Annotated in this window: 51 protein-coding genes and 1 pseudogene (1 of these 52 running past the window's edge); 34 read left to right on the top strand and 18 right to left on the bottom strand. The window is 72.9% G+C overall.

The genetic code is table 11. The annotated features are described in order from the left end of the window. Window positions 1-351, top strand: a pseudogene (locus C2L58_RS23965) (cytochrome b); the annotation flags it as partial. A gap of 56 nt (window positions 352-407) precedes the next feature. Here the strand turns inward: C2L58_RS23965 and C2L58_RS23960 are convergent. The 3 genes from C2L58_RS23960 to C2L58_RS23950 are packed head-to-tail and all read right to left on the bottom strand — an operon-like array spanning window position 408 to window position 1657. Further along, window positions 408-596 carry a YdeI/OmpD-associated family protein gene (locus tag C2L58_RS23960; protein WP_103339851.1) on the bottom strand — a complete coding sequence of 63 codons (189 nt, stop codon included), beginning with the start codon at window positions 594-596 and terminating at the stop codon, window positions 408-410. After that, on the bottom strand, window positions 593-874 hold the full coding sequence (locus tag C2L58_RS23955) for an Lrp/AsnC family transcriptional regulator (protein ID WP_103339850.1): 282 nt from the start codon (window positions 872-874) through the stop codon (window positions 593-595). The genes C2L58_RS23960 and C2L58_RS23955 overlap by 4 nt, the downstream gene beginning before the upstream one ends. A gap of 45 nt (window positions 875-919) precedes the next feature. Then, a complete protein-coding gene (locus C2L58_RS23950; protein WP_103339849.1) occupies window positions 920-1657 on the bottom strand; it encodes a maleylpyruvate isomerase family mycothiol-dependent enzyme in 738 nt (245 codons plus the stop codon). 44 nt (window positions 1658-1701) lie between these two features. Between C2L58_RS23950 and C2L58_RS23945 the strand changes: the two genes are divergently transcribed. Continuing rightward, window positions 1702-2607 carry a MerR family transcriptional regulator gene (locus tag C2L58_RS23945; RefSeq protein ID WP_103339848.1) on the top strand — a complete coding sequence of 302 codons (906 nt, stop codon included), beginning with the start codon at window positions 1702-1704 and terminating at the stop codon, window positions 2605-2607. 400 nt (window positions 2608-3007) lie between these two features. Here the strand turns inward: C2L58_RS23945 and C2L58_RS23940 are convergent, their stop codons facing one another. Then, window positions 3008-4711, bottom strand: coding sequence for a DEDD exonuclease domain-containing protein (locus C2L58_RS23940; protein WP_103339847.1), 1704 nt, complete (start codon window positions 4709-4711; stop codon window positions 3008-3010). A gap of 153 nt (window positions 4712-4864) precedes the next feature. Between C2L58_RS23940 and C2L58_RS23935 the strand changes: the two genes are divergently transcribed. The 4 genes from C2L58_RS23935 (at window position 4865) to C2L58_RS23920 (ending at window position 9322) form a co-directional block, all read left to right on the top strand. Continuing rightward, a complete protein-coding gene (locus C2L58_RS23935) occupies window positions 4865-6262 on the top strand; it encodes an NYN domain-containing protein (RefSeq protein ID WP_103339846.1) in 1398 nt (465 codons plus the stop codon). Between the two features lie 65 nt (window positions 6263-6327). Further along, window positions 6328-6585 (top strand): hypothetical protein, encoded by a 258-nt coding sequence (locus tag C2L58_RS23930; RefSeq protein WP_103339845.1) that lies wholly within the window; start codon window positions 6328-6330, stop codon window positions 6583-6585. 444 nt (window positions 6586-7029) lie between these two features. Further along, window positions 7030-8085 (top strand): C40 family peptidase, encoded by a 1056-nt coding sequence (locus tag C2L58_RS23925; RefSeq protein ID WP_233225888.1) that lies wholly within the window; start codon window positions 7030-7032, stop codon window positions 8083-8085. Window positions 8086-8164: 79 nt separating this feature from the next. After that, window positions 8165-9322: a glycosyltransferase family 4 protein gene (locus C2L58_RS23920; RefSeq protein ID WP_103339843.1), complete on the top strand. Its 1158-nt coding sequence runs from the start codon at window positions 8165-8167 to the stop codon at window positions 9320-9322. Window positions 9323-9333: 11 nt separating this feature from the next. Here the strand turns inward: C2L58_RS23920 and C2L58_RS23915 are convergent, their stop codons facing one another. Then, window positions 9334-9948, bottom strand: a complete 615-nt coding sequence (locus C2L58_RS23915; protein ID WP_103339842.1) for a uridine kinase — start codon at window positions 9946-9948, stop codon at window positions 9334-9336. 64 nt (window positions 9949-10012) lie between these two features. Between C2L58_RS23915 and C2L58_RS23910 the strand changes: the two genes are divergently transcribed. The 10 genes from C2L58_RS23910 to C2L58_RS23865 all read left to right on the top strand — a co-directional run bounded on the left by C2L58_RS23910 (window position 10013) and on the right by C2L58_RS23865 (window position 22262). Further along, window positions 10013-10426, top strand: coding sequence for an SRPBCC family protein (locus C2L58_RS23910; RefSeq protein ID WP_199191407.1), 414 nt, complete (start codon window positions 10013-10015; stop codon window positions 10424-10426). Window positions 10427-10449: 23 nt separating this feature from the next. After that, on the top strand, window positions 10450-11661 hold the full coding sequence (locus C2L58_RS23905; protein ID WP_103339840.1) for a cytochrome P450 family protein: 1212 nt from the start codon (window positions 10450-10452) through the stop codon (window positions 11659-11661). Between the two features lie 116 nt (window positions 11662-11777). Then, window positions 11778-13058: an adenosylmethionine--8-amino-7-oxononanoate transaminase gene (locus C2L58_RS23900; protein ID WP_103339839.1), complete on the top strand. Its 1281-nt coding sequence runs from the start codon at window positions 11778-11780 to the stop codon at window positions 13056-13058. Between the two features lie 207 nt (window positions 13059-13265). Next, the gene (locus tag C2L58_RS23895; RefSeq protein WP_103339838.1) at window positions 13266-15512 is read left to right on the top strand and encodes a bifunctional SulP family inorganic anion transporter/carbonic anhydrase; all 2247 of its coding nucleotides are present in this window, start codon (window positions 13266-13268) and stop codon (window positions 15510-15512) included. 212 nt (window positions 15513-15724) lie between these two features. Beyond that, on the top strand, window positions 15725-17923 hold the full coding sequence (locus C2L58_RS23890; RefSeq protein ID WP_103339837.1) for a SulP family inorganic anion transporter: 2199 nt from the start codon (window positions 15725-15727) through the stop codon (window positions 17921-17923). A gap of 133 nt (window positions 17924-18056) precedes the next feature. After that, complete coding sequence (bioD, locus tag C2L58_RS23885; protein ID WP_199191409.1) at window positions 18057-18776, top strand: dethiobiotin synthase; 720 nt, start codon at window positions 18057-18059, stop codon at window positions 18774-18776. 166 nt (window positions 18777-18942) lie between these two features. Then, the gene (bioB, locus tag C2L58_RS23880) at window positions 18943-19932 is read left to right on the top strand and encodes a biotin synthase BioB (protein ID WP_199191408.1); all 990 of its coding nucleotides are present in this window, start codon (window positions 18943-18945) and stop codon (window positions 19930-19932) included. Then, the gene (gene bsaP / locus C2L58_RS50575; RefSeq protein WP_103339835.1) at window positions 19919-20137 is read left to right on the top strand and encodes a biotin synthase auxiliary protein BsaP; all 219 of its coding nucleotides are present in this window, start codon (window positions 19919-19921) and stop codon (window positions 20135-20137) included. The genes bioB and bsaP overlap by 14 nt, the downstream gene beginning before the upstream one ends. Window positions 20138-20576: 439 nt before the next feature. Further along, window positions 20577-21173 (top strand): DUF2567 domain-containing protein, encoded by a 597-nt coding sequence (locus C2L58_RS23870; protein ID WP_103339834.1) that lies wholly within the window; start codon window positions 20577-20579, stop codon window positions 21171-21173. A 48-nt stretch (window positions 21174-21221) separates the two neighbouring features. Further along, window positions 21222-22262: a M48 family metallopeptidase gene (locus C2L58_RS23865; RefSeq protein ID WP_103339833.1), complete on the top strand. Its 1041-nt coding sequence runs from the start codon at window positions 21222-21224 to the stop codon at window positions 22260-22262. Window position 22263: 1 nt separating this feature from the next. On the opposite strand, the gene C2L58_RS23860 is transcribed toward C2L58_RS23865, so the two are convergent. Next, window positions 22264-22980, bottom strand: a complete 717-nt coding sequence (locus C2L58_RS23860; RefSeq protein ID WP_103339832.1) for an LON peptidase substrate-binding domain-containing protein — start codon at window positions 22978-22980, stop codon at window positions 22264-22266. Between the two features lie 40 nt (window positions 22981-23020). Next, complete coding sequence (locus C2L58_RS23855) at window positions 23021-23653, bottom strand: NUDIX hydrolase (protein WP_103339831.1); 633 nt, start codon at window positions 23651-23653, stop codon at window positions 23021-23023. Between the two features lie 112 nt (window positions 23654-23765). On the opposite strand from C2L58_RS23855, the gene nadA reads away from it, so the two are divergent. The 4 genes from nadA to C2L58_RS23835 all read left to right on the top strand — a co-directional run bounded on the left by nadA (window position 23766) and on the right by C2L58_RS23835 (window position 28531). Beyond that, window positions 23766-24776: a quinolinate synthase NadA gene (nadA, locus tag C2L58_RS23850; RefSeq protein ID WP_013224102.1), complete on the top strand. Its 1011-nt coding sequence runs from the start codon at window positions 23766-23768 to the stop codon at window positions 24774-24776. Continuing rightward, window positions 24773-26416, top strand: a complete 1644-nt coding sequence (locus C2L58_RS23845; protein WP_103339830.1) for an L-aspartate oxidase — start codon at window positions 24773-24775, stop codon at window positions 26414-26416. The genes nadA and C2L58_RS23845 overlap by 4 nt, the downstream gene beginning before the upstream one ends. Further along, complete coding sequence (gene nadC / locus C2L58_RS23840) at window positions 26413-27306, top strand: carboxylating nicotinate-nucleotide diphosphorylase (RefSeq protein WP_103339829.1); 894 nt, start codon at window positions 26413-26415, stop codon at window positions 27304-27306. Before C2L58_RS23845 ends, nadC begins: the two co-directional genes overlap by 4 nt. Window positions 27307-27394: 88 nt before the next feature. Continuing rightward, window positions 27395-28531 (top strand): S8 family serine peptidase, encoded by a 1137-nt coding sequence (locus C2L58_RS23835; protein WP_103339860.1) that lies wholly within the window; start codon window positions 27395-27397, stop codon window positions 28529-28531. Between the two features lie 157 nt (window positions 28532-28688). On the opposite strand, the gene C2L58_RS23830 is transcribed toward C2L58_RS23835, so the two are convergent. From C2L58_RS23830 to C2L58_RS23805, 6 genes are all read right to left on the bottom strand, one after another. Continuing rightward, a complete protein-coding gene (locus C2L58_RS23830) occupies window positions 28689-29042 on the bottom strand; it encodes a hypothetical protein (protein ID WP_103339828.1) in 354 nt (117 codons plus the stop codon). Further along, window positions 29039-30307, bottom strand: a complete 1269-nt coding sequence (locus C2L58_RS23825; RefSeq protein ID WP_103339827.1) for an alpha/beta hydrolase — start codon at window positions 30305-30307, stop codon at window positions 29039-29041. Before C2L58_RS23825 ends, C2L58_RS23830 begins: the two co-directional genes overlap by 4 nt. A 75-nt stretch (window positions 30308-30382) precedes the next feature. Continuing rightward, entirely contained in the window at window positions 30383-31693 is a 1311-nt protein-coding gene (locus C2L58_RS23820; protein WP_103339826.1) for a WXG100 family type VII secretion target, read from the bottom strand. Beyond that, window positions 31690-32076, bottom strand: coding sequence for a hypothetical protein (locus C2L58_RS23815; RefSeq protein ID WP_103339825.1), 387 nt, complete (start codon window positions 32074-32076; stop codon window positions 31690-31692). The genes C2L58_RS23820 and C2L58_RS23815 overlap by 4 nt, the downstream gene beginning before the upstream one ends. A 103-nt stretch (window positions 32077-32179) precedes the next feature. Then, the gene (locus tag C2L58_RS23810) at window positions 32180-32482 is read right to left on the bottom strand and encodes a hypothetical protein (protein WP_003057455.1); all 303 of its coding nucleotides are present in this window, start codon (window positions 32480-32482) and stop codon (window positions 32180-32182) included. A gap of 18 nt (window positions 32483-32500) precedes the next feature. Continuing rightward, window positions 32501-32845, bottom strand: coding sequence for a WXG100 family type VII secretion target (locus C2L58_RS23805; protein WP_071831485.1), 345 nt, complete (start codon window positions 32843-32845; stop codon window positions 32501-32503). 216 nt (window positions 32846-33061) lie between these two features. Between C2L58_RS23805 and C2L58_RS23800 the strand changes: the two genes are divergently transcribed. Then, window positions 33062-34054, top strand: a complete 993-nt coding sequence (locus C2L58_RS23800) for a hypothetical protein (protein ID WP_103339824.1) — start codon at window positions 33062-33064, stop codon at window positions 34052-34054. A 30-nt stretch (window positions 34055-34084) separates the two neighbouring features. Further along, on the top strand, window positions 34085-35494 hold the full coding sequence (locus C2L58_RS23795; protein WP_103339823.1) for a class I adenylate-forming enzyme family protein: 1410 nt from the start codon (window positions 34085-34087) through the stop codon (window positions 35492-35494). On the opposite strand, the gene C2L58_RS23790 is transcribed toward C2L58_RS23795, so the two are convergent. Next, complete coding sequence (locus tag C2L58_RS23790) at window positions 35495-35938, bottom strand: YdeI/OmpD-associated family protein (protein ID WP_103339822.1); 444 nt, start codon at window positions 35936-35938, stop codon at window positions 35495-35497. It abuts the gene before it with no gap. Between the two features lie 57 nt (window positions 35939-35995). Beyond that, window positions 35996-36700, bottom strand: a complete 705-nt coding sequence (locus C2L58_RS23785; RefSeq protein ID WP_369904233.1) for a S1 family peptidase — start codon at window positions 36698-36700, stop codon at window positions 35996-35998. A gap of 234 nt (window positions 36701-36934) precedes the next feature. On the opposite strand from C2L58_RS23785, the gene C2L58_RS23780 reads away from it, so the two are divergent. Further along, window positions 36935-37558 (top strand): septum formation family protein, encoded by a 624-nt coding sequence (locus C2L58_RS23780; RefSeq protein WP_233225886.1) that lies wholly within the window; start codon window positions 36935-36937, stop codon window positions 37556-37558. Between the two features lie 130 nt (window positions 37559-37688). On the opposite strand, the gene eccCa is transcribed toward C2L58_RS23780, so the two are convergent. Further along, window positions 37689-41627 carry a type VII secretion protein EccCa gene (gene eccCa / locus C2L58_RS23775; RefSeq protein WP_103339820.1) on the bottom strand — a complete coding sequence of 1313 codons (3939 nt, stop codon included), beginning with the start codon at window positions 41625-41627 and terminating at the stop codon, window positions 37689-37691. Between the two features lie 142 nt (window positions 41628-41769). Between eccCa and C2L58_RS23770 the strand changes: the two genes are divergently transcribed. From C2L58_RS23770 to C2L58_RS23740, 7 genes are all read left to right on the top strand, one after another. Beyond that, window positions 41770-42540 (top strand): WXG100 family type VII secretion target, encoded by a 771-nt coding sequence (locus C2L58_RS23770; protein WP_103339819.1) that lies wholly within the window; start codon window positions 41770-41772, stop codon window positions 42538-42540. Window positions 42541-42565: 25 nt separating this feature from the next. Beyond that, a complete protein-coding gene (locus tag C2L58_RS23765; RefSeq protein WP_103339818.1) occupies window positions 42566-43624 on the top strand; it encodes a WXG100 family type VII secretion target in 1059 nt (352 codons plus the stop codon). A 3-nt stretch (window positions 43625-43627) separates the two neighbouring features. Beyond that, a complete protein-coding gene (locus tag C2L58_RS23760; RefSeq protein ID WP_103339817.1) occupies window positions 43628-44989 on the top strand; it encodes a WXG100 family type VII secretion target in 1362 nt (453 codons plus the stop codon). Next, entirely contained in the window at window positions 44989-45459 is a 471-nt protein-coding gene (locus C2L58_RS23755) for a hypothetical protein (protein WP_199191406.1), read from the top strand. Before C2L58_RS23760 ends, C2L58_RS23755 begins: the two co-directional genes overlap by 1 nt. Further along, window positions 45456-45776 carry a YbaB/EbfC family nucleoid-associated protein gene (locus C2L58_RS23750; protein ID WP_013224119.1) on the top strand — a complete coding sequence of 107 codons (321 nt, stop codon included), beginning with the start codon at window positions 45456-45458 and terminating at the stop codon, window positions 45774-45776. The genes C2L58_RS23755 and C2L58_RS23750 overlap by 4 nt, the downstream gene beginning before the upstream one ends. Then, window positions 45776-47146: a type VII secretion integral membrane protein EccD gene (eccD, locus tag C2L58_RS23745; RefSeq protein ID WP_103339816.1), complete on the top strand. Its 1371-nt coding sequence runs from the start codon at window positions 45776-45778 to the stop codon at window positions 47144-47146. Before C2L58_RS23750 ends, eccD begins: the two co-directional genes overlap by 1 nt. Window positions 47147-47267: 121 nt before the next feature. Beyond that, window positions 47268-48533 (top strand): glycoside hydrolase family 30 beta sandwich domain-containing protein, encoded by a 1266-nt coding sequence (locus C2L58_RS23740; protein WP_103339815.1) that lies wholly within the window; start codon window positions 47268-47270, stop codon window positions 48531-48533. Between the two features lies 1 nt (window position 48534). On the opposite strand, the gene C2L58_RS23735 is transcribed toward C2L58_RS23740, so the two are convergent. Further along, the gene (locus C2L58_RS23735) at window positions 48535-49578 is read right to left on the bottom strand and encodes a type VII secretion protein EccE (RefSeq protein ID WP_103339814.1); all 1044 of its coding nucleotides are present in this window, start codon (window positions 49576-49578) and stop codon (window positions 48535-48537) included. Window positions 49579-49719: 141 nt separating this feature from the next. On the opposite strand from C2L58_RS23735, the gene eccB reads away from it, so the two are divergent. From eccB to C2L58_RS23720, 3 genes are read left to right on the top strand one after another with little or no spacing between them, the layout of a single operon-like run. Continuing rightward, window positions 49720-51141, top strand: coding sequence for a type VII secretion protein EccB (gene eccB, locus C2L58_RS23730; protein ID WP_103339813.1), 1422 nt, complete (start codon window positions 49720-49722; stop codon window positions 51139-51141). An 11-nt stretch (window positions 51142-51152) separates the two neighbouring features. Beyond that, window positions 51153-51848 (top strand): response regulator transcription factor, encoded by a 696-nt coding sequence (locus C2L58_RS23725; protein WP_233225884.1) that lies wholly within the window; start codon window positions 51153-51155, stop codon window positions 51846-51848. After that, window positions 51845-52483, top strand: a complete 639-nt coding sequence (locus tag C2L58_RS23720; protein WP_103339811.1) for a response regulator — start codon at window positions 51845-51847, stop codon at window positions 52481-52483. Before C2L58_RS23725 ends, C2L58_RS23720 begins: the two co-directional genes overlap by 4 nt. Window positions 52484-52493: 10 nt before the next feature. Here the strand turns inward: C2L58_RS23720 and C2L58_RS23715 are convergent, their stop codons facing one another. Next, window positions 52494-53288 carry a carbon-nitrogen hydrolase family protein gene (locus tag C2L58_RS23715; protein ID WP_103339810.1) on the bottom strand — a complete coding sequence of 265 codons (795 nt, stop codon included), beginning with the start codon at window positions 53286-53288 and terminating at the stop codon, window positions 52494-52496. Window positions 53289-53382: 94 nt separating this feature from the next. Between C2L58_RS23715 and hisD the strand changes: the two genes are divergently transcribed. After that, on the top strand, window positions 53383-54086 hold the 5' portion of the coding sequence (gene hisD, locus C2L58_RS23710; protein WP_103339858.1) for a histidinol dehydrogenase. It continues 622 nt past the right edge of the window; the window shows 704 of its 1326 coding nt (coding positions 1-704); the start codon lies at window positions 53383-53385; its stop codon lies off the right edge, out of view.

Raw genomic sequence — 54086 nt, 5'->3', positions numbered from 1 at the left:
CGGGCCGACCGCGAGGTGCTGGAGCACGGCGTCGAGACGGGCATCATCAAGCGGCTGCCGCACGGTGAGTTCATCGAGATCCACCAGCCGCTGGCCGGCGTGGACAGCCACGGGCACGCCATCCCGCTCGAGTACCAGGGCGCGTCGGTGCCGAAGAAGATGAACAAGCTGGGTTCGGCCGGCCACGCGGTGCCGGGCACGTTCTGGTCCCCGGACCCGGCCGAGGAGACCGCGGCGCTGCAGCGGGCCAACGGCAACGGGCACGGGAACGGGCACTCGATCACCCAGGGTGAACCGGGTGAGTTCGAGAGCATCGAGACGGCCGAAGCCGCCAAGCGCTCCGAGCACTAGTCGTCACCGACGTCGAAGGCCACCTCCGCCCGGAGGTGGCCTTCGACGTTTCCGCTCTACTCCTGGCCGGCGCGGAGCCGGGAGACGGCCTTCTCCGCCCTCGAGACGCGCGTCTCGAGCTTCTTGGCCTCGGCAACCCAGCGGACGTACTCACGCCGGTGGGAGGGCGGCAGCGCCTCGAACAGCGCCGCGGCGTCCGGGGCGGCCGCGAGGGCAGCGGCCAGCTCCGCGGGGAGCTCGCTCAATCCTCCACGCCGATCGAGAAGGCCGATTCGGTGTCGGAGCGGCTGTAGGACCGGAACGCGATGTGCGTGACGGTGTTGAGCACGCCCGGCACCTTCCCGATCCGGCCGGGGATCAGGTCGGCCAGCTCCTCGTGCGTGGACACCTTCACGGTGGCGATGAGGTCGACGTCCCCGGCGCACGAGTAGACCTCGCCGACACCGTCGATGTCGGCGATCGCCTGCGCCGCGTCCGGGATCGCGTCCGCCTCTACCTGGATCAACACGATCGCGGTGATCACCTGGGTCCTCCAAGACTCGTGTGCGGGTGTCGTCCGCGATCCTAGCTACGCCGCGGTGTGGGCCAGCCAGTGCGCGGCGAGTGCTTCGTCGCCGGTGACGGTGACGCCCTCCGCGGGCCGGCGCCGGGTCAGCACGAGCAGGAGGTCCCGCACCGGGCCGGTCAGCGTCACGTCCGCGGTGCCGGATTCCCGCGTCCACCGGACGCCGCCGGGGTGGCGGGTGATCAGCCAGCCCGGGCCCGCGTCCGGGGTCAGCCGCAGGGTCTGGCCGGTGCCGCGCAGCTCGGCGAAGTCCGGTTTGAGGCTCGCCGTGACGGGGTCGCAGAGCAGCTCCAGCCACTCGCTGATCGCGTCGGCGGCGTGGTCCGGCGCCACGGTGAAGCCCCGGCCGGCGGCCAGGGCGGCGTCGGCGTGGTGGACGGTGGTGTCGTGCAGCATCCGGCGCAGCCAGAACCGGGCCGGCCGGGGGCCGAGGAACGTCCAAACCGGAGTGCCGCCGGCGGCCGTCACGGCGTCTTCGAGGTCCTGGGCGCCCTCGCACAGCCAGCCGGACCACTTCTCGGGGGAGCCGGGGTCGGCGTCGAACGGGTCCGGGACCGGCGACGGCCCGTCCCGGACGATGCTCGCGGCCCAGCGGTGGGCCTGGCCGAGGTGCCCGGTGAGCACCCGCAGCGGCCACTCCGGGCAGGTGGGCACTTTCATGTCCGGATCGGCGTTTTCGACGGCTGCGGCGAAGCCGGCGGTGTGCTCGTGGAGTCCTTCGGCGAGTCTCGTGGTGTCCATGGCCGTACCGTAGGAATTCCACCCGGCTGGAGGTTCGACGGAAGGTGACCGGAGTCACACTCGGGATCGGCGAGCTGGCGCGCCGCACCGGCGTCTCCGTCCGCACGATCCGGTTCTACTGCGACGAGGGCCTCCTGGAACCGGTGCGCAGCGCGGGCGGCCACCGCCGCTTCGACGGCGCGGCGATCGACCGGCTCACCCTGGTGCGCCGGCTGCGCGGGCTCGGGCTGGGCCTGCGCCCGATCACCGACGTCCTCGCCGGCCGCTGGTCCCTCGACGAGGCCGTGGCGGCCGAGCGGACGGCGCTGGATCGCGAGCTGGCGACGTTGCACTGGCGGCGTTCGGTGCTCCGCGCGGTCTCGGAGGCGGCGCCCGCCGACCGCGCGGCGCGCCTGGAGCTGCTGTCGGCGGTGCAGGACGGGTATTCGGCCCACGAGACGCTGGTCCGCTTGTGGCGTCCGATGACCACGGGCCCGATCCCACCCGACGCGGCCCGCATGTTCCTGGACATCAGCGCCCCGGAGCCCCCGTCCCAGCCGTCGACGGCCCAGGTGGTGGCGTACGCGGAGCTGGTGCTGCTGGCGGCCGACGCCCGGCTGGCGTTGGATCTGAAGGCGAGCACGCTGGCCGGCCAGGACCGCGTCGCGGACCTGGGCGCGCTCCACGCGGAGGTGGGCGAGGCGTGCATCCTGGCCGGAGCCCTCCTGTCAGCCGGAGCCCGGCCGGCCCCGGGGCCGGAGCTGGACCGTTTCGTGGCGGCCCACGCATCGGCCCTGGACGCGGCGGACAGCCCGTCCTTCCGCCGGGCGTTGAACCACCGGACGGCGCCGGACCGCAATCCGCGGCTTCGCCGCTACTGGCACCTGACGGGGGAGATCACCGGCGAAGCGGCCCCGATGGGCCTCGCCCACACCTGGCTCCTGGACGCCCTGAACACCTCGGTCGCCTAACCGCCCCGCTTCCGGCCTGCGTACCCACACGGTCGGCCTGCGTACCCAGAGGGTCGGCTGGCGTACCCACACGGTCGGTTCGCGTACCGGGAGGGTCGCCTCGCGAACCCGGGCGGTCGCCTTGCGTACCCACACGGTCGGCTTGCGTGCCTGAAGGGTCGGCTCGCGTGCCTGAAGGGTCGGCTCGCGTGCCTGAAGGGTCGGCTCGCGGGCCTGGAGGGTCGCTTTGCGTGCGCGGATGGTCCGCCACGGACCGACCTTCCCGGTGCGGCGGCCGACCCTCCGGGTACGCAAGCCGACTCCCTGGGTACGCCAGCCGACGGTGCGGGTACACGAGCCGACTCCCTGGGTACGCGGGCCGACCGGGTACGGCAGGCGGGCGGGCGGGGAGTTGGGTGCGTTAGTCGGTGTGTTCGAGGGTGTGGGCGTTTGCGACCAGGTCCAGCCAGTTGCGCCAGCCGGCCACCGCGGCCGGCTCGGACCAGGGGCGGGTGGTGCGGACCAGCCGGACCCCTGGGCGGGCCAGCCAGCGCAGCAGCACCCCCACCTCCTCCGGGGGCGCGCCGTGGAGGGGGCCCGGGTCCGGGAGGACCGTCTCCGCCGAGGCCACCAGTGCCTCCACCACCGGCATCGGCGGCACCCCGCGCCGGGCCACGCCGGCGGAGGCCAGGCGGCCGTAGCGGATCACCGACAGCTCCCAGCCGCCCTCGCCGTCCGGGGCCGCCGCGATCAGCTCGCCGATCGAGGCCAGGGCGCCCTGGCGGTGGGCTCGGCCCAGTGCGCGGATCAGGCCCGCCAGCTCGTCGCGGTGGCGGGCCGCCTGCTCGTAGTGCCGGCCCGCCGCCAGGTGCTCCACGTGCGCGGCCGCCGTGTGCAGGGGACGGCCGTCCAGGCCCGCGATGAGCCCGGACACCGACTCGACCGCCGGGCTGTACGCCTCCACGCTCTGGCGTCCCGCGCACGGCGCTCCGCAGCGTCCCAGCTCCGCCAGCACGCACGGCGTCCCGTTCGCCGACCGCGGCGAGATCCGCTGCGTGCACGTCCGCAGGCCCGACGCCCCGGCCAGGGTGTCCGCCGTCGTGCGGGCGTCCGCCTGGTTGCGGAACGGGCCCAGCACCCCCGGCCGCGGCAGCCGCACCACCGACAGCCGGGGGAACGCCTCGTCGGTCAAGCCGATCCACCAGCCCTGGTGCCGGTTCTTCGACCGCCGGTTGTACGCGGGCCGGTGCGCCGAAATCAGCCGCAGCTCCCGCACCTCCGCCTCCAGCGCGTGCGCGCACACGACGTGGTCGACGCGCTCGGCCAGCGCGACCATCTCCCGGATCCGGCTGCGGTTCTCCGAGCCCGTGAAGTAACTCCGCACCCGCCGCCGCAGGTCCTTCGCCGTGCCGACGTACAGGACCTCCTCCTTCGGCCCCTTGAACAGGTAGACGCCCGGGGCCGACGGCAGGTCCGCCGCCAGGTGCCGTTTCGCCCGCTGGGCGACGGTCACCTCCGGCAGGTACCCCATCAGCTCCTCGAGCGAGTGCACGCCCACGTTCCCGACCCGCTCCAGCAGGCCGTGCAGGACGTCGACGGTCGCCCGCGCGTCGTCCAGCGCCCGGTGCGTGGGCCGCGTCCGCGCGCCGAACAGCATCGCCAGCGCCGTCAGGTTGTAGCGCCCGACCTCGTCCCGCGGCACCACGCGCCGCGCCAGGCGGACCGTGCAGACCACCGTCGGCTTCGGCCACCCGTACCCGTGCCCCTCGCACGCCGCCCGCATGTGGGAGGTGTCGAAGCCGGAGTTGTGCGCCACCAGCACCGCACCCCCGATGAACTCGAGGAACGCCGGCAGCACCTCCTCGATCGGCGGCGCGTCGTAGACCATGGCCTGCGTGATCCCGGTCAATGAGACGATCTGCGGCGGGATCGGCGAGCCCGGGTTCACCAGCGTCGCGAACTCGCCCAGCACCTCGCCGGCGCGCACCTTCACCGCCCCGATCTCGGTGATCACCGACGGACCCGGCGGAGCCCCGGTGGTCTCGAGGTCGAAGACGACGAAAGTGGTGTCCCGCAAGGGAGTTCCGAGCTCGTCGAACGCGAGCTGAGCCTGGACCGAACGCATGGGCGAGACTTTAGGGGCGGCCCCCGACAGTTTTGCCGGTGCAGTGCTCGGCGCGGTGGTCGCGCAGTGCTCGGCGCGGTGCCCGCGCGGGCCACCGGCGCGGTCCGTGTGGCGCGCGGGGCGGGATGCGGGGGCGGGGCCTACCCTGGACCAATGCACCCGCAGCCGCTCGTGCCGGAGCCACCCGGGGACCCCGTCGGTCCCTCGGGTGTCGCGTCGCGCACCGAGCCGGCCGAGGAGCCCGCTGACCAGGCCGGACATCCCGAGCCCGCCACCTGGCCCGCGCTGCCCGAACCGGTGCGCGACCGCATCGCCGAGCTCGCCGCGGCCGCCGTCGCCAAGCTGCCCGCCACCGACGTGCCCCGCCAGCTGCGGCCGGTCGCCAAGTTCGCCCCGGCCAAGCGCGCGAAGCTCGGCGGCGCCGCCCTGCTCGCGGCCCTCGGCGACTCCTCGCAGTTCCGGACCGCCGTCATCGAGTGGCTGCGCGAGCACCGCACCGACGCCCTCGACCCCAACGCCACCGAATCCGTCGCCGCGGCGGCCGCCGCCGTCCTGCTCGGCGAGTCCGGGGCCGCCGGGCGCGTCCGGCTGGTCGCCCGGAACGCCGAGGAAAACGCCCTGCGCGCCGAACGCGACGCCGCGCTCGCCCGCACCCAGCGGCTCGAGACCGAGCTCGCCCAGGTCCGCGCCGAGCTCGCCGAGGCGAAACAGGCCGCCGAGAACGCCCGGGGCGAGCGCGAGGGCGAAGTCGAGAAGCTCCTGAAGCGCCTTCGCGAACAAGGCGTCCAGTTGCGCCAGGCCCGGGACGCGACCGAAGCGGCCGCCGCCGACGCCGAACGCGGGTCCGCCGCGCGCAACGCCGAGATCGCCGCCCTCACCGCCCAGCTCGAGCGCGAACGCCAGCGCGTCGCCGGCGAGCGCGCCCGCGCCGAGCGCGCGGTCACCGACGCCGAGATCGCCCGCCAGTCCGCGCGCGAGGCCCGGCAGGCCGACGAGGTGCGGCTCGCCCTGCTCATCGACACCATCGACGGCGCCGTCACCGGCCTGCGCCGCGAGCTCGCCCTCGGCGCGCGCGGCGCCCGCCCGGCGGACATGGTCCGCGGCGCCAGCGCCGGCACCGGCCAGGGCGGCAAGATCGCCGACGTGACCACGTTGGACCGCTATCTCGCGCTGCCCAACGTGCACCTGATCGTCGACGGCTACAACGTCACCAAGACCGGCTACCCGGAACTCGCCCTCGCCGACCAGCGCGACCGGCTGATCCACCAGCTGTCCGCGCTGGCCGCGCGCACCGCCGCCGAGGTCACCGTCGTGTTCGACGGCGCCGGCGTGCTGTCCGTCCCCGCCTCGGTGCCCCGCGGCGTGCGGGTGCTGTTCTCCGACCGCGGGGTGCTGGCCGACGACGTCATCCGCAACATCGTGGCGGCCGAGCCCGCGGGGCGGCCGATGGTCGTCGCGACGTCCGACCGCGCGGTGGCGGACTCCGTGCGCGGCCGCGGCGCCCATCCCGCGCCGTCATCGGTGCTGGTCAGCCGCCTCTCCCGGGTCTGACCGCCCGAAACTGTCGGTGGTGGCCCCTACCGTGTGGAGCAGCAGTTCCCACGTGAGGAGGACACATGACCGGGATCCCCGAGTTGTCCGAAGTGGACGTCTCGCACATCGCCGTTTCGGACATCGAGAACCTGGTGGTCGACTGCGACCGCTGCGCCGTGCGCGGCATCTCGTGCCACGACTGCGTCGTGAGCGTGCTGCTCGGCGCGCCACCCGCCGTGGTGTGGGACGCCGACGAGCGGCGCGCGGTCGACGCCCTGGCCGAGGCCGGGATGGTGCCACACCTCCGGTTGATCGAAGAACCGATCCGGCACACCGCCTGATTTCCACCGTTTCGTGGCGGCGCGCCGAATGGTCGATTGAATCGGTGAACGGTCGGTAGTCGAAAAGCGCCGCGGAGAAACCCCAGCGTGTAACGCCCATCACATGTTTGTCCTTGCCCTGGTCCGATGGTGGTCCGCGGCGTCACTCAGCGTTTTTGGCGATGAGGTGGTGGACGTGGTGGCGCTCTTTTCGTAACCTGTCCGAGATCTCGTGGCCCCCGGCCGTCTGTGGAGGCGGCGACACGGGATCGCCGCCGGACGCAGCTTTGTCGGGAAGCTGGGAACCGGAACCACCACCGCGTGCTTCACCTGTTGCGGCTCGTGCATGGCAAAAGTGCACGGCCCGGGCGCGTGGTGGCGGGACAGCGGCGAAGAGGAACTCCCCGACCTCTTCGTGCCCCGGTCCCCTTCGGCGGCCGAGACGCAAAGGAGACCCGCGCGACCGTGCAGTCGCATTCCCTCAGGCGCGTGGTTTCAGGTGCCCTCGCCGCGGCCTCGGTGATCACCCTCGTCACCGTGGCCCAGCCGATGGCCACCGCCGCCCCCGTCCCCGTTCTCCAGACCCCGCCCACCGGCTCCGACGCCCTCAACAAGTACCGCGACCTCGCGGCGCAGGCCGAGAAGCTCAACGAAGACCTGCTTTCGGCTCAGGACGACCTGAAGAAGAAGCAGGGCGAGCTCGACAAGGCCACCGGCGACGTCAACGCGGCGAAGCAGCAGGCTGCCCAGGCGTCCGAAAGCCAGAAGAAGTACCAGACCGAGGTCGACAAGTTCGCCGGCGCGTCGTTCACCAGCGGTGTCCAGCTGAACAAGCTGTCCGCGCTGCTGGCCGGCACGTCCACGCAGGACTTCCTCGACCGCTCTTCGGCCCTCGAGGTCATCGCGACCGGCAAGAACGCCGCGATGGGCAACCTCACCGGTGCCGTCCAGCAGGCCACCGACGCCGCCGCCAAGGCCAGCGACGCGGCGAAGCGCGCGCAGGACGCGCGGGACACGGCAGCCAAGCTGACCCAGGACATCCAGGCCAAGCAGAAGACCCTCAAGGACCAGATCGACCAGCTCGAGACGGCCAACAAGAGCCTCAGCACGCAGGACAAGGCGGCCCAGAAGGACCGCGGCGGGACACCGCCCGTCAACGTCAAGGCCCCCACCGCAGCCGCGCAGGCGGCCGTGGACGCCGCGCTGAGCAAGCTCGGCAGCGCGTACGTCTACGGTGCCACCGGCCCGACCAACTTCGACTGCTCGGGCCTGACGCGGTGGGCCTACGGGCAGGCCGGGATCACCCTGCCGCGGACCAGCCGCGAGCAGTCGACCTTCGGCACCGCGGTGCCGCGGGACCAGCTCCAGCCGGGCGACCTCGTGTTCTTCTACTCGCCGGTTTCGCACGTCGGCATGTACATCGGCGACGGCAAGATGGTGCACGCGCCCGACACGGGTGACGTCGTGAAGATCTCGCCGCTGCAGAGCCAGTACTCGGGAGCGCGCCGCCCGACGGCGTGACCCCGGACCACCACGGCAGCATCCCGGAGGGGCGGTACCGCACACGCGGTGCCGCCCCTCCGCCGTTAGCCTCTGGGACGTGCTCAAGACCCTGCTCGTGACCAACGACTTCCCGCCCCGGCCCGGGGGGATCCAGAACTACCTGAACTCCCTCGCCACCCGGCTGCCGGCGGACGACCTGGTCGTCTACGCGCCGTCGTGGGAGTCGCGGACGGGGTCGCACGAGGAGTTCGACGCCGAGGCGCCGTTCGAGGTCGTCCGGCACCCGACGTCGCTGATGCTGCCGACGCCGGACGTGCTCCGCCGGGCGAAGCAGATCATGCGGGCGCGCGACTGCGAAGCCGTCTGGTTCGGTGCCGCGGCGCCGCTCGCGCTGCTGGGGCACCCGCTGCGCCGGGCCGGGGCGCGCCGCGTCGTGGCCTCGACGCACGGCCACGAGGTCGGCTGGTCGATGCTCCCGGCTTCGCGGCAGGCGCTGCGGCGGATCGGCGACACCGCCGACGTCGTCACCTACGTCAGCCGGTACACCCGCGCCCGCTTCGCCGCGGCGTTCGGCGCGATGGCCGGGCTGGAGCTGCTGCCCTCCGGCGTCGACACCGAGGTGTTCCGGCCGGATCCGGCCGCCCGCGCGGAGATCCGCGCCCGCCACGGCCTCGGCGACCGGCCGACCGTCGTCTGCGTGTCGCGGCTGGTCCCGCGCAAGGGCCAGGACCAGCTGATCCGCGCGCTGCCGGCGATCCGCGAACGCGTCCCGGACGCGGCCCTGCTGCTCGTCGGCGGCGGCCCGTACCGCAAGAAGCTCACCGAACTGGTCACCGAGCTGGGCCTGGAGCGCGACGTCGTGCTCACCGGCTCGGTGCCGTGGGCGGAGCTGCCGGCGCACTACACCGCCGGCGACGTCTTCGCGATGCCCGCGCGCACCCGGGGCAAGGGCCTCGACGTCGAAGGCCTCGGGATCGTCTACCTGGAGGCCTCGGCGACCGGGCTGCCCGTGGTCGCCGGCAACTCGGGCGGGGCGCCCGAAGCGGTGCTCGACGAGGTCACCGGGCACGTCGTCGAAGGCCGGGACGTCGTCCAGCTGAGCGAGACCCTGACCAGCCTGCTGGCCGACCCGGTGCGCGCGCGCCGGATGGGCCAGGCCGGGCGGGAGTGGGTGACGGCGAACTGGCGCTGGGACGTCATGGCGCGGCGGCTGTCCGGGCTGCTGGACGGCGATCCGGTGGCCGCGGTCCGCTGAGGCGTGGTCCGTCAAGGCGTGTAGAGCGCCGGGTGCCGGGGATCGTCGACGCGCACCACGACGTCGGCGAGCGAGCTCGGATCCACCTCCTCCTCGTAGCGCTCGTAGGCCGGGACCGCCCAGGCGTCCGGCACGCGGCGGCGCAGGGCGGCGGGGGAGAGCCACAGGTGCACGGCCAGGTCGACGGCCAGCCCGGCGCCGAGCAGCAGTTCGCCGTCGAGGAGCACGACCCCGCCTTCGGGCAGCGGCACCCGTTCGGCGCGGGTCGCGCGGTCGCGCTCGGCGTCCCACAGCGACGGCAGGACCTCGCCGGAACCCTTCAGCGGCTCCAGGACTTCGCGGCGGAGGGCGCCGAGGTCGAGCCAGTCGGTGTAGCGGGCGTCGGGGTTCGTCCGGCCGTGTTCGAAGCGCAGGGACGCGGGACGCAGGAAGTCGCGGGCCGACACGCGCAGCGTCGCGCGGCCGCGCAGGCGCAGCGGATCGACCAGGGCGTCGGCGAGTTCCGCGGTGCCGGTGGCGCCCGCCGCGCCGTCGACGGCCACCGCGATCCGCGGCGCGGTCAGTGCGTCGATCCGGTCGGTGAGCTCTTCGGCGAGGACGGCGGGGGAGATCGGGCGGTAGCGCACGGGTTCCCATCCTCCACCCGGGCCGCCCGGCGGTTTTGTCGTACCCCGGTGGGAGGATGAGGACATGACTTCTTCAGTGGGGAAGACGGCCGATGTCGGGTGGAACATCGGCGTTTCGCGCACCTTGCCGTACCCGGCCGAGGTGGTGTGGGACTTCCTGGTCAGCCGCGAGGGCGTCACGATCTGGCTCGGCCCCGGTGTCGAACTGCCCCGGGAACCGGGCGAGGAGTACGAAACGGCGAACGGCACGGTCGGCGAAATCCGCAGCTTCGCCGAAGGCGACCGCGTGCGGCTCACGTGGCGGCCGAGCGACTGGGACCACGACTCGACCGTGCAGGTGCGGCTGAGCGGCGCGGGAGCCAAGACCACGCTGCGGTTCCACCAGGAATGGCTTGCGGACGCGGAAGAGCGCGAGCAACAGCGGGCATACTGGCAGGACGTGACCGAGCGCGTCGTGGCGGCACTCGCCGAACGCTGACGCCGTGAGTTCTGGGGGCTGGGATGACGACCGGCGAAACCGTCGAGGTGGCCGAAGACTTCGCGCAGGACGCGCACCTGTTCGCGGAACTGCTGCGCGGCGGCGGCCCGGTCCGCCGGGTGCGGCTGCCACCGCGGGGGCTGCCCTGCTACCTGGTCACCGGGTTCGCGGAGGCGCGGGCGCTGCTGGCCGATCCGCGGCTGCGGAAGAACAGCCAGGGCATCCGCGAGGTGTTCGAACGGAAGCTGCCGCCGGAGCTGCTGCAGAACGGCCTCGGGCAGGACCTGAGCTGGCACATGCTGAACTCGGACCCGCCGGACCACACGCGGCTGCGGAAGCTGGTGAACAAGGCGTTCACCGCGCGGACGGTGTCGCGCCTGCGGCCGCGGGTCGAGGAGATCACCGCGGAGCTGCTCGACGCGCTGGCCGGGCAGGAGCGGGCCGACCTGGTGGCGTCGTTCGCCGCGCCGCTGCCGATCACGGTGATCTGCGAGCTGCTCGGCGTGCGCGAAGAGGACCGCGCGGAGTTTTCCGGCTGGTCCAAGACGCTGCTGAGCGCGTCGGTCCGGCCGGAGCCGGTGCAGGCCGCGGCGGCGAGCATGTTCGCCTACCTGACCGGCCTGATCGCCCAGAAGCGCGCCGAGCCGGCCGAAGACCTGCTGTCGGACCTGGTGCACGCGAGCGACGACGGCGATTCGCTGTCCGAGCCCGAGCTGGTGTCGATGGCGTTCCTGCTGCTGGTGGCGGGCCACGAGACCACGGTCAACCTGATCGCGAACGCCGTGCTGGCCCTGCTGCGCGAGCCGGAGCAGCTGGCCCGCCTGCGCGCGGAGCCGGATCTGCTGCCGGGCGCGGTGGAGGAGTTCCTGCGGTTCGACGGCCCGATCCACCTGGCGACGCTGCGGTTCACCGCGGAGCCGGTGGAGGTGGCCGGCGTGACGATCCCGGAGGGCGAGTTCGTCCTGGTTTCCCTGCTGGGCGCCAACCGCGACGCGGAGCGGTATCCGGAGCCGGACAAGCTGGACATCACGCGCGCGGCCGGGGGACACCTGGCGTTCGGGCACGGGATCCACTACTGCGTGGGGGCGCCGCTGGCCCGGCTGGAGGCGGAGATCGCGCTCGGCGGGCTGCTGGAGCGGTTCCCGGGGCTGGCGCTGGACGCGAAGGCGGACGAGCTGGTCTACCGGCCGAGTTCGCTGGTGCACGGGTTGGAGACGTTGCCGGTCCGGCTGTGAGGGCGCTTCGGGCCGGGAAGCGAGGGATGGGGCGGGCTGGGCGGATTCCGGCCGGTCGGTTCCATGCGCCGCCGAGGCGCGGGAACCCGGCTGAGGCGGTGTCGTAGGGTCGGCGGATGGACTCCGCCGACCTGCTCGCCTTGGACGCCCAGCACGTCTGGCACCCCTACGCGCCGATGCCGGCGAAGGTGCCGGCCCTGCTGGTGACCGAGGCGAGCGGCGTCCGGCTGAAGCTCTCCGACGGCCGGGAACTCGTCGACGGCATGTCTTCGTGGTGGTCGGCCATCCACGGCTACCGGCACCCCGTGCTCGACGCCGCCCTCACCGCGCAAGCCGGGCGGATGAGCCACGTCATGTTCGGGGGCCTCACCCACGAACCCGCCATCACCCTCGCGAAGACCTTGGCCGACCTCAGCCCCGACGGCCTCGAGCACGTCTTCCTCTGCGACTCCGGGTCCGTCTCGGTCGAAGTCGCCGCGAAGATGTGCCTGCAGTACCAACGCTCTCGCGGGCGAACCGGCAAACACAAGCTGCTCACCTGGCGCGGCGGCTACCACGGGGACACCTTCACCCCGATGAGCGTCTGCGACCCCGACGGCGGCATGCACTCCCTGTGGCGCGGGGTGCTGCCCGAACAGGTCTTCGTGCCCGTGCCGCCGTCCGGCTTCGACACCCCGCCCGACCAGTCCTATGTGGACCTGCTGGCCGCGGAGATCGAGCGGCACGAGGACGAACTCGCCGCGGTGATCGTCGAACCCGTGGTGCAGGGCGCCGGGGGGATGCGGTTCCACCACCCCGCCTACCTGCGTGCCCTGCGGGAACTCACCGAAGCGCACGGCGTGCTGCTGATCTTCGACGAGATCGCGACCGGCTTCGGCCGCACCGGCGCGCTGTTCGCCGCCGAGCACGCCGGTGTCACGCCCGACGTCATGTGCGTCGGCAAGGCGCTCACCGGGGGCTACCTGAGCATGGCGGCCGCCCTGTGCACCCCGGAAGTCGCCGCCGGCATCGCGCGCGGCGAACTGCCCGTGCTCGCGCACGGCCCGACCTTCATGGGCAACCCGCTCGCCTCGGCCGTCGCCAACGCCTCCCTCGGCCTGCTCGCCGGCGGCGGCTGGCGCACCGACGTCACCCGGCTCGAAAAAGGCCTGCTCGACGGCCTGGCCCCGGCGCGCGACCTGCCCGCCGTCACCGACGTGCGGGTGCTGGGCGGGATCGGCGTGCTCCAGCTCGACCACCCCGTCGACATGGCCGTCGCCACGGACGTCGTCACCGCGCACGGTGCCTGGCTGCGGCCGTTCCGGGACCTCGTCTACGCCATGCCGCCGTACGTTTCGACTGACGACGACCTCGCCGTGATCACCCGCGCGATGCTCGCGGTCGCCGAAAAGGCCTGAATTCAGCACATCGGGTGTGACCACCGGCACACCGAGACCCGAAGGTGCCTCACCGTCGCGCTGCGTGGCAGACCATGATCGAAACCACGCGAACGGCGGAGGGGTAAGTGTGACGAGACGGCTCCCGCCGGTCCATCCTGTACCCGGCCGAACGCGAGAAATGCTTGCGTAGCAGACATTTCGCGCGGTTTCGGCGATCCTGCCCCCATGATCGAGATCGTTCGTGGCGAGCACGACACCGGACCCCCGAAGCACTCCGAGCACCTGGAGAACCTCAAGCACGATTTCCTCGCGTCGATAGTCGTCTTCCTCGTCGCCGTCCCCCTGTCCCTGGGCGTGGCCTTCGCGGCCGGGGCGCCGCTGCTCTCGGGCCTGATCTCCGCCGTCGTCGGCGGACTGGTCGCGAGCCTCTTCGGCGGATCGCCGCTGCAGGTCAGCGGCCCCTCCGCCGCCCTCACCGTGGTGCTGGCCGACACGATCGCCACCCACGGCTGGCCGGTCACCTGCGCGATCACCGTCGCCGCGGGCCTGCTCCAGATCCTCTTCGGCCTCACCCGGGCCGCCCGCGCCGCGCTCGCCGTGTCCCCGGCGATCGTGCACGGCCTGCTCGCCGGCATCGGCGTCACGCTCGTGCTCGGCCAGCTGCACGTCGTCCTCGGCGGCTCGGCCCAGGGTTCCGCGCTGGCCAACGTCCTGGCGCTGCCCGGGCAGGTCGCCGCGCACCACGACCAGGCCGTGCTGATCGGCGTCGTCACCCTCGGCGTGCTGCTGGCCTGGCCGCGGCTGCCGAACGCCGTCCGCCGCGTGCCCGCCCCGCTGGCCGCCGTCGCACTGGCCACCGGCCTCTCCATCGCGACCGGCATGAGCCTGCCGCGCGTCGACCTCCCCGCCGGGCTGCCCTCGCTGCACCTGGTGCCGCGGCTGCCGGACGGCGGCTGGAGCGGCTTCGCCGTCGCCGCGGTCACCATCGCGCTCATCGCCGGCCTGGAGAGCCTGCTGTCCGCGGTCTCGGTGGACAAGCTCCGCGGCGGCCCGCGCACCGACCTCGACCGCGAACTCATCGGGCAGGGCGCGGCGAACGTCGCCGCCGGCGCGCTCGGCGGCTTCCCCGTCACCGGCGTCATCGTGCGCAGCATGACCAACTTCGAGGCCGGCGCGCGCACCCGGGCGTCGGCGATCCTGCACTGCGGCTGGATCCTCGCCGCCTGCCTGCTGCTCACCGGCGTGCTGCGGCTGATTCCGCTGGCGGCGCTGGCCGCGCTGCTGGTGTACGTCGGGACGAAGCTGGTGAACCTCCACGGGCTCAAGGAGGTGCGGCGCCACGGCGACCTGCCGGTGTACGCCGTCACCCTGGCCGGCGCGGTGGCCGTCAACCTGCTCACCGGTGTCGCGGCGGGGGTCCTGCTCGCGCTCGCGATGATGCTGCGCCGGATGATCTTCTCCGGCATTCACGTCGAAAGGGCAGGCACCGAACGGGCGGGTGACCGGCACCGCGTCGTCATCGAAGGCGCGCTGACGTTCCTGTCCGTGCCGCGGCTGACCCGCGTGCTCGCCGAGGTGCCCCCGCACGCCGAGGTCACCCTCGAGCTGCACGTCGACTACCTCGACCACGCCGCGTTCGACTGCCTGCGCGGCTGGCAGCAGGCGCACGCCGGGTGCGTGACGGTCGACGAGATCGGGCACCCGTGGTTCGGCCGCGGCCGCGCGGGGGAGCCGACCGTGCGCCGCAGCGTCGCCGCGCGCGTCGTGCCGCGGTGGCTCGCGCCGTGGTCGGAGTGGCAGGCCGAGCACGTCGTGCTGCCCGCCCAGCGCACCGCCAGTTCCCTGCTGTGCCGCGGTGCTTCGGAGTTCCAGCGCCGCACGGCCCCGCTGCTGCGCGACACGTGGAGCGGGCTGGCGCACGGCCAGCAGCCGCACACGCTGTTCATCACCTGCGGCGACGCGCGGATCGTGCCGAACCTGATCACCACCAGCGGGCCGGGCGACCTGTTCACGGTGCGGAACATCGGCAACCTCGTGCCGCCGGCCGACGGCACGGACTCGTCGGTCGGCGCGGCGATCGAGTACGCCGTCGGGGTGCTCGAGGTCGCCGAAATCGTCGTGTGCGGCCATTCCGGCTGCGGGGCGATGAAGGCGCTGCTGGGCCACGCCCCGGCCGGGCTCGACCAGCTCGGCAGCTGGCTGCGCCACGGCGAAGCGACGCTCCGGCGACGCAGCCGCGAGGCGCCGCTGCTGCTCGGCGGCGAGCGGCCGGCCGCCGAGGCCGACCAGCTGGCCCTGCAGAACGTGGTGCAGCAGCTGGAAATGCTGCGTGGCTACCCGGTGGTCGCGGCGGCCCTGGAGCGGGGTGCGCTGCGGCTGACCGGGATGTACTTCGACGTCGGCGCGGCGCAAGTGTCCCTTTTGGACGAAGCCGCGCGCGGGTTCGTCCCCGCGGGGGCGCTGGAGCACTGACGCACCGCCGGCGGCCACCTCCGTTGCCCACGGGGGTGGCCGTCGGCGCGCAAAGCCTTGTGTCGTACGGAATTCAACTGTCACGTGACAGGCGGCTGCGCGTGAACGGCGCGTTAACGAAATGCCCGATTTGTGTCATTCGGGCTAATTATGGCGACTTGTTCACTCGATCGGGTGGCACATAGCGGACATTTCACTCGATTTCCGGTTGCATGGTGATCATGAGACCCCTCGCCGTGCTCCGACACGACCTGCCGGCCTCACTGGTCGTCTTCCTCGTAGCCGTCCCCCTGTCCCTCGGCATCGCCCTCGCTTCGGGCGCTCCGGTCGCCGCCGGGCTGGTGGCCGCCGTCGTCGGCGGCGTGGTCGCCGGCGCGCTCGGCGGCTCCGCGCTGCAAGTCAGCGGGCCCGCCGCCGGCCTGACCGTGGTCATGGCCGAAACCATCCAGACGTTCGGGTGGGTCGTCACCTGCGCGATCACCGTCGCCGCCGGGGCGCTCCAGATCCTGCTGGGGCTGAGCCGCATCGCCCGCGCCGCGCTGGCCATCTCGCCGGCGATCGTGCACGGCATGCTGGCCGGCATCGGCGTCACGATCGTGCTCGGCCAGCTGCACGTCATCCTCGGCGGCAAAGCCCAGAGCTCGGCCGTGGAGAACGTCGCCGAGCTGCCCGCCCAGATCATCGCCCACCACGACTCCGCCACCATCGTCGGCCTGCTCACCATCGGTCTCCTGCTGAGCTGGCCGAAGCTGCCGGCGGCGGTCCGCAAGGTGCCGGGGCCGCTGGCCGCGATCGCGGTGGCCACGGTGGTGTCGGTCGCGTCCGGGATGACGCTCCCGCGCGTCGAGCTGCCCGGTGACCTGCTGAACGTCCACCTCGTCCCGCAGCTGCCGGACGGCGGCTGGAGCGGGTTCGCCCTCGCCGTCGTCACGATCGCGCTGATCGCCAGCGTGGAGAGCCTGCTCTCGGCGGTCGCGGTCGACCGCATGCACACCGGGCCGCGCGCCAACCTCGACCGCGAACTGGTCGGCCAGGGCGCGGCCAACATGCTCTCCGGAGCGCTGGGCGGCCTGCCCGTCACCGGCGTCATCGTCCGCAGCTCCACCAACGTGACCGCCGGGGCGAAGTCCCGGGCGTCGGCGGTGCTGCACGGCCTCTGGGTGCTGCTGTTCGTCGTCCTGCTCGCCGGGCTGATCCAGAGCATCCCGCTGGCCGCGCTGGCCGGCCTGCTCGTGCACGTCGGCGCGAAGCTGGTCAACCCCGGGCACATGAAGACCGTGCTGGCCCACGGCGACCTGCCCGTGTACCTGCTCACCCTCGCCGGCGTCGTCGTGTTCGACCTGCTCACCGGCGTGCTGGCGGGCATCGGGCTGGCGGTGGTGCTGATGCTGCGCCGCACGGTCTGGTCGGGCATCCACATCGAACGGGAAGGCACCGGGCGCGAGGGCGACAACTGGCGCGTCGTCGTCGAAGGCGTCCTGACGTTCCTGTCGGTGCCGCGGCTGTCGAAGGTGCTCGGGACCGTCCCGGGCGGCGTCACCGTGCGGCTGGAGCTGGTCGTCGACTACCTCGACCACGCCGCGTTCGAGAGCCTGCACACCTGGCAGCAGGCGTACGAGCGCGCCGGCGGCACGGTGGAGGTCGACGAGGTCGGCCACCCCTGGTTCGGCGAGGGCAAGGCGGGCCGCCCGACGCGGTCCCGGGTCGCCGCGAGCCGGGCGGTGCCGCGCTGGCTCGCGCCGTGGTCGGAGTGGCAGGCGGCGGAAGGGGTCGAGATCCCGGCCCAGCAGACCCGCCGCGGCGCCACGGAGTTCCACCGCCGCGCGGCGCCGCTGCTGCGCGACACGCTGTCCGGCCTGGCCGACGGCCAGCGGCCGCGCACCCTGTTCATCACCTGCGGAGATTCCCGGATCGTGCCGAACCTGATCACGACGAGCGGCCCGGGCGACCTGTTCACCATCCGCAACATCGGCAACCTGGTGCCGCCGGGTCAAGCGGACGCGTCGATGAACGCGTCCATCGAGTACGCGGTGGGCGTCCTCGGGGTCGAGGAGATCGTGGTGTGCGGCCACTCGAGCTGCGGCGCGATGGCCGCACTGGCCGACGGCCCGCCGCCGGGGCCGCTGTCGGCCTGGCTGCACCACGCCGAGCCGAGCGCGCACCGGCTCGGCTCGGCCACCCTCGACGGCGGCGTCCCGGACCGGGAAGGCGATCGGCTGGCGCTGCACAACGTGCTCCAGCAGCTGGAGCACCTGCGCGAGTACCCGGCGGTGGCGGCGGCCGAGTCGGCCGGGAAGCTGCAGCTGACGGCGATGTACTTCCACGTCGGCGACGCCCAGGTGTACCTGTTCGACGCGGCCGAGCGGACGTTCCGCCCGGCCGGCGCACCGGTGGTGGTGCCGGGCGCCTGACCCGCCGTCCGGCTCGTGAGTGGTAAGGCGGGTTCTAACCCGCTTTACCACTCACGACCGGCTGCGGCAGGGCTTTGACCACGGCCCGCGTGCACGACCGGGCACGGAGTCACTATGTTGATGGCCCGTGACCATGCTGGTGATGACGGGAACCGGGACCGGGGTCGGCAAGACGATCACCACGGCGGCGATCGCGGCCGTGGCGGTGGCCGGCGGACAGCGGGTGGCCGTGCTGAAGCCGGCCCAGACCGGGGTGCGGCCCGATGAGCCCGGTGACCTCCAGGACGTCGTCCGGCTCGCCGGGCCGGACGTCACCACACGCGAACTGCGCCGCTACCCGGATCCGCTGTCCCCGGAAGCCGCCGCCCGGCGCAGCGGGCTGCCGGCGCTCGACCCCGGCGAAATCGCCCAGGCCGCCTCCGACCTCGACACCGCGCACGACCTCACCCTCATCGAGGGCGCCGGAGGCCTGCTCGTGCGCTTCGACCCCACCGGCGCGAGCCTCGCCGACGTCGCCTGGTCCCTCGGCTCGCTCGTGATCATCGTGGCCGAGGCCGGTCTCGGCACGCTCAACGCCACCGCGCTCACCGCCGAGGTCGCCGGCAAGCGCGGGCTGACCGTCGCCGGCGTGATCATCGGCGCGTGGCCGGCCGAACCGGACCTCGCGGCGCTGTCCAACCTCGAAGACCTGCCGGTCGCGGCGGGGGCGCCCCTGCTCGGCGTGCTGCCCGCCGGCATGGGCCAGTCTTCCCGCGAGGACTTCCTGGCCGCGGCCCGGGCCGGGCTCTCGCCGTGGTTCGGCGGCGAATTCGACCCGGAGCTTTTCGCTGGTTGCGCTTCTGCCGGGAAGTGACCTGCATCGCTGTCGCCTCGACGTACCTTCGTGCACGATGAGGGACGCTTTCCGCACCACCTCGATCAAGGAGCCGCCCGTGACCGCAGTCCCGGACACCGATGTCAGTGACAGCCGGGGCTCCGCCCCGAGCCGGGGGCTTCGCCACCCGGACCCCCCGGAAAGCCTGCTTGCCCTCGCCCGCGAGCAGGTCCTAGAAAACGGCGTCGGCCTCGGTGAACAGCAGGTCCTCGACGTGCTCCGGCTGCCCGACGACCGGCTGCCCGACCTCCTCGCCCTGGCGCACGAGGTGCGGATGCGCTGGTGCGGGCCGGAGGTCGAGGTCGAGGGCATCATCAGCCTGAAGACCGGCGGCTGCCCCGAGGACTGCCACTTCTGCTCCCAGTCCGGCCGCTTCCCGACGCCGGTGCGCTCGGCGTGGCTCGACATCCCGAACCTGGTCAAGGCCGCCCGGCAGACCGCCGAAACCGGCGCGACGGAGTTCTGCATCGTCGCCGCCGTCCGCGGCCCGGACCAGCGGCTGCTTTCGCAGGTCCGCGAGGGCGTTCGCGCGATCCGCGAGGACGGGAACGACATCCAGATCGCGTGCTCACTGGGCATGCTGACGCAGGAGCAGGTCGACGAGCTCGTCGAGATGGGCGTCCACCGCTACAACCACAACCTCGAGACGGCGCGCTCGCACTTCCCGTCGGTGGTCACGACGCACACGTGGGAAGAGCGCTGGGACACCCTGCGCATGGTCGCCGACGCGGGCATGGAGGTTTGCTGCGGCGGGATCATCGGCATGGGGGAGACGGTCGAGCAGCGCGCGGAGTTCGCCGTGCAGCTGGCCGAGCTGAACCCGCACGAGGTGCCGATGAACTTCCTCATCCCGCAGCCGGGCACGCCGTACGAGCACTACGAGATCGTCGAGGGGCGCGACGCGTTGCGGACGGTGGCGGCGTTCCGGCTCGCGATGCCGCGCACGATGCTGCGCTTCGCCGGCGGCCGCGAGCTCACGCTGGGCGACCTCGGCGCGGAGCAGGGCATGCTCGGCGGGATCAACGCGATCATCGTCGGCAACTACCTGACCAACCTGGGCCGGCCGGCTTCGGCGGATCTGGAGATGCTGGACGAGCTCAAGATGCCCATCAAGGCCCTCAGTGACAGCCTCTGACGCTGCGACGGCCTCCGGTGCCTTTTGTGTCCATTGTGGACAGGAGTCGCCGGGTGGGGCGGACCACCCGGCGTGCCGCAACCCCCGGACGGCGCTGGAACCGCCGCGGTACTGCACGTTCTGCGCGCGCCGGCTGGTGGTCCAGGTGAGCCCGCTCGGGTGGACGGCCCGCTGCAGCCGGCACGGCGAGACCGCGAGCGGCTGACGGCCGAGTGGGGTAACGAACCGGATCGTTCATTGGCTGGTTGGCGTGGTGCGGTAACGAACTAGATCGTTCATTGCGTTGGCCGAACATGGCCCGGTAACGAACTAGATCGTTCATTGCGCCGGCTGCACGTGGGTCGGTAACGGACTGGATCGTTCATTAGCCGGCGCGCCTGCGAGGCGTAACGGACTAGATCGTTCATTAGGCTGGCCGGCGCGGTGCGATAACGGACCAGATCGTTCATTGGGTCGGCCGAAGCGGTGCGGTAACGAACCAGGTCGTTCATTTACTCGCGCCGCCGCGAGGATGTAACTAACCGGATCGTTCACTACGGCCCGCGCCGCCCGCACCGCCCGCGCGGCCGACACGGCGAGCAGCTCACCGCGTCCCCGCATCGACCGGTTACGCTCGGTGGCACTGATCGCAGGAGGGAGTCCGGGTGAGTGAGTCGTCGGGGCCCGCGCACCGGCCGTCGGCCGTGGCCGGGCCGTGGTCGGTGCCCGTGCTGTTCCGGGAGCGGCGGCCGCGCGTCGTCGTGAAGGCCGACCTGCTGCCCGCCGTCAGCGTGCTCGGCACCCTGAGCCTGCTGAGCTTCCCGCTCGCCTTCGCGTGGTCGCGGCTCGCCCCACCGGAACGGGTGCGCATCGTCGCCGCCGACGGCACCCAGGGCGCCCTGGAGCTGGAAAGCTGGCACCGGTTCGACGACTTGGCCGTCTTCGGGTTCCTCACGCTCGGGCTGGGCATCGTCGTCGGCGTCGTCTGCTGGCTGCTGCGCGAACGGCGCGGGCCGGTGGTGTTCCTCGCCGCGGTGCTCGGCGTCGCGCTCGCCGGCGCGCTCGCGATGCTGCTCGGCGTCGGCTGGGCGAACAGCCACTACGCCATCTCCAGCCCGCCCGCGCTCGGGTCGGTGATCGAGCTGGCACCGCGCCTGGAGTCGTGGTGGGTGCTGCTGACCGGCCCGCTCGGCGTGTCGATCGCCTACAGCCTGCTGGCCACCTGGAACGGGCGCGACGACCTGGGTCGCCGCCTCGGCTGACCGGTTTCCCCTAAGGTGGTGTCCGTCACCTACAGGGGGGAACCAGCAGTGACCGAGGACATCGAGGTTTCGCGGCACAACGCCGTCCGCTTTCCCGGCATCAGCCCACGCGCGTACGAGCACCCGGTGGACCGCGGCGCGCTCGCCACGTTGCGCGCGGTGCCGGGCTTCGCCCAGGTCGTGAAGGCGGTTTCGGGCTTCTACAACGAGCGCGGCGAGCGGCTGATGGCGCTGGCGTCGTCGATCCGCGTCGGGCCGAAGCAGTACCCGGAGCTCGACCGGCTGCGCCACGAATGCGCCGAGACGCTGGACCTGCCCGCGGTGCCGAACGTGTTCGTCTTCCAGAACGCGCAGATCCAGGCGCAGACGGTCGGCATGGACGAGCCGTTCATCGCGATCAGCACCGGGCTCGTCGAGCTGATGAACCAGGAGTCCCTGCGGTTCGTGCTCGGCCACGAGATGGGGCACGTGCTCTCCGGGCACGCGGTCTACCGCACGATCATGGTGCGCCTGATCAGCCTGCAGCTGGCGATGTCCTGGACGCCGGTCAGCGCGCTGGGCATCCGCGCGATCATCGCGGCGCTGCGCGAGTGGTTCCGCAAGGCCGAGCTGTCGTGCGACCGCGCCGGCCTGCTGTGCAGCCAGAACCCGACAGCGGCGCTGCGCGCCCAGATCCAGGTGGCGGGTGGCATCGACCCGGCGCGCATCGACGTCCCGTCGTTCCTGCAGCAGGCCGCGGAATACGAGTCGGTCGAGGACATCCGCGACAGCTTCCTCAAGCTGAGGTCGGTCGAGACGGAGTCGCACCCGTTCGCGGTGGTCCGCGCGGCGCAGCTGCAGAAGTGGGCGGCCTCGGAGAACTACCGCGCGATCCTGGCCGGCGACTACCTGCGCCGGGACGCCGAAAGCCCGTCGTCGGACTGGAAGGACGACCTGAAGTCGGCGGCCCAGTCGTACAAGGAATCGTGGAACTCGTCGACGGACCCGCTGACGAAGGTGTTCAGCGACGTCGGCGAAGCGGTTTCGGGCGCCGCGGGCAAGGTGTGGAACAAGTTCGGCAACGGGAACGGGAACGGCGCCGCGGACTGAGTCAGTTCAAGCTGGCTGGCCGGCTCAGATCGGTCAGCTCGCCCGGGGGCAGCGGCACCGCGCCCAGCGTGTGCAGGAAGCCCGCCTCCCGCGTCAGCAGCCGGCACGCGATGCGCAGCCGGCGCAGCGGGTGGCGTTCTTCCAGCAGCCGCTGGCGGTCCTCCAGCGGCAGCAGGCAGTCCGCCGCCAGCACGTAGGCCAGCTCGGTGATCGTCGTGTCCGCGTCCGGCGCGTGCCAGTCGTCGCTGCGCCAGGCTGTTTCGCAGTACCGCTGGTGCGCCGCGCGGGCGACCGTCGCCAGGCGCTCGGCCATGCCGCCGGCCGGGGTCACCGGGTCGTCGTCGACCCACTCCACCGAGGCGATCAGGTACGGCGCCGAAACGCAGTCGAGGTCGCGCAGGCGGAAGCGGCGCCGGGCCTGCGTCACCACGTCGAACCGGCCGTCCGGCAGGCGTTTCGCCTCGCGCAGCACCGTGCTGCAGCCGATCTCGTACAACTGGTCCAGACCACGGACCTCGCGGGTCAGCGACGACCGCAGGGCGACCACGCCGAACTCACGGCCCGGCACCGTGCCGCCCACCAGGTCCGCCATCAGCTGCCGGTACCGCGGTTCGAAGATGTGCAGCGGAAGGTTGGTGCCGGGCAGCAGCACGGTCTGGAGCGGGAACAACGGCAGGATCGTCGTCGTCGCGTCACTATCCGATTCCGGCTCGGTCACGCGTCAACCGTACGGGCAGAACGCCTTCGCCGCAGGATGGTCACCGGTTGGGTGGTTTGAACACCGCAAAGGGGTCGGTGATCTGCATGCCCTTGCCGGCGAAGGAGAACAACGCCGCGGGACGGCCGCCCGCGCGGCCCGGCGGGGCCGTGTGGCCGGTCGGCACCAGCAGCCCGCGGCGGGACAGCACCCGCTGCAGGTTGGTCGCCGAGACGCGGTAGCCCAGCGCCGCCGAATACAGGCCGCGCAGCGCCGAAATCGTGAACTCGTCGGGCGCCAGCGCGAAGCCGAGGTTCGTGTACGAAAGCTTCGACCGCAGCCGGTCGCGGGCGCGCAGCACGATCGCCTCGTGGTCGAACGCCGTGCGCGGCAGCTTCGCGACGTCGTGCCACTCGGTGTCTTCGGGCACCTCGGGGTCGACGTCGGACGGGACCAGGCCGAGGAACGCCGTCGCCACCACGCGCGGGCCCGGCACCCGGTCCGGATCGCTGAACACCGCGAGCTGCTCGACGTGCTTGAGCTGGCGGACGTCCACCTTCTCGGCGAGCTGGCGCCGGATCGACGTCTCGACGTCCTCGTCGGGCCGCAGCCGCCCGCCCGGCAGCGACCAGCGGCCGAGGTGCGGGTCGAGCGCGCGCCGCCACAACAGCACCCGCAGTGTGTCCGAGCGCACTTGAAGGACCGCGCCCAAAACCTCGTGGGCCAGGGGTGCCTGGGTGTTAAGATGACTTCGCACGGTTTTCGATTATAAGGCGAAAACCGGAGACAGGTCCAGGAGGGCCAGCATGACTTCGACGCTCGAACAAGATCTCACCCCCTACGGCGGGGTCGAGGCGAACGCGGCCTGGGCGGAGGAGGTGCGGCGCCTGGCGAAGCAGCGCGACGCGGTCCTGCTCGCGCACAACTACCAGGTCCCGGAGATCCAGGACATCGCCGACCACACCGGCGACTCCCTCGCGCTCAGCCGGATCGCGGCGAGCAGTGACGCGTCCACCATCGTCTTCTGCGGCGTGCACTTCATGGCCGAAACCGCGAAGATCCTGGCGCCGGAAAAGACGGTCCTGATCCCGGACGCGCGGGCCGGCTGCTCGCTGGCCGACTCCATCACCGGCGCCGAGCTGCGCGCCTGGAAGGCCGAGCACCCGGGCGCGGTGGTCGTCTCCTACGTCAACACCACGGCCGAGGTCAAGGCCGAGACCGACATCTGCTGCACGTCCTCGAACGCCGTGGACGTCGTCGCCTCCATCCCCGCTGACCAGGAGGTTCTCTTCCTCCCGGACCAGTTCCTGGGCGCGCACGTCAAGCGTGTGACCGGCCGGGAGAACGTGCACGTCTGGGCCGGCGAGTGCCACGTCCACGCGGGCATCAACGGCGCCGAGCTGGCCGAGCGCGCGGCCGCGGAACCGGACGCCGACCTGTTCATCCACCCCGAATGCGGCTGCGCGACGTCGGCGCTCTACCTGGCCGGCGAGGGTGCCGTGGCGCCGGAGCGGGTCAAGATCCTCTCCACCGGCGACATGGTCCACGAGGCGCGCGACACCAAGGCCAAGACCGTGCTGGTGGCCACCGAAATCGGCATGATCCACCAGCTCCGCAAGGCCGCGCCGGGCATCGACTTCCGCGCGGTGAACGACCGCGCGTCCTGCCGGTACATGAAGATGATCACGCCCGCGGCGCTGCTGCGCTGCCTGCGTGACGGCCTCGACGAGGTCCACGTCGACGTCGAGACGGCCGCTCGCGCGCGGGCTTCGGTGCAGCGGATGATCGAGATCGGGCAGCCCGGCGGCGGCGAATGACGCCGCCGGTTAGTGACCCACGGGCGAAAACCCCGGTTTGGGAAGCACGCGCCGACCTGGTCGTGATCGGCAGCGGCGTCGCGGGGCTGACCGCGGCGCTGCGGGCGCAGGCCCTCGGGCTGCACGTCCTGGTGATCACCAAGGCCGCCGTCGCGGACGGCAACACGCGCTGGGCCCAGGGCGGCGTCGCCGTGGTCCTGGAAGACCAGCACGACCTCGACGACTCCGTCGCCAAGCACGCGGAGGACACGTTCACCGCGGGCGCCGGCCTGTGCGACGAGGCGGCGGTGCGCTCGATCCTCGACGGCGGCCCGGCCGCGGTCGCCCGGCTGCGTGCTGATGGTGCGCGGTTCGACGCGTCCGGGAACGGCCTGCTCGCCCGGGCCCGCGAGGGCGGGCACAGTGCGTTCCGCGTGATCCACGCGGGCGGCGACGCGACCGGCGCCGAGGTCGAACGCGCCCTGGTCGCGCAGGCCGGGCAGGCGGGGGTGCCGGTGCTGGAGCACCACATCGCCGTCGACGCGCTGCGCACCCCCGGCGGCCGGGTGGCCGGCGTGACGGTGCTGGACCGCCACGGCGTGCCCGGCGTCGTCCGCGCTTCGGCCGTGCTGGTGGCCAGCGGCGGGATCGGGCAGCTCTACCAGGCGACGTCGAACCCGGAGATCGCCACCGGCGACGGGCTCGCGCTCGCGCTGCGGGCCGGCGCGACCGTCGCGGACATCGAGTTCGTGCAGTTCCACCCGACCGTGCTCTACACCCCGGGCGCGCGCGGGCGCTGCCCGCTGGTCACCGAGGCGGTTCGCGGGGAGGGCGCGACGCTGGTCGACGGCGCCGGCCTGCCGGTGATGCGGGGCGTGCACCCGCTCGGCGACCTCGCGCCGCGCGACGTCGTCTCGGCGGCGATCACGCGGCGGATGGCGACCGCGCCGGGCGGCGTCGACGACCACGTCTTCCTCGACGCGACTTCGATCGCGGGGTTCGCGCAGCGGTTCCCGACGGTGTTCGCGGCGTGTGCGGCGCTGGGGCTCGACCCGGCCGTGGACCCGATCCCGGTGACCCCGGCGGCGCACTTCTCGTGCGGCGGGGTGGTGACCACTGTGGACGGACGCTCGTCGGTGGCCGGGCTGTACGCGGCCGGCGAGGTCGCGCGGACCGGGCTGCACGGCGCGAACCGGTTGGCGTCCAACAGCTTGCTCGAAGGGCTGGTCGTCGGGCAGCGCGTCGCGGAGGCCGTCGCGGCGGACCTCGCGGCCGGGCTGCTGGCCGATCCCGCGCGCGGCCGACTGCCGTCCTCGGCCACCGCGGCGGCGGCGGACCGCGACTCCCTGCAGCGCGTGATGAGCCGGTACGCGGCGATCGGCCGTGACGCCGACGGGCTGGCGGCGGCCGGCTCGGTGCTCGATCTGTCGCTTTCGGACACTCCTTTGTGGACGCACGCGGCCGTCGAGAACGCGGCGTTGACGGTGGTGGCGCAGGCGTTGCTGGCCGCGGCCGTCCGGCGCACCGAGTCGCGGGGCTGCCACGTGCGGACCGACTTCCCGGGGCGCGACGACGGCTGGCGGCGCAGCCAGCACATCCGGCTCAGCCCATCCGGCCAGCCCGTGCTGGCCGACCCGATCCCCCTGGAGGGCGTGGCATGACGTTCCCGATCTCCGAAGCCGTCCGGCGCCTGATCGCCGCGTCGGGCCTCGACGTCGACGACGTCACCCGAGTGGTCACCACGGCGCTCGGCGAGGACCTGAGGTACGGGCCCGACGCGACGACGGCGTCGACCGTGCCCGCTTCGGCGGTGGCGGTCGCCGAGCTGACCCCGCGCGTCGACGGCGTGGTCGCCGGCCTGCCGGTGGCGCTCGCGGTGTTCGACATGGTGCTGGGCGACGGCTACCAAGTGCTGGCCCGGCGCGAAGACGGCGATCGGCTGGTCGCGGGCGAGCCCGCGCTGGTGCTGGCCGGCCCGGTGCGCGGGCTGCTCACCGCCGAGCGCACGGCGCTGAACCTGCTGTGCCACCTCTCCGGCGTCGCCACCGCGACCGCCGCCTGGGTGTCCGAAGTGGACGGTACCGGCTGCGCGATCCGGGACTCCCGCAAGACGTTGCCGGGGCTGCGGCTGCTGCAGAAGTACGCCGTCCGCTGCGGTGGCGGCGTCAACCACCGGCTGGGCCTCGGTGACGCGGTGCTGATCAAGGACAACCACGTCGTCGCCGCCGGTTCGGTGACGGCGGCGCTGGCCGCGGCCCGGGCGCACGCGCCCGAGCTGGCTTGCGAGGTCGAGGTGGACACGCTGGAGCAGCTCGAGGAGGCGCTGGCCGCCGGGGCGGACGAGGTGCTGCTGGACAACTTCACGCCCCAGGAGTGCCGCCGGGCGGTGGCGCGCCGCGACGAAGTCTCGCCGAAGACGCGGCTGGAATCCTCTGGCGGGCTGACCCTCGACCGTGGTAAGGCCTACGCACTGTCCGGTGTGGACTATCTTTCGGTGGGTGGGCTGACCCATTCGTCGCCTGCGCTGGATCTCGGCATGGACCTTCGCTGAGAGGGCGTTCCGGGCTAGACTGACGGTGGCGGACTTCCTTGTCCGCCACCGTCTTTCGGCTTCGGGAGTGCGGGTGCGGTTACCGGCGGTGCTCGCGGTGGCGGGTCTCGTGGCGGCTTCGGGCGGCTTTTTCGCGTCGGCCGCTTCGGCGCAGGGCTGCGCGAACCCGTCCGGCACGTACACCGGCGAGGTCCCGTGGGGCCAGCGCCTGGTCGACCCGGCGCGGCTGTGGCCGCTGACGCGCGGCGGCGGCCAGCTGGTGGCCGTGGTCGGCACGGGCGTCGACGCGCAGAACACCCAGTTCGCACCCGGCCAGCTCGACAGCGGCGCCGGCACCGAGCGCACGGACTGCGACGGCCGCGGCACGATCGCGGCCGGGATCGTCGGCGCCCAGCCGGATCCGTCGACGACGTTCGCCGGCGTCGCGCCCGGCGTGCGGCTGCTGCCGATCCGGTACACCCCCGGCGACGGCGGTGATCCGGGCAAGCTCGCCGAGGCGATCGACCGGGCGGCGGACCGCCGGGCGGGCGTGATCCTGGTCGCCGTGCCCGCGGCGGCCGACAGCCCGGCGTTGTCGGCGGCGGTTTCGCGGGCGCGTGCGAAAGGGGCGGTGGTCGTCTCGGCGGCGTCGGCGACCCAGCAGGGCGCGCGGACGTACCCGACGGCGACGTCCGGCGTCCTCGCCGTCGGCTCGGTGAACCGCGCGGGCGAGCCGGTGCAGACGGAAGCGGGCGACTACGTCGGCGTCGCGGCGCCGGGAGCGGAGCTGGTGAGCACGTCGGCGGGAGCGGGCGGCGCGGTGGCGCACCGCTGGCCGGTGACCGACCCGGGCCTCGCGGCGGCGTACGTCGCCGGCGTCGCGGCGCTGGTGCGGGCGTACCACCCGGAGCTGTCCGGCGACCAGGTCGTCACGCGCTTGACGTTGACGGCCCACCGCCCGCCGTCCGGCGGCCACGACCCGCGGCTGGGCTGGGGAGTCCTGGACGCCTACGCGGCGGTGTCCTCGACCCTGCCCGCCGACGTCCCGCCGCCGGGTGCGGTTCCGCAGGCGGTCCCGGCACCGATGGTGGTCCCGGCCGCGGCCCCGGCCCCCCGCCCGCCGGACGTCCCCGCGGGCACGATCGCCCTGGCCGGGGTCGCCTTGGCCGCGGCCGCCGGAGTGACGGTGGCGGCGGTCCGCCGCGCCCGCCGCCGAGCCTGGCGCCCCACCCGCTTCACCCCGTAGGTCGTGTCGACCCCTCAATCACGAGTGTCGACCCTTCGATCACGCGAGTTGACCCTTCCATCACGCGAGGTTCGGTGACCGGAGGCGGGATTCGCGTGATTGGGGAGGCATCACTCGTGATTGGAGGGTCATCACTCGTGATCAGGGGGACGACACGTCAGGCGGGGACCGGGCGGGTGGAGCCGATGATCGTCACCGCGGCGGCGACGTGGATCGTGAAGTCCGTGCCGTCGCGGGTGAAGCGGGTGATCTGCTCGGCGGGGGTGCTGCGGTCGTGGGATTCCCAGCCGTCGGCGTGCAGCGCCGGGAGGAGCGACGGCAGGCGGGTTTCCGGTGACGCCGGGTGCTCCACGCGGACGCCGTACTGCCAGCACAGCAGCCGGCCCGGGGTGGTCGGGTCGCAGTCCAGCTCGCCGTCCAGCGTCCGGTCCGGGTGGCCGCCGAAGGACGCCGCGACCGCGTCGATCACCGTGGTCAGCTCGGCCGCGAGGCGGGTCAGTTCCGGCGTCATCGGAGGTCACCGCCGCCGGTGAGGACGCGGTAGATGTTCGTCCACGAATCGGACCCCGGCTTCAGCACGTCGTTGTGCGACGACATGCCCCACGACAGCGAGCCGTCCGCCTGGTCGCCGGTGCCCAGCTCGGTGACGCCCGGGAAGACGTCCGGGTCCGCGCCGTGGCCGATGCCGGTCCACTCCAGGCCCCACGCGTTGCCCTGGGCGAGCACGATCGGGTCGAGCGGGGCCGTCATCGAGAACCGCTGGACGCCCGCCTGGCTCGGCGGCAGGTCGGCCGGCGACCACACGCCGTGGCCCATGCCGGCCGACTCGACGTGCAGGACGCGGTCGACGTCGAGGCCGTGCGTCTCGGCGAGCCCGACCGTCGCCCCGCCGTAGCTGTGCCCGATCGCGGTCAGCGTGACGTCGGAGCCCGCGTGGCTCGCGATCTCGCCGCGCAGGTCGTCCGCGAAGTGCTTGAGGTCCGGCGCCATCGCCCGCGCGTACCCCGCGTCCGGCCCCTGCGCCACCGGGCCCTGCGGGAACACCCCGTCGGCCCAGACGACGACCGCCGTGCGCCCGGCCGGGTCCGCGGCCACCAGGCTGCGGCCGAGACCGGCGTAGGCGTCGAAGTTCGACATCTGCGTGTTGACGCCGGGCACGAACAGCCCGACGTTCCGCGTCCCCGGCTCGATGTGCCCGACCAGCTCGACGATCCGGCCGTTGCCCGACGGGTCGAACCGCAGGATCTGCCGGTCGTGCGCGAGGATGTCCTCGTACAGCTTGATCCGCGCCTGTGACCGCGCGATTTCGCCGGCATCGGTCAACGCCGTCAGCCGCGCACGCTCGGCCGTCAGCGCATCGGCGACCTTGACGCGGTTGCCCGCGATCGCGTGCGCCCACGCCCCGGTGTCGGCCGAGCCGCCGATCCCGGCGGGATTTCCCGCGCGGGGCAACGGATCCTCGGGCAGCAACGCCCGGTACATCGCGGCGACCCGCGCGTCGGCGCGCCGGTATCCGGCCGCGCACGCAGTGAGTCCACTTTGGATCGTCCGCAAGAGCGCCACCTGCGAGCCGAGCTTCCCGCCCAGCTCCGTCATGGTCTTCTCGAACGTCTTGGCCGCGGCGGCGGACTCGCTCACCTGGCCGAACGCGGTGGCGGGCAGCTTCTCGCCCGCCACCGCCGACTGCGCCGCGGCAAGCGCCTCGGCGCGGGAACCGGACTCGCCGGCCACCGCGTCGAGGCGCGCCGGGGCGACGCGATATCCAGCCGCCGTCACGGCCGCCTCCCGTTCCGCCGCAAGGGTCGTGAGTGGTAAGGCGGGTTAGAACCCGCGTTACCACTCACGACGGGGTCAGTACGCTTCCGGGTCCTCGCCGATGACCGGCGGTGCGACCGGGGCCGACTGGCCCCAGACGTTCTCCGTCTCCACCAGCCACGCCGGGATCCGCCGCCCGGACCCCAGGTCCCCGCCGCCGCCCATGCCCATCGGCATCATGGGCATCATCGGCATCGCGCCCTTGGCGGCCGCCGCGCCCACGGCCCCGGCCGCGCCGCCGGCGAGCCCGCTCAGCGCGTTGCCCGCGCCGCCGTCGCCGGCCAGGCCGGAATGCGCCGCCGGGACCTCGCCGGGGCCGGTGAGCCCACCGCCGCCGACCGGGACACCGGCGCCGCCGCCGAGCGAAGGCGCGTCACCCCCGCCGATCGGGATGCCGCCACCGGAGCCGCCTTCGACGCCGGCGCCGCCCCCGCCGAGCTTCGTGCCCGGCGGTTCTTCCTTCTCGTCCTTGGGATCCTTGCCCGTCGCCCACGACGGCACCTTCGGCATGATCGAGCCGAAGCGGCCGAACGCGGCGGCCGAAGCCGCGGCGAGCCCGGCGGTGAACATGTCGCCGAACAGCGGGTTCGACGCCGGCACGGTCGTCCCCGGCGGCAGCGTCGTGCCGGTGCCGCCGGGCAGCGGGTGCCCGTCGGTGGGCGTGACGACGACCCCGGGACCGCTCAGGCCGTTGCCGACCAGCCCCGGCGACCCGGCGCTGCCCGCACCCCCACCGGCCGGCGGGGTGGTGGGCGCCGGCACGGCGTTCGGCGAAGCCGGGATCGACTCCTCGGCGACGGTGTACTCCCCGGCGAGCTGGGTCATCACGACGATCGCTTTGCCGTGCGCCGATCCGGCGGCGTTCGCGGCGGCCTGCTGCGCTTCGACGTTCGCGATGGCCTGCTGACGCTGTTGCGCCGCGGCCTGCACGACGGCGGGCGACGCGTCCGGCGGCAGCAGCGGCGGGTTCACCGCGAGTGCGACGTCGGCGGGAGCGACGTCCGGCACCGCGACCGGCGGCGGCATTTCCTTCTTGGCCTTCACCAGCGCGTCGGCGGCGTCGCCGAGCATCACGTTCATCGCCTCCGCGGTCTGCGCCACCTTCGAGATGCCGTTCGCGAGGTCGGTGATCATGTGCTGGTACTGGTCGGCCGCGCCGCCGGTCCACTGGTCCTTGAACTCGGCGAGCTCCGAATCGAGGTTGTGGGCCTGCTCGTGCAGGTGCAGCGCGGCGGACTTCCACTTGTCGGCGGCGTGCCGCGCGCTGTTCGGGTCGCCGGCCTGCAGCATCGCGTACAGCTGCTGGTGGCTGTACGCGGCGAAGTTCGTGTGCGCGGTGTTCGTCATCCCTTGCGGCTCCCGTCCGTGTTTCCGCCGCCCAGCAGCCCCAGCACCGGGTCGAGCAGGCCGGTGACGGCGCCCGAAGCGTGCAGGTCCCCGGCCACCGACTGGTCGGCGCCGGCGTAACCGTCGGCGACCGTGGTGGTGACGTCCTGGGCGAACCCGATCGCGCTGCGGACCTGGTCGAGCAGGCCCTGCATCTCCGAGACGGCGGCGCGGTGGGCGTCGGCCAGCGACCCGGCCTCGCCGAACTCGCCGAACAGCAGCGGCTCCTCGCCGAGGGTGAGCAGGAAGTCGTTCGGTTTCGACATCGCGTGGATCTGGGTTTCCAGTTCCCGCACGAAGTCCTTCAGCGATTCCAGGTGGACGTAGTACGACTGGTCTGGCATCGGTCCCGGCTCTCTGGGCGCGACTGGCGGACAGGGGGAAAGCCGGTCGGCCGGTGCGAGCGGGGGGTTTCCCGCACCGGCCGACCGACGTCTGGTGCGCGGATCAGCCCGCGAACAGTCCCTGGTTGCGGTTCTCCAGCGACTGCTGGAGGTCGTGCGCCTCGCCGACCTTCCCGCCGAACTGCGCGATGATCGCGACGATGTCCGCGGTGGCCTGGCGCAGGCGCGTCTCGGCCTGGCGGGCGGCGTCACCGGCGGAGCTGCCGGAGGCGTACCAGGTCGCGGTGATCGGCTGCAGGTTCTGGTGCAGCTGCTCCAGCTGCGAGGTGAGCGCCTTGGCCTTGGCGGCCAGGGATGCCGAGCTGTGCTGCAGCGCGGCGAAGTTGATTTCGACGACGTCGGCCATGGTGGGCGTCCTCTCGGGTCAGGGGTTGAGGCGGGGGAGCACGCCCGAGCCCTCGAGGGTGTGGCCGACCCCCTGGAAGCTCTGGTGGACGTCGGCGTCGCCGCGGCCGTAGTTCGCGTGGCTGGTGTGCACGAGCTGCGACATCGTGTCGAGCTCCTTCACCGCGGCGGTCATCTTCTCCTGCAGCCGCCGCTGGAGGTCCCAGAAGGCCACGGCCTGGTCACCCTTGTAGTTGCGCAGGGCCTCGGTCAGCTCGGACTCCAAGCTGGCCATCGTGGACTTGGCGTTCGTCGCGGTTTCCTCGAAACCCTGGACGGCGCGCGTCATGGCAGCGGAATCTGCCTGGAATCCCGGACTGGACATCGACGGGCCACCTCCTTCCTGAAGCGAATTCCCCTGGCGCGGTGGTCCGCGCGTGTGAAAGTCACGCTAGGAAAGAGGCCAGTGTGGTCAAACGGCACAACTGCCGGTCGCGCTGACGGCACTATTACCCACGCGGGCGGAGGTAGGGCGTTCCCCACCCCGGGACGGTGGCGCGCTCCAGTGACCCCGGGCCGCCCCCACGCCAGGCTTGAAGGCATGGCAGACAAGGGAAATCCGCTGGTCACGCTCCGCGCGTGGCACCGCCCGCTGGTGGTGCTGGCCGGAGCGATGGGGGTGCTGTGCGCGGTCTCGCTGCTCGGACTCCTCTTCGATGATCGCACGCTGGTCAACGCGCCGATCTGGCTCAAGCCGTTCAAGTTCTCCGTCTCGATCGGGCTGTACGCGCTGACGCTGGCGTGGCTGCTGACGCACGTGCGCCGCGGCCGCCGCGCCGGCTGGTGGTTCGGGACGCTCTTCGCCGCCGGCATCGGCCTGGACTTCGCGCTGCTCGTGTGGCAGATCATCGTCCGCGGCCGGACGCTGCACTTCAACCAGTCGACGCCGGCCGACGCCATGATCAACAACCTGGTCGCCGGGGGTGCGTACACGGCGTGGTCGATGACCGCCGCCGTCGCGGTGCTGTTGCTGTTCCAGCGCATCCCGGACCGCGCGCTGAGGTCGGCGTTGCGCTGGGGCGCCGGCCTCGCCGTGGTGGGGATGTACGTCGCGACGCTGATGTTCACGGCGACGCCGGCGCAGGAGGCGGTGCTCGAGGCGAACGGCAAGTTCTCCACGTTCGGTGCGCACTCGGTCGGCGTCGAGGACGGCGGCCCCGGGCTGCCGGTGGTCGGCTGGAGCACGGTCGGCGGGGACCTGCGGATCCCGCACTTCGTCGGCATCCACGCCCTGCAGGTGCTGCCGCTGGTGGCGTTCGGGCTGCTCCTGCTGGCCCGCCGCTACCGGGTGCTCGAATCCGACGTCGTCCGCCGCCGGCTGGTCCGGACCACGGGTGCCGGCTACGCGGGGCTGATCGCGCTGCTCACCTGGCAGGCCGAGCGCGGCCAGTCCATCGTGCACCCGGACTTCTGGACGCTCGCCGCCGCCACCGGCCTGATCGCGGCGCTCGCCGTCGCGGGCACGCTGTCCCTGCGGTCGCTCCCGCGGGCGGAGCGGGTCGTTTCTGCCGAAATTCTGAGATCCGCCCGGTAGACCGGACGCCCCGGCGAAAGGTGAGTCGCGATGGTGCACCCGCAGGCACTGCTGGACGAGCTGGAGCGCGCTCCGGAAGTCCCCGCGTTCGAGCACGGCGCCCGGGTGACCACCCGCGGCGAGCTGCGGGAGCTGATCGGCCGGTTCACCGCGGGCCTGCGGGCGGCCGGGCTCGGCCCGGGCGACGGCGTCGGGCTGGCCACCGCCGTCACGCCGGAGGGGTTCGCCGCGCTCGTCGCGGTGCACGTGCTCGGCGCCCGCGCGGTCGCGGTGCGGCCCGGGCTGCCGGAGGCGCAGCTGCGGCACATCCTCCGCGACGTCAAAGCCCTGGTCACCGACGGGGACCCGGTGGCCGCCGGGGTGCCGGTGCTGCGGGTGGGGCCGTCCCTGCTGGGCCGCTACACGGAGCCGGTGCCGCAGGGACGGCTCGACGACATCGCGACGGTCGTGTTCACCAGTGGTAGCACCGGCGTCCCGAAGGGCGTGGCGTACCGCTACCGCGCGCTGACCGAAGGCCGGGTCTGGCGGCCGCCGGTGCCGGGCTCGGCGCACGAGCGGCTGGGCGCGGGGTTCGGCCGCTACCTGCTGTTCGGCTCCCTGGCCAGCGCGGTGATGGTCGAGCAGCTGGGGGTGTGCCTGTTCGCGGGCGGCACGGCGGTGATCCCCGAGGGGCTGCCGGACTTCCCGGGCGTGCTGCCGCGGCTGGGCATTTCGGCGGCGCTGACCACGGTGCCGCGGCTGCACCGGATGCTCGACGTGCTGCGGGATTCGGACGTCGACCTGAGTGGCCTGCGGAGGCTGATCGTGGCCGGTTCGCCGGTGCCGCCGCACAAGCTCGCCGAGGCGGCCGAGCGGATCGGGCCCGCGATGCACCACGCGTACGGGCAGACCGAGACGGGGATGCTGACGATCTGCCGCGCCGACGAGGGCCTGGGTTCGGTCGGGAAAGCGTGCGACACGGTGGAAGTCGCGGTGCGGGAGGGCGAGGTCTGGGTGCGCACGCCGTCGGCGTTCGCGGGCTACTGGCGTGACGAGGCCACCACGGCCGAGGTGCTGCACGAGGGCTGGGTGCGGACGCAGGACCTGGGTTTCGTCGACGGCGAGGGCTACCTGCACCTGTCCGGCCGCGCGCGCGACGTGGTGATCGTGAACGCGATCATCCACTACACCGGCCCGATCGAGCGGGCGATCGCCGCGTGCCCGGACGTCGACCAGGCGTACGTCGTCGCGGTCCCGGACGCGCGGACCGGCGAGGCGGCGCACGCGTTCGTGGTCCCGGTGCCGGGTCGCTCGCCTGATCTGGGCGAGGTGCGCAAGGCGGTGGCGGCCGAGCTGGGGGAGGCAGCGGTCCCGGCGCGGTTCAGTTTCGTGAACGCGGTTCCGGTGGCGCCGTCGGGGAAACCGGACAAGGCGGCGCTGCGGGCGTCCCTTGTGGAGTGACTACTTCCCGGCGCGCAGGTCCGTGATCACCTTGGCGACGCGCCGGTGCCGGGTCTCCTCGGTCTTCGCCTGCCCGATCGGCAGGACGAACCGCTGCTTCGCGCTGTAGGAGAGGCTCTCGAACCGGGCTCGCGCGGTGTCGTCGGCGGCGAGCGCTTCGGCCAGCTCGGCGGGGATGTCGAGTTCACGGGGCGCGGTGTCGAGCGCGATCTCGACGTCGACGTCGTCCCCGGCGGCGACCCCGGCCTGCTCGCGGTTCTCGGCGCTGAGCGGCACCAGGAACTGCCCGCCGCGGCTCGCCACCGTCGTGCGGTAGGTGTGCCCGCCGAGCGTCACGGTGACCGCGGGCTTCTTGCCGGCGCCGAGCGCCTCGACGACGTCGGCGGGCACCGGCAGGCCGGTCGCGGTCTTGCCGCCGAGCAGCACGGTCGTGCGGAACTTCATGCCGCGAGTATGCGCCGCGTGCCGGCCGCCGTGGCGGCCGGCACGCGGGGCCCGGTGTCAGACGCCGGTCGTCGTGCGGATCCAGCTGCGGCTGGAGGCGATGCTCGCGTAGTTCTGCGTGCCCTGCGGGTTCGAACCGGAGTTGCTGCCCGTCGAGCAGACCCCGACCTGGGCGCCGTTGTACAGCTCCGGGCCGCCCGAGTCGCCGTGCCACGCCGAGCCGTTGATGCCCTGGCTGGCGATCGCGGTGCCGCCGAAGGCGTCCGAGCTCAGGCCCGTCACGCGCACGTTGGCGGTCTTCAGGGTGCTCGACGGCGGGCTGCTGCCCTGGGTGCGGCCCCAGCCGTAGATCTGGTTGGTCGACCCGGTCGGCGGGTTGCCGGTGCCGAGCTTCATGTACGTCGTGTTGACCGCCGTCGTCAGGTGCAGCAGGGCGATGTCGCCGTTCGGGGACGCCTTCTGCTGGTCGACGTTCGCGTTCGTGCCCTGCTGCAGCGTCACGTTGCCGACCTTGACGTGCATGCCCGGCGAGTTCAGGCAGTGCTGGGCGGTGAGCACCCACTGCGGGGCGATGATCGTCCCCGAGCACTCGAAGCCGCCGTACGTCGTCACGTTGTTCCAGTAGATCTGGGCGCCCCACGGCGCGGAGGAGACCGTGCTCCCGCCGATGATGTCCTGCTGGGCGTCCGCCACCCCCGCTGAGACCAGACTCAGCGCCGCGGCGGCCGCACCCACCGCGGCTACAGCCCTCGACATTCGCATGAAAATGCCCTTCGGCCCAGGTGATCCGGATATCCGTCCCGAACGGGACGTCCAGCTCAACGTAAGAGCCGTGAAGGATTTTCGGAACCTACCGAAGTCGGTAACCCACCGTCCCGGAGGTAGTGTGTGACGCCCCTGTCGCCGCGGCGGCGGCCATGAAGGGGGCGTTCGAATGCATTCTCGCGCGGTTGTTCCGGCGTGCCCGCAATTCTTGGCCGGGCGGGGGAGGGGAACATGTCAGCACCACAGCACGATCCCGAGCTCTTCGACGAGCTGATGCGCACCGAGCTGCGCAGACAGCCCATCAGCGGCTACGCGATCGCCACGCTCGTCTTCGGGCTGCTCGGCGGCCTGCTCGCGCCGGTTTTCGGCGCCATCGCCATCTCCCGGATCAGGAAGCAGCGGCAGCGGGGGCTCGTGCTCGTCGTCTGCGGCCTGATCGCCTTCACCGCCTGGATGGGCGTGCTCGCCTACCTGATCAGCACCGGGACGGCGTGGTGGCAGCAGCGGGCAGCCCAGGACCGGCTGCCCGAGAACGTGGTGCACGGACTCGACCTCGGCGCGCGCGACTGCTTCTGGTCCCCGGCGGCCTCGGGCGAGGCCGACGTGTTCCTGACGTCGTGCGCCGCGCCGCACACCGGTGAGGCGTTCGACGTGCTGCCGCTGGGCGAGGGCCCGATGCCCGACATCCTCGAGCTCTACCGCGACGCCCTGGCCCGGTGCGAAGCCGGCGCCCGGCCGGTGCCCGATGTCCGCGTGCAGGTCGTGACGCCGACGTCGTCGAGCTGGGCCGCGGGCAAGCACCGGGCCGTCTGCTACTACCACTTCGCCGCCGAGACGACCGGGCCCGTGCGGTGAGCCTTCCGCCCGGGTCCGCTCCCGTGGTGCGCGGATGAGGTTCCGCAACTCGGACGTGGTGGTCCACCGCCGCCGAGTTCGGGACGGCGTTGGAGATCCGGCGGGCCGAGGACGATCCGCTCTTCGAAGACTAGGACTCCGCCGGTTTCGTCCACGCCACCTGGACCAGTCCCGTCCCGTGCCGGCGGGACACCAGCGTTCCCCGCCCCGGCGGCTGCGGTGACGGCTTCACGTCCGCGAGCAACGCGCCTTCGTCCTTCGTCCCGGACATGATCAACCCCGGCGTGCCCAGCTCCCGCAGCCGCTGCAGCACCGGCTCGAACAACGCCCGCCCGGCGCCGCCGGATCCGCGGACGATGAGCACGTGCAGGCCGATGTCCCGGGCCTGCGGCAGGAACTCCAGCAGCGGCTGCAACGGGTTCCGCCCCACCGTCGCCACCAGCTCGTAGTCGTCCACCAGCACGAACAGCTCCGGCCCGCGCCACCACGACCGGTTCCGCAGCTGCTCGGGCGTCACCGACGGCCCGGGCAGCCGGTTGCGCATCGCCTGGGCGCACTCGCCGATCAGGTCCGTCAGCTTGCCCTCGGCACCGGCGTACCCCAGCAGGTGCGGCTCCGGCACCGCGCCGAGCAGGCCACGCCGGTAGTCCGCGACGATGATCGCCGCTTCGTCCGGCGTGTAGGCCGACGTGATCCCCGAAGCGATGGCTCGCAGCAGTGAACTCTTGCCCGACTCCACGTCGCCGAAGGCCATGAAGTGCGGGTCGGCCGCGAAGTCCAGGTACACCGGGCGCAACGTCGATTCCGCGATCCCCAAGGTGACCTGACGCGAAGGCGCGGCGGGCAGCGTGTCCAGCGGCACCTCCGGCGGCAGCAGCCGGACCTGCGGGGCGCGCGGTCCCTGCCACGCGGCCGAAATCCGGCGCACCAGGTCGACGCCGCCCGCGCCGACCGTCTCCGGGCGCTGGTCGGCATCGATGCGCGGCAACGCCGCCAGGAAGTGGAGCTTCTCCGCGGTGATGCCGCGGCCCGGGCGGTCGGCGGGGACGTTGGCCGCGACCTTGCGGTCGACGGAGGAGTCCATCGGGTCGCCCAGGCGCAGTTCGAAGCGCGTGCCGATCGCGTCGCGCAGCTGGGCGCGGACGCCGATCCACTGGTTGAGCGAGACGATCACGTGGATGCCGAAGCCGAGCCCGCGGGCGGCCAGCCCGGTGATCTGCTCCTCCAGCTGCTCGTACTCCTGGCGGATCGTGGTCCAGTTGTCCACGAACAGGAACACGTCGCCGAACTCGCGCTCGTCGGTGCTCTCGGTGAACTCCGCACGCCGGGCGCGGAACGCCGCCATCGACTCGATCCCCTGCGCGGCGAAGAACTCCTCGCGCTGCTCCAGCAACGTCGTCAGCTCGGCGACGACCCGGCGGCAGCGTTGCGCGTCACGGCGGGTCGCGTACCCGGACACGTGCGGCAGCCCGGCGATCGGCGCCAGCGCGCCACCGCCCATGTCCAGCACGAACAGCTGGACTTCGGCCGGCGTGTGCGTCAGCGCCAGCATGCCCGCGATGTCCTTCATCAGCGTCGACTTGCCGCTCTGCGGCGCGCCGACGATCAGCGCGTGCCCGGCCGCGCCGGAGAAGTCCGCCCACAGCATGTCCCGGCGCTGCTCGAACGGCTTGTCCACCAGCGCCACCGGGATCGTCAGCTTCCCGTTGCCGCCCCAGCCGAGCGGGCACAGGCCGCGCGCGGCGTCCTCGCCCAGCGGCGGCAGCAGCTGGTCCAGCGTCGGCGGTTCGGCCAGCGGCGGCAGCCAGATCTGGTGCGCCGCCGGGCCGCGGCCCTCCAGCCGGGACAGCATCGCGCCGATGATCGTTTCGCCGGTACCGCCCTCCTCCGAAGGCGCCGGAACGACCTCCGACAGCTCGACCGTCACCGGGATCTCCACCGGGGCCAGGGAAAACGGCAGCACGCCGAGCTCTTGGCCGTCCTCGCGCACGACCGTGCTCCGCGGCGGCAGCTCGCCGGAGACGTAGGCCGCCTTGAGCCGGAACAGCGTTTCGGTGTCGGACTTCAGGTACGCCGAACCCGGCACCGGCGGCAGGTGGTAGGCGTCCGCGACGCCCAGCACGGCCCGGCTTTCCGCGGCGGAGAACGTCCGCAGCCCGATCCGGTACGACAGGTGGGAGTCCAGCCCGCGCAGCCGGCCCTCTTCGAGCCGCTGCGAGGCCAGCAGCAGGTGAATCCCGAGCGAGCGTCCGAGCCGGCCGATCGCGACGAACAGGTCGATGAACTCCGGGCGCGAGGACAGCAGTTCGCTGAACTCGTCGATGATCACCAGCAGCGACGGCAGCGGGTCCAGCGGCGCGCCGTCCGCGCGGGCCTTCTCGTAGTCGCGCACCGACGCGTAGTTCCCGGCCGCGTGCAGCAGTTCCTGCCGCCGCAGCAGCTCGCCGTTGAGCGCGTCGGCCATGCGGTCGACCAGCGCGAGGTCGTCGGAGAGGTTGGTGATGACGGCGCACGTGTGCGGCAGCCCGGTCATCCCGGCGAAGGTCGCGCCGCCCTTGAAGTCGATGAGCGCCAGGTTGAGCGTCTCCGACGAGTGCATCACGGCCAGCGCCGTCACCAGCGTCCGCAGCAGCTCGCTCTTGCCGGACCCGGTCGCGCCGATGACCAGGCCGTGCGGCCCCATCCCGCCTTCGGCCGACTCCTTGAGGTCCAGCTCGACCGGACGGCCCTCCGGGTTGACGCCCAGCGGGATCCGCAGCCGGTCGCGGGCCGCGCGCGGCGCCCAGGTGACGGCGGTGTCGGTGTCGCGCGGGTCGCCGATGCCGAGCAGCCCGGCCAGCCCGAACGTCGCCGACATCGGTTTGTCGCCGACGACCGCGGCGGGGGTGTGCAACGGCGTCAGCATCCGGGCGAGGGCTTCCGCGGCGCCGCGGTCGAGGACGTCCGGGCGGCCGAGGAAGCCCAGCCGCTGCTCGCCGCCTTCGCCGACGACCATGCCGAGGGACTCCGGTGCGGTGTGCAGGCTCAGCAGCCGCTCGGTCGACGACGCCCGCGGCTGCTCCGGCCCGACCTCGATCACCGTGACGCCGAGCCGGCCGTCCTCGCCGATCAGCCGGGGTTCGCCGTGGGCCGTGCCGCCGTCGACGACGACCACGAGGTGGGGCAGGTCGAGCTCGGCCGCCGCGCGCCGGCTGAACACCGGACGTTCCCCCAGGTCGGCGCCCAGCAGCTCGGCCAGCCCGGCCGCGGTGCCGGCGGCCAGCCGCCGCGAGCCGACGGCGTCGGCCGAGCCGGCCGCGGCGGCGTGCGGCAGCCACTTCGCCCATTCCCAGTCGTGCTGGCGGTCCGGGGCCACGCAGAGCGCGACCCGCAGGTCGGCGGGGGAGTGGAAGGTGACGAGCTGGCACAGCAGCGCCCGCACCAGGCCGAGCACGGCGGGGCGCCGCCCGGCCACGGTGACCGCGGCGAACGACCGCAGCGAGAGCGCGACCGGCAGGCCGTCCACCGTCGAGTAGGTGCGGATGAAGTGCTTGAGGCTGGTCGAGGACACCGGGTCGAGGTCCTCCAGCGGCACGGTCTGCGGCGCCTTCAACGGCGTCGCGAGCCGCTGCGGCCCGGTGCCCGCGCGCACCTGCGCGAACTGCGGCTCGGTGCGCCGGCGGTCCCACAGCTTCCCGGTTTCGACGTAGGCCCACAGGTCGGCCGGGTCGGGCTGGACGGCGATCATGGCCGCGCGCTGGCCGTCGGCGATGTCGCGGACCTGGGCCCGCAGCCCGGACAGATAGCGCTGGTAGTCCCGGCGTTCGTCGTTGATCTGCGCCTTCTTCGCCATCCCGCCGCGGCCCAGCGACATCACCACCATGCCGCCCATGGCGCAGAGGAACAGCGCACCGAAGACGTAGGTCATCACGCCGCCGTCGCGTCCGATGTAGACGAACGACATCGCGCCCATGCCGAGCATCATCGGCAGGAACATCATCAGCTGCACCATCCCGCCCGAAGAGCTCTTCGGGAGCATCGGCGGGGACTGCAGCACGATTTCGCTCGGTCGGTCGGACGGCAGGCTCATCAGGACAGGCTGCTCCAGTTCGGGGGCGGTCTGACCGGTATTTTGGCCACTCGCCGCCCCGCCGCGGTGGGTACTTTTGCCGTCCGCCCGCTTCCGGGGCCGAACCTACGCTCAGCCGAGCAGACCCCCCGGAAGGAGACCCATGGCCGGCGAGTACCGGGCTGAGCCCGAGGCGATGCGCTCCGCCGTGGGCAACGTCGGGGGCATCATCGCCCACGGCATCAACGCCGTGGCCGACCTCGAACGGCTCGTCGTGCAGCCGATGTCGTTCGCGACGTTCGGCAGCGCGGTCGCCGCCGCGAACGCGGCCCTGCACTCCGGCCAGATCACCGCCGTCCGCACGCTCCTGCAGCTGCTGCAGCAGGTCAACGGGCTCGTCAAGGCCAGCGCCGACGCCTACCAGGCGGCCGACCGGGACGTCGCCTCCGGCTACGGCGGCGGGCACGCTCCCACGAGCACCGCGTCGTCGATCTGGGGCAGCTCGCACGCTTCCGAGCTCGCCACCCTGGCCATCAACGACAGCGCGGGCGCCCACGGCGAGCCGTCGTCGGTCGGGAACGTGCTGCGCTACCTGGGGGACGCGCGGCTGGGCCGGCTCGGCGACCACCCGATCACCGACACGCGCTTCCACGGCGTCGCCGACTTCAACGACTGGCTCGCCGGCGACGCCGACAACCAGGCGCGGGTCGGGCTGATCGAGGTCTACGCGGGCACCGCGCGCACGTTCTCCGACGTGCCCGGCGGCGTGCACAGCGGCGACGTCGTGGTCGTGGAGCCACTGCTGTTCTCCGACCGCCGGCCGGTCATCGGCGTCGCCGGCGACGGCGGCCGCCTCTACAACCACGGGCTGCTCGACGCCCGCACCGGTGGGCTGGCGAGGGTCAGCGTCTACCGGCCCGCCTCCGTCGTCTGAACTCCTTGAACCTTTGTGAGGACCGATGCTGACTTTCCCGAACTCCAGCGCGATGGACGCGACCGCGTCTTCGGGCGGCCCGATCACGATCCTGCCGCAGATCGTCACCGGCCAGCCGGAGCAGATCGCCAAGCACGTGGTGGACCTGGTCCGCAAGGCCGAGCAGTTCCTGAGCATGTACAACGAGCTGACGAAGGCCGCCGACCAGCTGGGCAAGATCTGGTCGGGCGCGGCGAGCGAGTCGGCGCTGAAGAAGATCAACGACTCCCTCGGCCAGCTGACGAAGATCATCGACGTCGTGCAGAAGGGCGCCGAGCTCCTCGGGGTCTCCGGCACGCTGATCAAGACCGCGCAGGAGGCCTACCGCGCGGTGGTGGCCGCGGTGAACCCCACGGTCGCCGCGCTGATGTCGAACTGGTGGACCTACGGTGCCGCGGTCGCTTTGTCGACCGCGACGAGCGCGTCGCTGCGGGCGTTCATCACCGCGATCGGCGCGCTGCTCAAGGCGCTCGGCGCGGTGGACCTCGCCCAGCAGGTCACCACGCTCGCGCAGGTCATCGGCGAGATCGAGAAGCTCTTCCACCACGGTTCCGGCAGCTCGGGCGCTACGACGCCGTCGATCGGGAACACCCCGGTCACCGCGCCGCAGACCCCGCCGCCGGTGGCGAGCCCGTCGGGGCAGCAGGAGGTGGCGGGCGGGAGCGGCGGGGGGATCCCGCAGCAGCCTTCGTTCACCGACTACACCCCGCCCGCGCTCGCCACCGGCGGCGGTTCCAGCGGCCAGGCGGTGACCGGCAACGGCACCCCGCTGAACCCGGCCAACAGCTGGATCGCCGTCGACCCGGCGCAGCACGGCGCCACCGTGCCGGCCCAGCCGGCGCCGGTCACCCAGCCGGCCCCCGCGCCGGTAGTGCCCGCCCCGGCGGCCGGGCACGCCGACGAGGTCGTCATCCACACCAACCTCAGCACCGGTGAGTCCACTGTGGAGGCTCCGGGTGGGCAGGACTTCGACCTCGACATCGCGCTGGACTACAACGGCAAGCACTTCAGCCAGCACGTCGGCTACGACGCGGCCGGGAACTGACCGGTGCCGGGCTCGGGGGTGGTCGATGCGTCCGGGGTGGTCAGCTCGGTGCTGTCGGGGTACCGGCGCGTGCTCGTCGAGTGCCGCCGGCGCGTCACCGGGGATCCCGGTGCGCTGAGCGCCGCTTCGCAGCGGGTCGCGGCCCGGGCTTCGGCGGTTTCGGGCCAGGCGCGGGAGATCGACGAGTCCGCCAAGACGCTGCACGCGGACTGGGACGGTGACGCCTACACGGCGTTCGCGACGGCCGCGGGGAAACTCGGCGAAGAGCTCACCGAGGCGGCCACGAAGCTCGGCGACCAGGCGAAGCGGCTCGGCACCGCGGCCCGGCTCGTGCAGTCCGCGGAAGCCGCCGTCGACTCGGTGCTCGCGCAGTTCGACCAGTACGCGGCCCAGCTGACCGCCCAGGCCCGCGCGGTGAACTCCGCTTCGGTCGGCGCGTTCATCCAGGCCGCCCGGCAGCTCGGGGAACAGAGCGTCGCCGCGGCCCGCCAGGTCGTCGACGAGTTCTCCGACGCGCTCGCCGAGCTGTTCCCGCCCGAAGGCGTCGGACGGCTCGAGCACGAGCTCGGCAAGTGGGCCCGCGGCCCGCTGCACTGGCTCAACGGCGAGCCCCTCGACGGCCGGAAGCGGCCGCGGACCGTGCCGTCGTGGTTCGGCAACTCCGGCTGGAAGAAACTCACCTGGGACGGCCTCGAAGGCACCCGGGCCCCGAAGAAGGCGGACACGCCGTTCGGGCAGCCCGAAGCCGAGGGGCTGAAGAACAAGATCGGCCGCAACACCGAGATCACCTACTACAAGTTCCAGCACGAACAGGACGGCTTTTCCCCGGAGTACGACGGGAAGATCACGTCGAAGGGCTGGGACGCGGGCGCGTCCGGGCACGCGGAACTCGCGGCGCTGCACGGCGAAGCCGAAGCCAGGAAGGCGTGGGGCGTCGCCGAAGCCCACGCCAAGGGCACGGTGTTCGCCGGCGGCGAGGTGAGCGCGTCCGGCACGATCGGCGCGCACGGCGTCGGCGCGCACGCCAACGCTTTCGTCGGCGGCAAGGTCGAGGGCGAGCTGGCCGCGGACGTCGCGGGCGTCGGCGTCGGCGCGAACGGCACGCTGCAGTACGGCCTCGGCGCGCAGCTGGACGCCCAGGCCGTCTACGACGCGGGGCACCTCAAGGTCAACTTCAAGGCGGGTGCGGCGCTGGGCCTCGGCCTGGGCGTCGGCGCGAAGATCGACATCGATCTGCCGAAGCTCGGCCACACGATCGGCGAGTACGGCGGTGCGGCGGTCGACGCCGTCAGCCACGCGGCCACCGACGCCGCCGACGCCGTGGGCTCCGCTTGGGACGACGCCGTTTCGTCCGTGGGGCTCTGATGACCCTTCCCCTCGACTTCGTCATCCCGGACGGCTGGACCGCCGTCGACCCCGGCGACTCCGGCGCGGTGTTCGTCGCCGTGCACCCGGTGCCGGGCGAGGAGTTCACGCCGAACATCACGGTGAGCGTGCAGCAGCGGCCGGACGAGGCGTCGATCGACGCCATCGCCGCCGAGGCCGTCGAACGGCTTTCGCGCACGCTGGCCGGGCTCGAGGTGCTGAGCCGCCGTGACGTCGGCGACCCGGCCGCGCCCGCCGTCATGCAGCTGCTGCGCCTGCGCACCGGCGAAGGCACCGAGCTGATCCAGACCCAGGTGCACCTGACGGTCCCCGGGGCCACCCCGGAAGACCGCGTGGTGCTCGAGCTCGCCTGCACGGCCGCGCCCGCGACCGCCCGGGCGCTCTCACCCGGTTTCCAGCGGTTCGTGGCCAGCGTCCACGTCCGCCAGCACGAAGGGAAGCAACAGTGACCGATCCGTACGCGGTGCCGGACATGGACGAGCTGCTGGCGCAGGTGCGCAAGCAGACCGAAGAGGTCCAGCGGATCCAGCGCACGGTCGAGGCGATGGAGATCAAGGCGCACTCGCGGCAGAACGAGGTCACCGTCACCCTCCGCGGCGACGGCCGCTTCACCTCGATCGACATCGACCCCCGCGCGATCCGCGAGTACGACGCCCGCAACCTCTCGGAGATCGTCCTGGAGGCGGTGAACGCCGGGCTGCAGAAGCTCGCCGAAGCCAGTTCCGCGAAGTTCGCCCCGGTGATCGCGGCCGCGAAAGACGTGTGATGACGGCATCTCTCACCGGCACGACTCGGAGGGTCACCGTGGTCACACCGCGGGCCCGTGTCGATGTCGCGCTGCCGCAGCAATCGACGTTCGCCGAACTGGTCCCGCAGCTGGTCCGGCTGGCCGGGGCGTCCGGGCAGGCGTCGGCCGAGCACCCGGGCTGGGTGCTCTCCCGCCTCGGCGGCGCACCCTTGGCCTTGGGCCTGAGCGTCGCCGCCGCGCAGATCCGGGACGGCGAAGTGCTGCACCTGACCCCGCGGGAGCGCCCGCGGGGTCCGCTGCTGTTCGACGACGTCGTCGACTCGATCGCCAGCGTCGCCGACGCCGACGGCGGCTGGGGCCCGTCGGTGGCTCGGCGGTCCGGCCTGGTGGCCGCGGTGGTCCTGCTGCTGGCGGGCGGCCTGCTGGTGCAGGCGGCGGCGTCCGGCAGCGTCCTGGCGCCGATCGGGACGGGGTTGCTGGCGTTGGTGCTGCTGCTCGGCGGTGGCGCGCTGAGCCGTGCCTACGGCGACGCCGAGGCGGGCGCGGCCGGGTCGCTGGCCGGCGTCGGCGTGGCGCTGCTCGCGGGGATGTCCGTGCTGCCACCGCATCCGCTGTTCTCGCTGTCGGCAGGCCCGCTCGCCGCGGGTTTCGCGGCGGTGACGGTGTACGGCGTGCTGGCGGCGGTCTCGGTGGCCGACCGCCTGCCGTGGTTCGTGGCGATCACCGGCGCGGCGGGCTTCGGCGCGATCACTTCCGGGGTCGTGCTCCTGGCCGGGGTTTCCCCGCTGTCGGCGGCGGCGGTGGCCGCGGTGCTGGGCACCGCCCTGGCGGCGGTGGCGCCGATGCCGGCGTTGCGCCTGGCCCGGCTGCCGCTGCCGCGCGTGCCGGACGACATGGCGGCGTTCCGCGCGGACGAGCAGCCGTCGCTGGGCACCGAGATGATCGGCCGGACGTCCCACGCGCAGGCGGTGCTGACGGGCCTGCTGGTGGCGCTCGGGCTGGTGGTGCTGGCCGGTTCGGTGGTGCTTGCGTCGGGTGGGCCGTGGGAAGCGGGGCTGGCCGGTTTGCTGGGCCTGGCCTGGATCCTGCGGTCGCGGTCGTACGCCGGGCGCGCGCAGCGGCTGGTGCTGATCGGGTTCGGCGTTCCGACGCTGGTGTCCGCGGGGGTGTGGCTGGTGGCTTCGGGCCACCGCACGGCGGTGTTCGCGGCCGGGTGCGCGGTGGTGCTGGCGGCGGTGGTCTGCCTGGTGTACGCGACGCGGGTGGCGCGCGGGCTGCGTTCGCCGTACTGGTCCCGGCTGTTGGACGTGACGGAGTTCGTGGTGCTGCTATCGCTGGTGCCGATGGTGGCGATGATCGCGGGGGTGTACGAAGCCGTCCGCGGCTGAGGGGTCTTCCGGCAGTCGATGTTTTCGACTGAACGTTTCATTGACGGTGCCGCACGGCCACTGTTAAGACTGTTTTGGGAGCGCTCCCAGGCTGTTCGCCGGTCGACTCCAGGGAGATGCCATGTCACCACGCCAAGACCGTTCCGAGATCGCGGATTCGCCGCTCCTACGCCGGCGGACCGTGCTGGCGGCGGGCGCCGCCCTGCCGGTGCTGGCGGCCGCGACACCGGCCGCGGCCACCGCGGTGGTCGTCGAGCCGTCGAACGTGCAGCAGACGATCCTGGGCTTCGGCGGGATGAACCACACCGTCTGGATCAGCGACCTCACCGCCGCCCAGCGCGAGACGGCGTTCGGCAACGGCACCGGCCAGCTGGGGTTCACCGTGCTACGCATCCCCGTCCACGAGGACCGCAACAACTGGAGCCGCGAGGTCGCCACGGCCCGGCGGGCGAGTGAGCTCGGGGCCAAGGTCATCGCTTCGCCGTGGAATCCGCCCGCGTCGATGACGGAAAGTTTCTCCGGCGGCAAGCGGCTGAAGTACGGCTCCTACGGCGCCTATGCGCAGCACCTGAACGACTTCACCGCGTTCATGGCGAACAACGGAGTGCCCCTGTACGGGATCTCGGTCCAGAACGAGCCGGACTACGCCCAGCAATGGACGGCGTGGACCGCCACCGAGATCGTGAAGTTCCTGCGCGAGAACGCAGGTTCGCTCAGCGCCCGGGTCATCGCGCCCGAGTCGTTCCAGTACCGCAAGGCCATGTCCGATCCCATTTTGAACGACGCCACCGCCCTGGCGAACGTGGACATCATCGGCACGCACCTCTACGGCACCTCGTTCGCGGACCTGCCCTACCCGCTCTTCCAGCAGAAGGGCGGCGGCAAGGAGCTGTGGATGACCGAGGTCTACTACCCCAACAGCACCGACTCGGCCGACCTGTGGCCCCAGGCGCTCGACGTCGGCGAGCACGTCCACCGCGCGCTGGTGGACGGCCGGTTCCAGACCTACGTGTGGTGGTACATCCGCCGTTCGTACGGCCCGATGCGCGAGGACGGGCAGATCAGCAAGCGCGGCGCCTGCATGGCGCACTTCGCGAAGTGGGTCCGCCCCGGCTACCAGCGGATCACCGCGACCGCGAACCCGCAGCCGAACGTCTACCTCTCGGCGTTCAAGAGCGGAGCCAGGATCGTCGTCGTGGCCATCAACAAGAACACCTCGGCGGCCGATCTCGCGTTCACCCTCCGGGACACCGGTTCGGCGACCGCCCAGACCTGGCTGACGAACGCGAGCGCGAACCTCGCGCCCTCCACCGGCATCACCATCGCGAACGGGGCGTTCAACGCGCAGCTGCCGGCCCGCAGCATCAGGACGTTCGTGGTGAACTGAATCAGCTGTCCAGCGCGAGCGGCAGCGTCTTCCGGACCCCGGCTCCGTGCCGCCCGTGCAGCGGGACCACTGCGGGCGGCACCGGAACCGGAGCATCCGGCCGCGCGCCGACGCGGATCGTCACTTCCGCCTTCTCCTTGCCGCCCGGCGTCCGGGTCAAGGTGTACGACGTCGCCGTGAAAGCCGCGCCCGGCACCGAAAAGTCCACCAGGCGCGGCGACCGCGGGGTGAAGCACACCTGCGTGGAATCGCCCCACACCCACGACTTCCACCGCTCGGGCGGCCCGGCCGCCGGGCCCTGGACGCCCAGGGCCACCCGCAGTTCCTTCGCCAGCTCCCCGGCCTCCAGCACCGTGCTCTGGTACCCGGCTTCGGCCAGCGCACCCATCAAGCTCAGCGCCGCCGACGCCGTGCTGCGCAGCGCTCCGAGGTCACCGCCGCCGCGGGCCAGCGCCGCGATCGGGGCCAGGTCGGGCCGGTAGCGCACCGCCAGCCAGCGCACCCGCAGCACCTGGTCGCCGTGCGGGATCGCCCAGGTCAGCAGCTGGGCCGACGCCAGCGGGATGTCCGCCCGCCGGTACGCCGAACACAGGACCTCGACCAGGGGGCCCGGTGCGCCCGGGTCCGGCGTCAAGCGGATCAGCGCGCTCCACCCGCCGTCGACCTCCGCGACGCCGAAGCGGTTGCCCGCGCGGTCGACGTGCTGGCGGACCTTCACCGGCCCCGCCACGCGCAGCAGCGGGTCCGGGCTGTCGCGGCGGGTGTCGTGGCGGCGCAACCGGAACGCCGTCCAGGTCAGCGCCCAGCCCGCCGGGTGCCGGCCCGCGAACCGCACCGACGTCAGCAGCACGAGCGACCCGGCCACCGTGCCGGCCGCGATCCGCACCGGCTGCGGGACGCCGTCGACGAGCCAGGCGAGCAGCACGGCGATCGCGGCGAGCTCCCACAGCGCCGCCTGCAGCGGCCGGATCGGCAGCAGCCACGGCAGCGGCGTGGACGCGGGCCGGGACGGCGCCGGGCGGCGGACAGCGGTATCGACGGACACGGGCTCCCCTTTCCCCGGCCCTCGACGCTACTGCCTCCCCAGATACGGCGTGGGCGTAAAAATTACCCTCGCCGCCCCCTGGTGCGGTGCCTAGCATCAAGTGCTCGGAGGGTCGACGGACACAGCCGGGGGCACAGCAGCGTGTGGACGCAGCGGGACCAGATCCAGGCCTACCAGTTCCTCCGCCGCAGGCTCGTCTCCGCGCTCGTCGCCGCCGACGCCAACCACCCCGTCTCGCCCAGCCGCCGGCTCGTGCTCGGCACGGTGCTGGGCGTCGTGGCCGCCCTCCTGGTCACCGCCGTCTTCGGCATCATCGGCCTGCTGAACCCCGCCGGCGGCAAGGACTGGCTGGCCGGCGGCAAGGTGATCGTCGAAGAGGGCACCGGCGCGCGGTTCGTGCTCGGTGCCGACGGCGTCCTGCACCCGGTGCTCAACTACGCCTCCGCGCGGCTGCTGGCCGGCGGCAACGGCGACGCGACCGTTTCCGTGTCGCCGGAGAACCTCGGCAAGGCGGGCCGCGGCACCCAGATCGGCATCCCCGGCGCGCCCGACTCGCTGCCGGCGTCGAGCGCGCTCGTGACCACGCCCTGGACGAGCTGCAGCCGGACCACCCAGGACGCGCCCGCGTCGGCCGAGCCGCGCACCGCCGTCCTGCTGGCTGCGCCCGCCTCCGGCGTCGAGCTGCCGCGGGACCAGGGCGTGATCGTGCGGCTGCCGGCGGGGGAGCGCTTCCTGCTCGCCGGGGGACGGCGCTACCGGCTGAGCGACGAGGCCGCGACGGCGCTGCAGTTCGACAGCTACCCGACGATCGCGGTGTCGTCGCGGTGGCTCGACACCGTCCCGGCCGGCCGGGACCTGACCGCGCTGCCGGTCGCCGGCGCCGGTGATCCCGGGCCGGCGGTGGGCGGCCGCGGCACCCGGGTCGGCGAAGTCCTCGCCGTCGTCGACGCGATGGCCGCGCCCGGCACAGCCACGTCGTACTACCTGGTCCGCCGCGAGGGCCTGGAGCCGGTCGGGCAGACCGAGGCGAGCCTGCTGGTGACGACGGGGGCCAACGCCGCCGCCTACCCCGGGCCGCCCGCGCCGGTGGAGGTCCGCGCGGCCGACGTCGCCGCGGTCGCGAAGGCCGCCGCGCCGCGCGCCGGCGGTGCCGACCCGGCCGCCTACCCCGACCGCATCCCCGGCAAGGCGCCGATCACCGGCAACGCCGTGGCGCTGTGCGTTCAGGGCAGCCGGTTGCTCGTTTCGGCCGAATTCCCGCTTCCCGCGGGCGCCAAAGCCATCCAGGTCGCCACCCGGACCGAAGCAAGGGTGGCGGACGAGGTGTTCGTGCCTCCCTCGGGGGGAGCCGTCGTCGTCGAAGCCGGTTCGGCCACCGCGTACCTGGTGACCGACACGGGCCGGAAGTACCCGGTGGTGACCGCGCAGGCGTTGGCCTCGCTCGGCTACGGAGGCGTCGCCAAGCCGCCGGTCACCGGTAGTTTGCTGGCATTGGTGCCGACGGGCCCCGCGCTGGACCCGGCCACGGCCGGACGGCCGGCTCCGTCGGGTGGAACGGGGTGAAAGTCGTGCACATGACAGAAGAGCGTTCGACCGAGGGTGAACTGGACCAGGGGCGGGTCCGGGTCGCGGTCATCGAAGACCACCCGCTCTACCGCGTCTCCGTGGAACGTGTGCTGGCCGAGGCCGACTTCGTCGAGCTCGGCGCGGTCGTCGATTCGGTCGCCCGGTTCCACGTGCACCGGCAGCCGCCGGGCAGCGTGGTCCTGCTCGACCTGGGCCTGCCGGGTGTCGCGGGTGCGGCGGCCGTGCTGGAGGTCTGCGAGCTCGGGCACCACGTGCTCGTGGTCTCCGCGCAGGCGGAACCGGAGGTCGTGCTCGGCGCCATCGCGGCGGGGGCGCGCGGGTTCCTGTCGAAGGACGTCGACGCGGACGAGCTGCTGATCGCGATCAAGACGGTCGCCGACGGCGGCGCGTACGTCTCGGCGGTGGTCGCCGGGATGATCATGAAGGACAACGCCGACCGGCCCGCCGTGTCGGCCGAAGCCGAGCTGTCGCCGCGCGAGGAGCAGGTGCTGCGGCTGGTGGCGGCGGGGGAGCGGGACGTCGACATCGCGCTGATCCTCGGCATCGGCGTCCGGACGGTCCGCGGCTACCTCGACCGCATCCGCGACAAGACGGGCGAACGGCGGCGGCCGGGCCTGGTCAAGGAGGCCATCCGGCGCGGCCTGATCGGCGACGCGAACCCCCGGCGCGGCGGCCGCAAATGAGCGACTCCGCGCGGCCCATCTCCGTGGGCGTGATCGAGGACCACCCGCTCTACCGGTACGCGCTGACCCGCGTGCTGACCGAGGCCCCGGACATCGAGCTCGGCGCGGTGGCCGACTCGGTGGCCCGGTTCGCGGTCCAGGACCAGGCGGCGGGCAGCGTCGTCGTCCTCGACCTCAAGCTGCGGGGCGTCCAGGACGCGGCCGCGGTCCTGGAGGTCGGGCAGATGGGGCACAAGGTGCTGGTGGTGTCCGCGCACGCGGAGCAGCCGGAGGTGCTCGGCGCGATGCAGGCGGGCGCGAAGGGCTTCCTGTCGAAGGACGTCGACGGCGACGAGCTCCTGCGCGCGATCCGCACGATCGCCGACGACAACGCGTACGTGTCGCCGACGCTGGCCGGGATGATCATCCAGGACAGCGAAGAGCGGCACGCGGGCCCGAAGATCGTGCTGTCGGAGCGGGAAAAGCAGGTCCTCCGCCTGGTGGCGGCGGGGGAGCGGGACGTCGACGTGGCCGAGATCCTCAACATCAGCGTCCGCACGGTGCGGTCGTACCTGGACCGCATCCGCGACAAGACCGGCGAACGGCGACGCGCGGGCTTCGTCCGCGTCGCCATCCGCGAAGGCCTGCTCCGCTGACGCCGGCCCGCTAGAGGCGGCGGTTGGCCAGGGCTCCCGTCGCCGCGCGAGCCTTGGCCGGCACCGCGGTGTCCACGTCCACCAGCAGCGTCTCCGGCGCCGCCCCGGCCTGGGCGGCCACCCGGCCGAAGCCGTCCGCGACCAGCGAGTACCCGATGCCCGTCGGCGCCTTCGGGTTGACCGTGACGTCCGTCGCCGCGGGGTCGGCCTGGCCGCAGCCCAGCACCCAGCAGCCCGAGTCCAGCGCCCGCGCGCGCACCAGGACCTCCCACTGCTCGCGCTTGCCCTCGCCCGCGCCCCACGACGCCGGCAGCAGCACGACGTCGGCGCCGTCGTCGGCCAGGGCGCGGAACAGCTCCGGGAACCGCACGTCGTAGCAGGTCGCGACGCCGTAGACGACGCCGTCGAGCTCGAACGTGGTCGCCGTGGAACCGGGCGCCACCGTGTCCGACTCGGCGAAGCCGAACGCGTCGTAGAGGTGGATCTTGTCGTAGCCGCGGTGGTGCCCGCCGCCGGTGATCAGGAGCGTGTTGCGGACCCGGCCCTCGTCCGCGGGGGTGAACATGCCGGCCACGATCACCACGTCGTGCTCGGCGGCCACCGCGGCCACGGCCGACGCCCACGGGCCGTCGAGGGGCTCCGCGACCGGTTCGAGCGGCCGGCCGAACCGCGCCATGGTCGCTTCGGGGAACACGACGATCCGCGCGCCGTCCGCCACCGCGGCCTCCACCCGAGAGCGAACGAGTTTCAGGTTCGCCTCCGGATCGTCACCCGAGTTGACCTGGCACAACGCGATTCGCGCCACCGCTGCCTCCTGCATGCTGGGATCGGCCGTGATTCCGCCGCACCAGGGAGTATCGCCGAAAACCCGTTCGGCGTGACCTCGTACCCTGGTGGTCATGTTGAACCGCACCGACCTGCGAGGGCAGGTCCCGACCGCCGCCGAACTGCGCGCCACGCTCCCCCGCGCCGAATACGACGTGGACGCGGCGCTGCATCACGTGCGCCCGGTGGTCGAGGCGGTCCGCGACCGCGGTGTCGAAGCCGTCCTCGAGTACACCGAAAAGTTCGACAAGGTGCGGCCCGCGTCCGTGCGGGTGCCGCGTGAGCGGTTGACGAAGGCGCTGGCCGAGCTGGACCCGGCCGTGCGCGCCGCGCTCGAGGAGTCGATCACCCGCGCCCGGAAGGTGCACGCCGAGCAGCGCCGCACCGACGTCACGACCACCGTCGTCGAGGGCGGCACGGTCACCGAGAAGTGGGTGCCGGTCGAGCGCGTCGGCCTGTACGCGCCGGGCGGGCTGGCCGTGTACCCCTCGACGGTGGTGATGAACGTCGTCCCGGCGCAGATCGCCGGCGTCGGCTCCCTGGTCGTCTGCTCGCCGCCGCAGGCCGCGTTCGACGGCCTGCCGCACCCGACCATCCTCGCCGCGGCCGAGCTGCTCGGCGTCGACGAGGTCTGGGCGGCCGGCGGCGCGCAGGCCGTCGCGCTGCTGGCGTACGGCGGCACGGACACCGACGGCGCCGAGCTCGCCCCGGTCGACGTCGTCACCGGGCCGGGCAACATCTACCTCACCGCGGCCAAGCGGCTCCTGCGCGGCCTGAT

Origin of the sequence: Amycolatopsis sp. CA-126428, assembly GCF_002904335.1 — a bacterium.
In the GTDB taxonomy this organism is placed as follows: domain Bacteria; phylum Actinomycetota; class Actinomycetes; order Mycobacteriales; family Pseudonocardiaceae; genus Amycolatopsis.
The sequence above is the reverse complement of the archived record's forward strand: the minus strand, read 5'-3'. Positions and strand labels throughout refer to the sequence as shown.

What these genes read in the sequence shown, in the direction of transcription:
- C2L58_RS23950 (WP_103339849.1), bottom strand. Translation starts at nt 1,657, where the DNA reads ATGGACACCACGAGACTCGCCGAAGGACTCCACGAGCACACCGCCGGC.
- C2L58_RS23940 (WP_103339847.1), bottom strand. Translation starts at nt 4,711, where the DNA reads ATGCGTTCGGTCCAGGCTCAGCTCGCGTTCGACGAGCTCGGAACTCCC.
- C2L58_RS23935 (WP_103339846.1), top strand. Translation starts at nt 4,865, where the DNA reads ATGCACCCGCAGCCGCTCGTGCCGGAGCCACCCGGGGACCCCGTCGGT.
- C2L58_RS23930 (WP_103339845.1), top strand. Translation starts at nt 6,328, where the DNA reads ATGACCGGGATCCCCGAGTTGTCCGAAGTGGACGTCTCGCACATCGCC.
- C2L58_RS23910 (WP_199191407.1), top strand. Translation starts at nt 10,013, where the DNA reads ATGACTTCTTCAGTGGGGAAGACGGCCGATGTCGGGTGGAACATCGGC.
- C2L58_RS23905 (WP_103339840.1), top strand. Translation starts at nt 10,450, where the DNA reads ATGACGACCGGCGAAACCGTCGAGGTGGCCGAAGACTTCGCGCAGGAC.
- C2L58_RS23900 (WP_103339839.1), top strand. Translation starts at nt 11,778, where the DNA reads ATGGACTCCGCCGACCTGCTCGCCTTGGACGCCCAGCACGTCTGGCAC.
- C2L58_RS23895 (WP_103339838.1), top strand. Translation starts at nt 13,266, where the DNA reads ATGATCGAGATCGTTCGTGGCGAGCACGACACCGGACCCCCGAAGCAC.
- C2L58_RS23890 (WP_103339837.1), top strand. Translation starts at nt 15,725, where the DNA reads ATGGTGATCATGAGACCCCTCGCCGTGCTCCGACACGACCTGCCGGCC.
- bioD (WP_199191409.1), top strand. Translation starts at nt 18,057, where the DNA reads ATGCTGGTGATGACGGGAACCGGGACCGGGGTCGGCAAGACGATCACC.
- nadA (WP_013224102.1), top strand. Translation starts at nt 23,766, where the DNA reads ATGACTTCGACGCTCGAACAAGATCTCACCCCCTACGGCGGGGTCGAG.
- C2L58_RS23845 (WP_103339830.1), top strand. Translation starts at nt 24,773, where the DNA reads ATGACGCCGCCGGTTAGTGACCCACGGGCGAAAACCCCGGTTTGGGAA.
- nadC (WP_103339829.1), top strand. Translation starts at nt 26,413, where the DNA reads ATGACGTTCCCGATCTCCGAAGCCGTCCGGCGCCTGATCGCCGCGTCG.
- C2L58_RS23830 (WP_103339828.1), bottom strand. Translation starts at nt 29,042, where the DNA reads ATGACGCCGGAACTGACCCGCCTCGCGGCCGAGCTGACCACGGTGATC.
- C2L58_RS23820 (WP_103339826.1), bottom strand. Translation starts at nt 31,693, where the DNA reads ATGACGAACACCGCGCACACGAACTTCGCCGCGTACAGCCACCAGCAG.
- C2L58_RS23815 (WP_103339825.1), bottom strand. Translation starts at nt 32,076, where the DNA reads ATGCCAGACCAGTCGTACTACGTCCACCTGGAATCGCTGAAGGACTTC.
- C2L58_RS23810 (WP_003057455.1), bottom strand. Translation starts at nt 32,482, where the DNA reads ATGGCCGACGTCGTCGAAATCAACTTCGCCGCGCTGCAGCACAGCTCG.
- C2L58_RS23805 (WP_071831485.1), bottom strand. Translation starts at nt 32,845, where the DNA reads ATGTCCAGTCCGGGATTCCAGGCAGATTCCGCTGCCATGACGCGCGCC.
- C2L58_RS23800 (WP_103339824.1), top strand. Translation starts at nt 33,062, where the DNA reads ATGGCAGACAAGGGAAATCCGCTGGTCACGCTCCGCGCGTGGCACCGC.
- C2L58_RS23795 (WP_103339823.1), top strand. Translation starts at nt 34,085, where the DNA reads ATGGTGCACCCGCAGGCACTGCTGGACGAGCTGGAGCGCGCTCCGGAA.
- C2L58_RS23790 (WP_103339822.1), bottom strand. Translation starts at nt 35,938, where the DNA reads ATGAAGTTCCGCACGACCGTGCTGCTCGGCGGCAAGACCGCGACCGGC.
- C2L58_RS23785 (WP_369904233.1), bottom strand. Translation starts at nt 36,700, where the DNA reads ATGCGAATGTCGAGGGCTGTAGCCGCGGTGGGTGCGGCCGCCGCGGCG.
- C2L58_RS23780 (WP_233225886.1), top strand. Translation starts at nt 36,935, where the DNA reads ATGTCAGCACCACAGCACGATCCCGAGCTCTTCGACGAGCTGATGCGC.
- eccCa (WP_103339820.1), bottom strand. Translation starts at nt 41,627, where the DNA reads ATGAGCCTGCCGTCCGACCGACCGAGCGAAATCGTGCTGCAGTCCCCG.
- C2L58_RS23770 (WP_103339819.1), top strand. Translation starts at nt 41,770, where the DNA reads ATGGCCGGCGAGTACCGGGCTGAGCCCGAGGCGATGCGCTCCGCCGTG.
- C2L58_RS23765 (WP_103339818.1), top strand. Translation starts at nt 42,566, where the DNA reads ATGCTGACTTTCCCGAACTCCAGCGCGATGGACGCGACCGCGTCTTCG.
- C2L58_RS23755 (WP_199191406.1), top strand. Translation starts at nt 44,989, where the DNA reads ATGACCCTTCCCCTCGACTTCGTCATCCCGGACGGCTGGACCGCCGTC.
- eccD (WP_103339816.1), top strand. Translation starts at nt 45,776, where the DNA reads ATGACGGCATCTCTCACCGGCACGACTCGGAGGGTCACCGTGGTCACA.
- C2L58_RS23740 (WP_103339815.1), top strand. Translation starts at nt 47,268, where the DNA reads ATGTCACCACGCCAAGACCGTTCCGAGATCGCGGATTCGCCGCTCCTA.
- C2L58_RS23725 (WP_233225884.1), top strand. Translation starts at nt 51,153, where the DNA reads ATGACAGAAGAGCGTTCGACCGAGGGTGAACTGGACCAGGGGCGGGTC.
- C2L58_RS23720 (WP_103339811.1), top strand. Translation starts at nt 51,845, where the DNA reads ATGAGCGACTCCGCGCGGCCCATCTCCGTGGGCGTGATCGAGGACCAC.